General features: G+C 70.7%; 50 protein-coding genes and 1 pseudogene (2 of these 51 only partly in view). 15 read left to right on the top strand and 36 right to left on the bottom strand.

What is annotated here, in order from left to right:
* A protein-coding gene (locus HF576_RS20710) for a beta-galactosidase (RefSeq protein ID WP_168911755.1) crosses the window boundary here: on the top strand, positions 1–732 show its 3' end. It extends 1,380 nt beyond the left edge of the window; the window shows 732 of its 2,112 coding nt (coding positions 1,381–2,112); the start codon falls outside the window, past its left edge; its stop codon occupies positions 730–732.
* Positions 733–994: 262 nt separating this feature from the next.
* Here the strand turns inward: HF576_RS20710 and HF576_RS05710 are convergent, their stop codons facing one another.
* The 10 genes and pseudogenes from HF576_RS05710 to HF576_RS05665 all read right to left on the bottom strand — a co-directional run bounded on the left by HF576_RS05710 (position 995) and on the right by HF576_RS05665 (position 11,618).
* Positions 995–1,354: a hypothetical protein gene (locus HF576_RS05710; protein WP_168911754.1), complete on the bottom strand. Its 360-nt coding sequence runs from the start codon at positions 1,352–1,354 to the stop codon at positions 995–997.
* 162 nt (positions 1,355–1,516) lie between these two features.
* A complete protein-coding gene (locus tag HF576_RS05705) occupies positions 1,517–2,782 on the bottom strand; it encodes an MGH1-like glycoside hydrolase domain-containing protein (protein ID WP_168911753.1) in 1,266 nt (421 codons plus the stop codon).
* Between the two features lie 36 nt (positions 2,783–2,818).
* Complete coding sequence (locus HF576_RS05700; protein ID WP_168911752.1) at positions 2,819–4,549, bottom strand: D-apionate lactonase family protein; 1,731 nt, start codon at positions 4,547–4,549, stop codon at positions 2,819–2,821.
* A 171-nt stretch (positions 4,550–4,720) separates the two neighbouring features.
* Positions 4,721–5,500: an SDR family NAD(P)-dependent oxidoreductase gene (locus HF576_RS05695; RefSeq protein WP_168911751.1), complete on the bottom strand. Its 780-nt coding sequence runs from the start codon at positions 5,498–5,500 to the stop codon at positions 4,721–4,723.
* Positions 5,501–5,529: 29 nt separating this feature from the next.
* Positions 5,530–6,408, bottom strand: coding sequence for a phosphogluconate dehydrogenase C-terminal domain-containing protein (locus HF576_RS05690; protein ID WP_168911750.1), 879 nt, complete (start codon positions 6,406–6,408; stop codon positions 5,530–5,532).
* Positions 6,405–7,199, bottom strand: a complete 795-nt coding sequence (locus tag HF576_RS05685; protein ID WP_168911749.1) for a sugar phosphate isomerase/epimerase family protein — start codon at positions 7,197–7,199, stop codon at positions 6,405–6,407. Before HF576_RS05685 ends, HF576_RS05690 begins: the two co-directional genes overlap by 4 nt.
* Positions 7,196–7,969, bottom strand: coding sequence for a triose-phosphate isomerase family protein (locus HF576_RS05680; protein WP_168911748.1), 774 nt, complete (start codon positions 7,967–7,969; stop codon positions 7,196–7,198). Before HF576_RS05680 ends, HF576_RS05685 begins: the two co-directional genes overlap by 4 nt.
* A complete protein-coding gene (locus HF576_RS05675; protein ID WP_168911747.1) occupies positions 7,969–8,454 on the bottom strand; it encodes a ribose-5-phosphate isomerase in 486 nt (161 codons plus the stop codon). Before HF576_RS05675 ends, HF576_RS05680 begins: the two co-directional genes overlap by 1 nt.
* Positions 8,447–10,179: pseudogene (locus HF576_RS05670) on the bottom strand (dihydroxyacetone kinase family protein). The gene HF576_RS05675 and the pseudogene HF576_RS05670 overlap by 8 nt, the downstream one beginning before the upstream one ends.
* Positions 10,180–10,217: 38 nt before the next feature.
* The gene (locus HF576_RS05665) at positions 10,218–11,618 is read right to left on the bottom strand and encodes an MFS transporter (protein ID WP_168911746.1); all 1,401 of its coding nucleotides are present in this window, start codon (positions 11,616–11,618) and stop codon (positions 10,218–10,220) included.
* A gap of 133 nt (positions 11,619–11,751) precedes the next feature.
* Between HF576_RS05665 and HF576_RS05660 the strand changes: the two genes are divergently transcribed.
* On the top strand, positions 11,752–12,510 hold the full coding sequence (locus HF576_RS05660) for a FadR/GntR family transcriptional regulator (protein ID WP_168911745.1): 759 nt from the start codon (positions 11,752–11,754) through the stop codon (positions 12,508–12,510).
* 15 nt (positions 12,511–12,525) lie between these two features.
* Here HF576_RS05660 and HF576_RS05655 read toward each other — a convergent pair whose 3' ends face one another.
* The gene (locus tag HF576_RS05655) at positions 12,526–13,875 is read right to left on the bottom strand and encodes a family 43 glycosylhydrolase (protein ID WP_168911744.1); all 1,350 of its coding nucleotides are present in this window, start codon (positions 13,873–13,875) and stop codon (positions 12,526–12,528) included.
* A 140-nt stretch (positions 13,876–14,015) separates the two neighbouring features.
* Here HF576_RS05655 and HF576_RS05650 point away from each other — a divergent pair, with 140 nt between their 5' ends.
* The 5 genes from HF576_RS05650 to HF576_RS05630 all read left to right on the top strand — a co-directional run bounded on the left by HF576_RS05650 (position 14,016) and on the right by HF576_RS05630 (position 18,825).
* Positions 14,016–15,329, top strand: a complete 1,314-nt coding sequence (locus HF576_RS05650; RefSeq protein ID WP_168911743.1) for an ABC transporter substrate-binding protein — start codon at positions 14,016–14,018, stop codon at positions 15,327–15,329.
* A gap of 82 nt (positions 15,330–15,411) precedes the next feature.
* Positions 15,412–16,371 carry a carbohydrate ABC transporter permease gene (locus tag HF576_RS05645; protein ID WP_168911742.1) on the top strand — a complete coding sequence of 320 codons (960 nt, stop codon included), beginning with the start codon at positions 15,412–15,414 and terminating at the stop codon, positions 16,369–16,371.
* The gene (locus HF576_RS05640) at positions 16,368–17,276 is read left to right on the top strand and encodes a carbohydrate ABC transporter permease (RefSeq protein WP_168911741.1); all 909 of its coding nucleotides are present in this window, start codon (positions 16,368–16,370) and stop codon (positions 17,274–17,276) included. The genes HF576_RS05645 and HF576_RS05640 overlap by 4 nt, the downstream gene beginning before the upstream one ends.
* A 20-nt stretch (positions 17,277–17,296) precedes the next feature.
* Entirely contained in the window at positions 17,297–17,893 is a 597-nt protein-coding gene (locus HF576_RS05635; protein ID WP_168911740.1) for a hypothetical protein, read from the top strand.
* The gene (locus HF576_RS05630) at positions 17,890–18,825 is read left to right on the top strand and encodes a nucleoside hydrolase (RefSeq protein ID WP_168911739.1); all 936 of its coding nucleotides are present in this window, start codon (positions 17,890–17,892) and stop codon (positions 18,823–18,825) included. The genes HF576_RS05635 and HF576_RS05630 overlap by 4 nt, the downstream gene beginning before the upstream one ends.
* Here the strand turns inward: HF576_RS05630 and HF576_RS05625 are convergent.
* The 3 genes from HF576_RS05625 to HF576_RS05615 form a co-directional block, all read right to left on the bottom strand.
* On the bottom strand, positions 18,798–19,805 hold the full coding sequence (locus HF576_RS05625) for a LacI family DNA-binding transcriptional regulator (protein WP_168911738.1): 1,008 nt from the start codon (positions 19,803–19,805) through the stop codon (positions 18,798–18,800). The genes HF576_RS05630 and HF576_RS05625 overlap by 28 nt on opposite strands.
* A 113-nt stretch (positions 19,806–19,918) precedes the next feature.
* On the bottom strand, positions 19,919–21,259 hold the full coding sequence (locus tag HF576_RS05620; RefSeq protein ID WP_205835021.1) for an MFS transporter: 1,341 nt from the start codon (positions 21,257–21,259) through the stop codon (positions 19,919–19,921).
* 5 nt (positions 21,260–21,264) lie between these two features.
* Entirely contained in the window at positions 21,265–21,726 is a 462-nt protein-coding gene (locus HF576_RS05615) for a MarR family winged helix-turn-helix transcriptional regulator (RefSeq protein ID WP_168911736.1), read from the bottom strand.
* A gap of 103 nt (positions 21,727–21,829) precedes the next feature.
* On the opposite strand from HF576_RS05615, the gene HF576_RS05610 reads away from it, so the two are divergent.
* The 5 genes from HF576_RS05610 (at position 21,830) to HF576_RS05590 (ending at position 27,788) form a co-directional block, all read left to right on the top strand.
* On the top strand, positions 21,830–22,699 hold the full coding sequence (locus HF576_RS05610) for an alpha/beta fold hydrolase (RefSeq protein WP_168911735.1): 870 nt from the start codon (positions 21,830–21,832) through the stop codon (positions 22,697–22,699).
* A 161-nt stretch (positions 22,700–22,860) separates the two neighbouring features.
* Positions 22,861–24,432, top strand: a complete 1,572-nt coding sequence (locus HF576_RS05605) for a glycoside hydrolase family 6 protein (RefSeq protein WP_240948641.1) — start codon at positions 22,861–22,863, stop codon at positions 24,430–24,432.
* 190 nt (positions 24,433–24,622) lie between these two features.
* On the top strand, positions 24,623–25,672 hold the full coding sequence (lplAB, locus tag HF576_RS05600; protein WP_168911734.1) for a lipoate-protein ligase LplAB: 1,050 nt from the start codon (positions 24,623–24,625) through the stop codon (positions 25,670–25,672).
* A complete protein-coding gene (locus HF576_RS05595; RefSeq protein WP_425522977.1) occupies positions 25,651–26,721 on the top strand; it encodes a DNA-methyltransferase in 1,071 nt (356 codons plus the stop codon). The genes lplAB and HF576_RS05595 overlap by 22 nt, the downstream gene beginning before the upstream one ends.
* Before the next feature lie 80 nt (positions 26,722–26,801).
* Complete coding sequence (locus HF576_RS05590) at positions 26,802–27,788, top strand: LLM class F420-dependent oxidoreductase (RefSeq protein ID WP_168911733.1); 987 nt, start codon at positions 26,802–26,804, stop codon at positions 27,786–27,788.
* Between the two features lie 48 nt (positions 27,789–27,836).
* Here the strand turns inward: HF576_RS05590 and HF576_RS05585 are convergent, their stop codons facing one another.
* The 3 genes from HF576_RS05585 to galT form a co-directional block, all read right to left on the bottom strand.
* Positions 27,837–28,679 carry an alpha/beta fold hydrolase gene (locus HF576_RS05585; protein ID WP_168911732.1) on the bottom strand — a complete coding sequence of 281 codons (843 nt, stop codon included), beginning with the start codon at positions 28,677–28,679 and terminating at the stop codon, positions 27,837–27,839.
* A 166-nt stretch (positions 28,680–28,845) separates the two neighbouring features.
* Positions 28,846–30,030 (bottom strand): galactokinase, encoded by a 1,185-nt coding sequence (galK, locus tag HF576_RS05580; protein ID WP_168912093.1) that lies wholly within the window; start codon positions 30,028–30,030, stop codon positions 28,846–28,848.
* A gap of 17 nt (positions 30,031–30,047) precedes the next feature.
* Positions 30,048–31,268, bottom strand: a complete 1,221-nt coding sequence (gene galT / locus HF576_RS05575) for a galactose-1-phosphate uridylyltransferase (protein WP_168911731.1) — start codon at positions 31,266–31,268, stop codon at positions 30,048–30,050.
* Between the two features lie 80 nt (positions 31,269–31,348).
* Between galT and HF576_RS05570 the strand changes: the two genes are divergently transcribed.
* The gene (locus HF576_RS05570; protein ID WP_240948640.1) at positions 31,349–32,383 is read left to right on the top strand and encodes a LacI family DNA-binding transcriptional regulator; all 1,035 of its coding nucleotides are present in this window, start codon (positions 31,349–31,351) and stop codon (positions 32,381–32,383) included.
* Positions 32,384–32,565: 182 nt separating this feature from the next.
* On the opposite strand, the gene HF576_RS05565 is transcribed toward HF576_RS05570, so the two are convergent.
* Positions 32,566–33,288: a ThuA domain-containing protein gene (locus HF576_RS05565; RefSeq protein ID WP_168911730.1), complete on the bottom strand. Its 723-nt coding sequence runs from the start codon at positions 33,286–33,288 to the stop codon at positions 32,566–32,568.
* A 57-nt stretch (positions 33,289–33,345) separates the two neighbouring features.
* On the opposite strand from HF576_RS05565, the gene HF576_RS05560 reads away from it, so the two are divergent.
* Positions 33,346–34,467, top strand: coding sequence for a glycerate kinase (locus tag HF576_RS05560; RefSeq protein ID WP_205834733.1), 1,122 nt, complete (start codon positions 33,346–33,348; stop codon positions 34,465–34,467).
* 142 nt (positions 34,468–34,609) lie between these two features.
* On the opposite strand, the gene HF576_RS05555 is transcribed toward HF576_RS05560, so the two are convergent.
* The 18 genes from HF576_RS05555 to HF576_RS05470 form a co-directional block, all read right to left on the bottom strand.
* The gene (locus tag HF576_RS05555; RefSeq protein ID WP_168911729.1) at positions 34,610–36,055 is read right to left on the bottom strand and encodes an aldehyde dehydrogenase (NADP(+)); all 1,446 of its coding nucleotides are present in this window, start codon (positions 36,053–36,055) and stop codon (positions 34,610–34,612) included.
* 208 nt (positions 36,056–36,263) lie between these two features.
* On the bottom strand, positions 36,264–37,397 hold the full coding sequence (locus HF576_RS05550) for a mandelate racemase/muconate lactonizing enzyme family protein (RefSeq protein ID WP_425522976.1): 1,134 nt from the start codon (positions 37,395–37,397) through the stop codon (positions 36,264–36,266).
* Positions 37,394–38,293 (bottom strand): 5-dehydro-4-deoxyglucarate dehydratase, encoded by a 900-nt coding sequence (locus tag HF576_RS05545; protein WP_168911728.1) that lies wholly within the window; start codon positions 38,291–38,293, stop codon positions 37,394–37,396. The genes HF576_RS05550 and HF576_RS05545 overlap by 4 nt, the downstream gene beginning before the upstream one ends.
* A complete protein-coding gene (locus HF576_RS05540) occupies positions 38,290–39,246 on the bottom strand; it encodes an NAD-dependent epimerase/dehydratase family protein (RefSeq protein WP_168911727.1) in 957 nt (318 codons plus the stop codon). The genes HF576_RS05545 and HF576_RS05540 overlap by 4 nt, the downstream gene beginning before the upstream one ends.
* On the bottom strand, positions 39,243–40,619 hold the full coding sequence (locus HF576_RS05535) for a Gfo/Idh/MocA family protein (protein ID WP_168911726.1): 1,377 nt from the start codon (positions 40,617–40,619) through the stop codon (positions 39,243–39,245). The genes HF576_RS05540 and HF576_RS05535 overlap by 4 nt, the downstream gene beginning before the upstream one ends.
* Before the next feature lie 125 nt (positions 40,620–40,744).
* The gene (locus HF576_RS05530; RefSeq protein WP_168911725.1) at positions 40,745–41,755 is read right to left on the bottom strand and encodes a LacI family DNA-binding transcriptional regulator; all 1,011 of its coding nucleotides are present in this window, start codon (positions 41,753–41,755) and stop codon (positions 40,745–40,747) included.
* Positions 41,756–42,002: 247 nt separating this feature from the next.
* Positions 42,003–43,037 carry a substrate-binding domain-containing protein gene (locus HF576_RS05525; RefSeq protein WP_168911724.1) on the bottom strand — a complete coding sequence of 345 codons (1,035 nt, stop codon included), beginning with the start codon at positions 43,035–43,037 and terminating at the stop codon, positions 42,003–42,005.
* Positions 43,038–43,102: 65 nt separating this feature from the next.
* Positions 43,103–43,999: a sugar phosphate isomerase/epimerase family protein gene (locus tag HF576_RS05520; protein ID WP_168911723.1), complete on the bottom strand. Its 897-nt coding sequence runs from the start codon at positions 43,997–43,999 to the stop codon at positions 43,103–43,105.
* On the bottom strand, positions 43,996–45,213 hold the full coding sequence (locus HF576_RS05515; protein WP_168911722.1) for a dihydrodipicolinate synthase family protein: 1,218 nt from the start codon (positions 45,211–45,213) through the stop codon (positions 43,996–43,998). The genes HF576_RS05520 and HF576_RS05515 overlap by 4 nt, the downstream gene beginning before the upstream one ends.
* A 32-nt stretch (positions 45,214–45,245) precedes the next feature.
* Positions 45,246–46,463 (bottom strand): Gfo/Idh/MocA family protein, encoded by a 1,218-nt coding sequence (locus tag HF576_RS05510; RefSeq protein ID WP_205834732.1) that lies wholly within the window; start codon positions 46,461–46,463, stop codon positions 45,246–45,248.
* Positions 46,464–46,664: 201 nt separating this feature from the next.
* On the bottom strand, positions 46,665–47,942 hold the full coding sequence (locus tag HF576_RS05505; protein ID WP_168911721.1) for an ABC transporter substrate-binding protein: 1,278 nt from the start codon (positions 47,940–47,942) through the stop codon (positions 46,665–46,667).
* A 36-nt stretch (positions 47,943–47,978) separates the two neighbouring features.
* Positions 47,979–50,138: a beta-galactosidase gene (locus tag HF576_RS05500; RefSeq protein WP_168911720.1), complete on the bottom strand. Its 2,160-nt coding sequence runs from the start codon at positions 50,136–50,138 to the stop codon at positions 47,979–47,981.
* Between the two features lie 47 nt (positions 50,139–50,185).
* Entirely contained in the window at positions 50,186–50,845 is a 660-nt protein-coding gene (locus HF576_RS05495) for a DUF624 domain-containing protein (protein ID WP_240948639.1), read from the bottom strand.
* 3 nt (positions 50,846–50,848) lie between these two features.
* Positions 50,849–51,784, bottom strand: coding sequence for a carbohydrate ABC transporter permease (locus tag HF576_RS05490; protein WP_168911719.1), 936 nt, complete (start codon positions 51,782–51,784; stop codon positions 50,849–50,851).
* Positions 51,781–52,776: an ABC transporter permease subunit gene (locus HF576_RS05485; RefSeq protein WP_168911718.1), complete on the bottom strand. Its 996-nt coding sequence runs from the start codon at positions 52,774–52,776 to the stop codon at positions 51,781–51,783. The genes HF576_RS05490 and HF576_RS05485 overlap by 4 nt, the downstream gene beginning before the upstream one ends.
* A gap of 76 nt (positions 52,777–52,852) precedes the next feature.
* Positions 52,853–54,154, bottom strand: coding sequence for an ABC transporter substrate-binding protein (locus HF576_RS05480; RefSeq protein WP_168911717.1), 1,302 nt, complete (start codon positions 54,152–54,154; stop codon positions 52,853–52,855).
* 264 nt (positions 54,155–54,418) lie between these two features.
* Positions 54,419–55,501, bottom strand: a complete 1,083-nt coding sequence (locus HF576_RS05475; protein WP_168911716.1) for a Gfo/Idh/MocA family oxidoreductase — start codon at positions 55,499–55,501, stop codon at positions 54,419–54,421.
* Between the two features lie 164 nt (positions 55,502–55,665).
* Entirely contained in the window at positions 55,666–57,450 is a 1,785-nt protein-coding gene (locus HF576_RS05470; RefSeq protein ID WP_168911715.1) for an ABC transporter ATP-binding protein, read from the bottom strand.
* A 52-nt stretch (positions 57,451–57,502) separates the two neighbouring features.
* Here HF576_RS05470 and HF576_RS05465 point away from each other — a divergent pair, with 52 nt between their 5' ends.
* Positions 57,503–57,671: the 5' end (the start) of a rhamnogalacturonan acetylesterase gene (locus HF576_RS05465; RefSeq protein WP_168911714.1), read on the top strand. 506 nt of this gene lie beyond the right edge of the window; the window shows 169 of its 675 coding nt (coding positions 1–169); the start codon lies at positions 57,503–57,505; its stop codon lies beyond the right edge, outside the window.

Raw genomic sequence — 57,671 nt, 5'->3', positions numbered from 1 at the left:
GGTCTGCAGGTCGGTTATGTGAACGAGCGGCAGCTGCCCGAGGCCGCCGAGCTCGTGCGCCGACACCCGGTGCTCGTGGTCGCGGGCCTGGTCGCGGCATCCGACCCGACTCTCGACACGCTGGCCGAGTACGCGCGACTGGGCGGGCGGCTCGTCGTCGGGCCGCGCACCGGCCACGGCGACGACGAGGGACGCGTGCGCGCGACGACGGCTCCCGCGGTGATCGGGCCGGCGGCAGGAGTCGCCTCCCGCGAGTACGCGGCGCTCGCCGCGCCGGTGGCGGTGGTCGCTCCCGACGGACCCCTGGTCGGGGCAGCCGGTCAGGCGAACGGCTGGGCTGACGCCCTCGAAGCCGGCGATGCCGAGGTGCTGCTGCGTTACGACCACCCGCTCTTCGGTCGGTGGGCCGCCGCGACGCGGAGCCTGGTGGGTGACGGAACGATCACGTTCGTCGGGACGCTTCTGGACCGCTCGCTCCTGCGAGCGGTGGTGACGGATGCCGCGGGCCCGGCCGCTACCCAGAGCCCGATCGCGGAGCGGCAGCTTCAGGTGACGGCTCACTCGCTCGCCGGCCCCCACGGCCGGGCGTGGGTAGTGCATAACTGGTCGCCGGAGGGCCGGGCCGTCACGCTGGCGAAGGCCGTCGCATCCGTCGTGGACGACACCACGCACGGAGCCGGCACTGTCGTGGAACTCGCCCCCTGGGACGTGAGGATCTGGCGCGAGGCCTGAGCGTGGTCGTACCGGAGCGAGGGAGTGGTGCAGGATCGGCATGCTCGCGGAACTCACCCGACGACGATACTGACGCGCTATCCACGCGGCGTAGGTCGGTGTGTGAGCATCGGAGCATGGCCTTCTCGGACAACGTTCGGCAGGTGGCCAGCTGGCGTGGATCGGGACGCAATTGGTGAGCGTGGAGTTCCTCTGACGGAGCTCATCGCCATGCTCGGTGTCGAACTCGACGAGTCGATCAGCTGAGTCAAACGGCCATTCGTCAGGATCCGCTGGCGAGCACCCAGTACAGCGCGATAGCTGCGGTGAGGACCGCGATGACTATGCCGGCCAACGGTGGGCATACGCGCCACCAACCCTTGCCCTTGGACCCGAGAATGAACGACAGCCCCCAGGCGACGAGGAACAGGAGGATATCGAGGATCAAGAACCCATAGATCGCGATGCTCACGCTCGGGATGCCGCACGCCACCACGTAGCACTCGATGAGCCACTCGTCGCTGTAGACCACAACGAACGCGAGGACGACACCGACGACGAAATGCAAGCCCACCGCGCACAAGGCCACGATGGCTTCGAGGTCGTCAGTCTTGGAGCGGCGAGCGAGCCAGGGTGCGGTCATAGCTGGTCGCCTCCGATCGGCTCTACAGGACGTCCCGAGCGTACGACAAGTCGGGCGGCGACCCCGGACACGTTCCCACCGCGGTGCGGCTTCCGGCGTGTCGTGACACCTGAAGCCCACGCAACTCCGAAGGAGCCCTCGAGCATGGGCCGACCCCGTCGGTCAGAACTCCCAGGCGACCGGGCGGTCCTCGAGCCAGGCGATCATGTTGAGCACGAGGTAGTTCCAGTTCTGGAAGTTCCGCGTCATGATCGGCGCGCCGGTGTCGGGGTGGTAGAACTCGTGGAGCGAACCGGTGCTCTCGAGGTCGCGGCCGAAGAGCGCCACCGTCTCTTCGGCGAGCTGCCGGGCGTCGTCGGTGAAGCCGTAGGCGAGCAGCCCGCGGAACACGAGGTAGTTGCTGACGCCCCACACCGGCCCCAGCCAGTTCGACGGGTTGTTCGAGGCACGCAGGCTGTACTGCTGCTCGAGCCGAGACAGCGTGCGCACGCCGTAGTTGGCGCGGAATGTGCGCCGGTCGAGCAGTCGCTCGCGCATCCGCTCGGCCTGCTCCTGCGAGGCGATGCCGGCCCACATCGGGAGGAAGCTCGACCAGCTGTCGATCCTCAGCAGCAGCGATGACCACGACCGCGGCGCCCCGCGGTGGAGCCAGTCGTCGTGGTCGATCGGTCGCAGCGCGAGGTCGGCGCTGTAGAACGTGCCGTCCCGCTCATCCCACAGATGGGTCGTCGCGGCGTCGGCGAGATCCTGAGCACGACCGCGCCACCGGTTCGCCTCGCGGACCTGGTCGACGTCTTCGAGCAACGAGCCGTACGCGAGCAGCTCGCGGTACAGCAATGAGTTCAGGTAGACCGATGCGGTGCTGCGATCGGGCCGGTAGTACACCGAGGGGTCGTTGTCGACGCCGATGGCGAAGTCCGTCTGCCAGTAGGCGAGCCCCGTCTCTTCGTGCACGTGGCTCTCGAGGTAGCGCGTGAGGAAGCGCTCGATGATCGGCAGGCCGTCGCGGATCCAGTCGGCGCTGCCGCGGCGGCGCGCCAGGAGCGCCGCCTGCTGCGCGATCACCGGCTTGTGCATGTTCTGCGAGAACCCGCCGGCGCGGCTGGGATCACCGTGCAGGAAGGGGCCATCGGGCTTGAGGAGCAGGGGCATGACGCCGTCGTCGTCGGTGTGGTCGAGGAAGTTGCGGATGGTGCCCTCCTCGTACGCCCCGAACCGGCCCGGCTGCGCCGTGTCGAGCTCGACCTGGCCGAGAGCGACGCTGATGAACCACGAGTCCCAATCCCACAGCGCGTCGGAGTAGTACGGCGAGTCGGGAGAGCTGGGCACCGTGTAGGGGTGCGACAGGATGCCGGACGGCTCGCGCGTCATCTGCACGCTCCGCTCGTGGATGTGGGTCTCGAGCAGGCGCTTCCAGCGCTCGGTCATGGTGCTCCTCGGTGAGTCGAGTGGTCGGGCGAGTGGTCAGAGGCGGACGACGCCGCCCGCGGGCACGTCGGCGGTGCGGATCTCGCCGCCGTCGAGCTCGATCTCGACGGGCCGAGGCTCGCGGTCGAGGTTCGCGACCAGCACGACGTCGCCGTCTTCCGCGCGCGCGCCGAGTGCCCACACGAGGCCGTCGGGCGAGTCGCCGCGCAGGCCGGGCCGACGCGCCAGCTCGGCGAGAGCGGTGACCGCGTCGAAGACCGGCCACGGAGCGCCGTCCGATGCCCGGACGCCCCGGGGGCCCCATTCCTCGAAGTACGCGAGTGTCGCCACCCCGGGCACCGCGAAGGCAGCGGCGCTGGCCACCGTCCACGCCGCCAGCTCGGGAGCCGACTGGCGCGCATCCGCGGCCGGGATCAGCGCCGGGCCGTAGCCATCACGGAGGTCGTCGTGGGCGGGCCTCGGCGGCGGGGCTGTCGCGACGTCGTTGAAGTGGGGCCGCAGCGAGATCGGGCCGATGTGCACGGGGGGTCCGTCGGCGAGCTCGACGCCCTGCGCCGCGACGAGGCGCTGCATCTGCAGCGACTCGACCAGCTGCGCCGTGCCGAGGCTGTGGAAGAGCGGGGTGCTGCTGAATACGACGCCGTCGAGGCGTCGGGGCAGCCGCTGATGTTCGCGGTTGAGCTCGGTGAAGTGCGACCGCACGCCGCCCGCGATGGGAGCGTCGACGCCGGCCTGGGTCAGGGCATGGCGCAGCAGCGCGATGGCCTCGAGGTCGGAGACATGGCGGGCCGGCCCCGTCGGCCAGAATGCCGTGACGCGCGCCACGGGCAGGTCGCGCAGGGCGTATGCCGCGTCGTCGATGCCTGTCGGGTCGTCTTCGGCGAGCACGAACCGTACGTCGAGAGCGAGACCGGATGCCGCGGCCCTGCCGAGCGCGGCACGCCAGTTGCGCGTCGCCAGGTCGAGCTCGACGATGACGGCCGACCACGGCGCAGGGTCGAGCGCGGCGGGGCCGGGATCGGGCGCGGTCGCTGCCGCCACCGCGAGTGCAGGCAGCGCGGGCCCCTCGTGGAGCCGGATGCGTGCCACTTCGTCCGCAAGGGTGCTCGCGGGTGTACCCGACACCGAGACGTCGATCGACTGGACGACGCGCTCACCCGCGGCGAGCGGGTACGGGAAGGGGAGCGCGAGCGGACGGCTGTACGTCTTGTAGGAGGCATCCGTCCAGTTGCGCTGGTCCTCCATCTCGAAGACGTCGCCCGCGAAACGCACCTCGACGCCGAGTCCGTCGTGCGACCACGACAGTCCGGCGATGTCGAACGCCGGCTGGTGCGGGCTGATACGTGCGGGGAACCTGGTGTGCTCGACTGTGCCGCCGGAGTGGCGGACGTCGAGGTCGGTGCCCGCGAGCCCGGGAGGATGAAGGGCGACCAGGCCCGTGCGATTCGTCTCGAAAGCGGTCACCGACTCGAGGTCGGTGAGCAGCCGCAGCCGCCCCGGACCCCGCACCTCGGCCCGCACGACCCCGCGCAGGTCGGACCCGAGTCCCTCGGAGTGCACGTGAAGAGTCAGTGCGAGGTCGGACTCGTCGATCCGGTCGACCACGAGCGCCGCGGTGTCCCAGTTGCGATCGCGGATGACGGCGCGCACCGACCTCAGCACGACCCGACCGTCGTAGGCGATGTCGGCGAACTCGTCGCCGCGCAGGTCGAGCGACCACCGGCCGCTCCGCCACTCGCGGGCATCCTCGCCCCACCATTCGCTCACGCCTTCATCCTCCTTCATCGCCTCACCCCGCTCGCCCGTTCGGTGAGAAAGTCCACGGTGGTTGAGAAACCGCACGTAGGTTGAGAAATCACGCGAGACGTGATGCTTCAACCTCGCCATGGTTTCTCAACCTCAACCAATCGCGCCGCCGGGCCGCGTGCACCGACCGGATCAGAGCGAGGTCATCCCGCCGTCGACCTGGAAGGTCGCGCCCGTCGCGAAGGCGCCGTCGTCGCTCGCCAGGTAGACCATGATGCCCGCGACGTCGTCCGGAGTGCCGGCACGACCGAGCGGGATGCGCCCGACGATCGCTGCACGCGACTCGGGGTCTTCGCTGATGGCGGCCACGAGCGGCGTCTCGGTGTACGCGGGCTGCACCGTGTTCACACGGATGCCGCGATCCGCATATGCCGCGGCAACCGTGCGTGCGAGTCCGTGAACGCCCGCCTTCGACGCGCTGTATGCGGTGAAGTCCTTGCCCTCGCCGTTCACCGCAGTGGGGCTGCCGGTCAGGATGATGGAGCCGCCGCCCCGGCGCGAAGCTGCCCCATCGGCGCTGCGCACCATCGAGCGCACCGCGTGCTTCACGGTGAGGAACGTCCCGGTCAGGTTGATGTCAATCGTCCGGCGCCACACGTCGAGGTCGAGGTCGGCCGCCGGCGCGTCCTGTCCGAAGAGCTGCACGCCCGCGTTGGCGACGACGACGTCGGGCGCCCAGCCGGCCGCCTCGACCTCGGCGAAGGCCGCCGCGACGGCGGCCTCGTCCGAGATGTCCATCGTGACGGCCCGCGCGTTCTCGCCGATCTCGGCGGCCGCCGCCGCAGCCCCCTCGCCGTTGCGGTCCGCGAGGATCACGCGCGCGCCCTCACCGGCGAAGCGCTGAGCGACCGCGAGGCCGATGCCGAGTGCCGCACCCGTGATGAGCGCGGTCTTGCCGTCGAGCTGGCCCATATCTGTTCCCTTCCGGCCGCGGACGCTGGTCAGCGCTCGATCTTGTCGAGGTGCAGCATCCGTGCGAGGTTCTTGTCGAGCTCGTCGTCGCGGAAGATCTTCTTCCAGTCATCCTTGATGATGCTCTCGCGGCCATAGTCCATGGCGATGAGGCAGGCGTCCGAGAACGGGTTGTCGCCGCGCAGGCCGTTGGCGAGCGCCACCTGGGTGTGGCCGTACAGGATGCTGCGCGCCGCCGCCTCGGGAACGCCCATGGTGTTCACGGTCTCCTGCAGCGCCTCGTTCAGCAGCGCGCCGATCATGCACGCGACGGTCTCGACGAGGGTCGGCTCGAGCTGGGCGAGCTGCTTGATCGTGACCCAGTGCACATCGATCACCGGCGCGTAGATCGCGCGCACGGTCGCCTCGACGATCGCCTTCTTGGCGGGGTCGTCCGACTCGATCGCGGCGATCGCGTCCTGCGGGGCGGCGATGCCGCCGAACGTGTCGGCCCACTCCTCCGGCGTCTGCCGCTGCAGGAAGATCGACGGGTGGCACGGGTGCGCGACGGCCTGGATGACGTCCTCGCGAGTGGTCAGCAGACCGGCGTACGCGGCGGCGGGGTCGAGCGTCAGCACGATCGCGCCGGCCTTCAGCTGGGGCACGAGGTCGGCGGTCACGGACTGGAGGGCGAGGTCGGGCACGGCGAGCACGACGATCTCGGCATCGGCGACGGCGGCCGCGGCATCCGTCAGCTCACGGCCCGCGTCGATCGTGCGCTGCTGCCCTGCGGGCGAGTTCTCGACGTACGACACCTGGTGCGCGGTCTTCACGAGATTGTTCGAGACGCGCATGCCCATCTTGCCGCCCGCTCCGATGACGGCGATCTTGTAGGTCTGGGTGCTGGTCTCGTTGGCGGTGGTGCTCATGCGATGCTCCTCAGGTATTCGACGGTGAGGCGGGTCCATTCCCGCTCGGTTCGGATGGTGGTCTCGGCGTCGCCCTGCCACGAGAGCCAGTGCTCGACGACCTCGTTGATGCCGCGTTCACGAGGACGCACCGTCTCGATCAAGTGCGTGTAGTCGTGCAGGCCTTCGCCCATCGGCGCGCCGCCGTAGGTGAAGCCGACCCAGCCGGCCTGACGCGCGAACGCGAAGTCCTTGACGTGGATGTTCTTCACGTACGGCGCGGTCGCCGCGACGCAGTCACGCGGGAGCTCGAGACGGGCGACGACGTTCGCCGGGTCGAGGCAGACGCCGAGCCGCTCGCTGCCGATGCGCTCGATGAGCCCGACGAGGTCGGCGGTGGCGATCTGCTCGTAGGTCTCGAGGGCGAGGTCGACCCCGGATGCCTCGAACCTCGGCAGCGCGACGCGCAGCCACTCTTCGGCCTGGTCCAGGGTGGGCCGGGTGTCGGGGGAGTACAGCATGCTTCGCACGAGCTTCGCGTCGAAGAGTTCGGCGACTGCGAGGAACCGTTCCAGCCGCTCGGGCTCGATGCCCTTGGTGCCCAGCTCGATCCTGAGGCCGAGCTCGCGCGCCGCGGCCGCGGCGTCGGCGAGCTCGCGGTCGGTCATCGTCTCGAGCGGGGCGTAGTCGCAGATCTGGAACAGATCGACGCCGAGCTCTTTCGTCGCCGTGAACGCGCCGACGAGTGACAGGGGCTGCGGCACCTGGTCGGAGTGCTGCCAGAAGAACGCGTACGTGCCGAGCCCGATCATGCCGACTCCCGCTTGGCGGCCAGGGCGGATGCTTCGTCGAGGACGGTGATGAGGGCGTGGGGGTCGTGGGCGAAGCGGCCGAGGAACAGGCCGTCGACGTCGTCGCCGAGGTGGGTGAGCAGGCCGGGGCCGGCGGAGCCGCCGTAGATGACGCTGCTGCCGGCCCGTGCGGGAAGCGCGTCCAGCGCGGCGCGCAGCGCGCGGGTGACCTCGGTGATGTGGGCCGTGGGTGCGGGCTGGGGTGCGCCGATGGCCCATACCGGCTCGTAGGCGACGATGACCGGGCCGGCGGGGGAGTCCTCGAGGTCGGCATGCAGCTGGGCGACGGTCGCCGCCGCCGCGTCGGCGGCGGCGAGACGGTCGGTCTCGCCGACGCACAGCACCGGCACGATGCCGGCGTCCAGCGCCGCGGCGACTTTCGCGGCGACGACCTCGTCGGTCTCGCCGAAGAGGCGGCGGCGTTCGGCGTGCCCGACCTCGGCATAGGCCACGCCGATCTCGGCGAGCTCGGTAGCGGTGACTTCGCCGGTGAACGCGCCGGCCGGGAACGCCGAGACGTCCTGCGCGCCCACCCGCACCGGGGTGCCCGCGAACGCGTCGAGGGCTGCGGGGATCTGCAGGTAGGTCGGGATCACGAACAGCCGCACGTCACCGGCGGTCACCGCGAAGTGCTCACCGACACGCTGCGCGACGTCGGCGAACCAGGCCGCAGCCTGCTCGTGCCCGAAGTAGGTCTTCAGGCTCACTCCCACGATGACCGGGCCGGGCATCAGCAGCTGCCGGTGGTCTCGAACTCGTCGATGACAGCGACCTTCTCCGCCGACGCGGAGGACGTGTCGAACCGGTAGGTCAGCCACTCCCGCACCAGGCGGCGGGCCAGCTCGATCCCGACCACGCGCTGACCCATGGTGAGGACCTGGGCGTTGTTGGAGAGCACACCCCGCTCGACCGAGTACGAGTCGTGCGCGGTGACGGCGCGGATGCCGGGCACCTTGTTCGCCGCGATCGCCACCCCCAGACCGGTGCCGCAGATCAGCAGCGCCCGGTCGGCATCACCCGCCGCGACACGCTGCGCCGCTTCGATCGCGACCCTCGGATACGGGGTGTGACCGTCGGGGTCCACGCCGACATCGATCACCTCCACGACACCGGGGCTGTTCTGCAGGTCCTTCTTGAGGATCTCCTTGTAATCGAAGCCGGCATCATCCGCGCCGACCACGATTCGCAGCGGCTGGGGTGTGGTGGTGTCAGACATTCGCGTTCTCCTTCCGGGTCGTGAGCAGCTCGCCCACGGCGGTGACGATGAGGGCGAACGAGTGCGCGCCCGGGTCGGGGGTTCCCACGCTGTTCTGGCCGTGGGTGCGGGCGCGTCCCATCCGGGGCAGCAGCTCCGCGGTCGCCGCAGCGGCACGGGTCGCGGCATCCGCGGCCGTCCGCCACGCCGACGCGAGGTCCGCGCCGCCGTCGACGGTCTGGGCGAGGGTCGAGCTGAACGGCACGAGCGCGTCGACCATCGTCTTGTCGCCGACCTCGGCCTTGCCGTACGCCATCACGCCCTGCACGCCGGCGACGATCCCCGCCGCGATGGCGGCCGGCTCAGGGTCGCCGTCGTCGCCGAGCTTGGCCGCGAGGGCGCCGAGAATGACGCCCCACAACGCGCCCGAGGTGCCACCGGCTCTGTCGGACCATGCGTCTGCGGCCCGCGCCAGCGTGGTGCCCGCGCCCGCACCGGCGTCGACCGCCCCGCGGGCGGCGGCCAGGGCCGCGTGCGAGCCGCGCTGCATGCCGATACCGTGGTCCCCGTCTCCGGCGACCGCGTCGATGCGGCCCAGCTCCTCGACGTGGGTGTCGACGGTGTCGGCGATCGTCTGCACCGCGGCCAGCACCGTGACCGCGACGGTGCGGGATGCCTCATCCGCCGGCGGCACGTCCTCGAGGGTCGCAGCATCCAGGATCGAGGAAGCACCTGCACTGAGCGCGGTACGAGCCGAAGTATCCGCCTGCGCCGCCGTCGTGACCGACCCGCGCCGGTAGGCGGGGGTGTCGACGGGCGTCTGCCACAGGCCGGCCAGTTCGGCATCCGGCCAGAACAGCGTGAGCGACGTGCCGGCCATGTCGAAGCTGGTGCAGTACTCGCCCACGTGCGGGTCGACGATCGCCAGGCCCGCATCGGTGAGCAGCTGCGCGATGCGCCGGTAGACGACGAACATCTCCTCGTACTTCAACGAGCCCAGGCCGTTGAGGATCGGGACGACGCGGGCCCCCCGGGCCGCGTCGACACCGTTGGGAACCTCGCCCAGCAGCCGCTGCACCAGCAGCTCGGCCAGGCCGTCCGCGGTCGGGATGCTCGTCTCGTCGATCCCCGGCTCACCGTGGATCCCCAGGCCCACCGCCATCCGGCCCTCCGGCACGGTGAACAGGGGTGCTTCGGCGCCGGGAAGGGTGCAGCCGGTGAACGCGACCCCGAACGAGCGGGTCCGCTCATTCGCCAACCGCGCCACCCGGGTCACCTCGGCCAGGTCGTACCCGGCCTCGGCCGCCGCCGCGGCGATGCGGAACACCGCGAGGTCACCGGCGATGCCGCGGCGCTTGTGCTTCTCATTGACGCTCGCGCTGACGACATCTCGGTGACCGTGACGGTCTCGCACGCGATGCCCTCGCCGCGCAGCCGCTCCTGGGCGGCGTCGAAGTTGAGCACGTCGCCGGCGTAGTTGCCGTAGCTGAAGAACACGCCGCCGCCGCCCTCAGCGGCTTTCGCGACCGCGTACACCTGCTGCCCCGACGGCGACGCGAACAGATTGCCCATCGCCGCACCGTGCGCCAGCCCCTGCCCGACCAGACCCCCGAACGCGGGATAGTGGCCCGAGCCACCACCGATCACGACCGCGACCTGACCCGCGGGCGAGACCGTCGAGCGCACCACGCCCCCGGTCACGCGACGCACGTAGCGCCCGTTCGCCGCGACGAACCCCGCGATCATCTCATCCGCGAAATCCGCAGGATCATTCCACAGTCGTGTCATCGGGACTCCTCCGCGGCGGCCGCGCTGGCCGGCGTCGGCGTGACCGGCGCGGCACTTTCGTCCACGGTGACAGCGTTGATGCGGTTGCTGCGGGCGAGCAGCACCATCAGTACGGCCGACAGGAGCATGAAGAAGCCGACGATGAACATCGGCACCTCGTAGCCGCCGGTCAGATCGTGCACGGCGCCGGTGACGTACGGGGCCGAGAAGCCGGCCAGGTTGCCGATCGTGTTGATGAGTGCGACACCCGCGGCGGCCGCGGCCCCCGTGAGGAAGCGGGTGGGCAGCGTCCAGAAGTTGGGCAGCGCGGCGAAGATCGCGCACGCCGTCACGGTGATGACCGCGATCGTCGCAGCGGGGGAGCCTGCGAAGAGGGCGAGCGGGATGCTGACGGCACCCGCGATGGCGGGAACGGCGATGTGCCACGTCTTCAGGCCCCGCTTGGAGGCATCCCGCGACCAGAAGTACATGACGATCGCAGCGGGCAGGTACGGGATCGCGGTGATGAGGCCCTTCTGCAGGACGTCGAAGGTCTGCCCGGTCTGCTCCTGGAATCCTTCGATGATCGTGGGCAGGAAGAACGCCAGCGCGTAGAGGCCGTAGATGAAGCCGAAGTAGATGAACGACAGCACCCACACGCGCCCGCTCTTGAAGGCGTACTTCGCCGAGACGTGTCCCTGCTCCTTCTTCTGCGTCGCCGCCTTCTCGCGGTCGAGCGCGTCGGTGAGCCACACCTGCTCCTCGCGGGTCAGCCACTTCGCGTCGGACGGCTTGTCCTTGAGGTAGAACCACGCGATGACGCCGACGATGATCGCCGGGATGGCGACGCCGAAGAACATGAAGCGCCAGCCCTCGAGGCCGAAGAAGACCTGGTCCTGCTGGATGAGCCACCCTGCCAGCGGAGCGCCGATGACGGTCGTGAGCGGCTGCGCGAGGTAGAAGAGCATGAGCACGCGACCGCGGTACTGCGCGGGGACCCACAGGCTGAGGAACAGGATGGCGCCGGGGAAGAAGCCGGCCTCGGCCACGCCGAGGAGGAAGCGCAGGACGACCAGCTGCTCGAAGTTCTGCACCCACGTGAACAGCAGCGCGACGATGCCCCAGCTGACCATGATGCGGGCGAGCCAGCGCCGGGCGCCGAACTTGTGCAGCGCCAGGTTCGAGGGAACCTCGAGCAGGATGTAGCCGATGAAGAAGACGCCGGACGCGAAGCCGAACTGGGCCGCGCTGAGCGCGAGATCCTCGTTCATGCCGTTGGGGGCGGCGAAGCCGATCGCGGTGCGGTCGAGGTAGTTGATGAAGAACATCAGCGCCACGAACGGCACGAGGCGGATCGAGACCTTGCGGATGGTTGATCGCGCTACCCGCGCGTCGGGGGTGGTCTGCGTGCTGTCCACGGTGACTCCTGCTCATCGACAGTGATTCGAGCGACCATTCGGCCGGCTCCAGTGTGACAAACCGGTTGACCAATTGCAAGTCCCCGGCGCTGCGAGGGTCAACCGGCCGGGTCCGCGCGTATAGGTTGTTCGCATGCCCGCCTATCCCGACGACCAGTCTGCCGAGATCGCCGCGGCCCTGGGTGCTCTGCCGGCAGGGACGCCGGTGTCCGAGGTCGCGCGACGTCTCATGGACCTCTTCACCGGCGGCTCGCTCGCGTCAGGCACGCGCCTTCCCCCGGAACGGCAGCTGGCCGCGACGCTGGGCGTCGGCAGGTCGGCCGTGAGAGAGGCGCTGGCAGCCCTTGAGATCCTCGGCATCGTCGATGTGCGTCCGGGCTCGGGGACGTATCTGCGCGGCACGGCCAGCGAGCTGCTGCCGCAGACCCTGCGCTGGGGCCTGCTGATCGGCGAGCGCAACACCGCGGAACTGCTCGAACTCCGGTCGGGCCTGGAGATCTACGTCGCCCGGCTGGCAGCCGCCCGCGGCAACGCGCGAGAGCTCAAGGCGGTCGAGACCAACCTCGAGCGCATGCGGTCCTCCATCGAGGATCTGCGGGCCTTCGCGAAAGCCGACCTGGAGTTCCATCACGCGCTCGGGCGCGCCGCCGAGAACAGCATGCTCGTCGACCTGCTGCATGTCGTGCGCTCACTGCTGCAGGTCTACGCCGATCGTGCCGTGCACAGCACGGCCGCCGCGCTCCTCGCGGTCGAGGAGCACGACGCCGTCCTGCGGGCCGTCCAGGCGGGAGATCAGGATGCCGCAGCCTCGGCCATGGCGATCCACATGGCGACGGCATCCGCTCGCCTCGCCGCCGATGCGGCTGCCCGCACCCCCGCCGACGTCGGCTGACCTGCCGGGGCTGGTTCAGGCGTCGATCTCGAACAGGGCGCCGTCGGGCGAGTGCGCGCTGAGCGCGCACTCGAGGCCGGTCCACTGCGTGGGCACGGGAGTGAACCACCTGCCGGCCGGCTCGCCGTCGACACGGAAGCGGGCCTCGGTGCCGTCGAACTCGACCCCGAGTCGTACGGGGGCGCTCGTATGGACGACGATCTCGTGGTCGACGGCATCCGCGACGGCTTCGACCTCGGACGGGGCGACACGCAGTCGGTGATGGCTCTCTCCGAGCAGGGAAAGAGCGCCGGCGCCCTCCCGCAGCGTGACCTCGAACCGGGGCGCCCGTTCGAGGGGCCGTGCGAGGATGCCCCCGGCGCGCAGGCCGATGCGCCGTTCGTCGGCACGGGTCACGAGATCGTCCGGTGACGCTCCGTGGCCATGCCATCCGGCATCGGCCGTGGCCGTGGGCAGGGACCCGGCGAACGGCCGAGCGGCCGGCATCCGCCATTCGGCCACGGGTTCGGGCGCACCCCCGGCCACGGCTGCGCCGATCCGCGGCCAGCCGGCCTCATCCCACGCCAGCGGCTGCAGGTGGAGGATCCGGCCGTGCTGCGGCGTGTGCTGGAAGTGCAGGAACCACTCCTCGCCGCCTGCTCCCACCACCCACGCGCCCTGGTGGGGGCCGTTGATGTCGCTCGCCCCTTGCTCGAGCACGACGCGGGCCTGCCAGGGTCCGGCGAGATCGGGGGAGCGGAAGACGTACTGCCACCCGGTCTCGACACCGCCCGCGGGCGCGAACACCAGATACTCGCCATCGCGGCGATAGAGCTTCGGTCCCTCCAGCACGCTGCACCCGTCGATCGCGTCGCCGTCGATCAGCACGTGCGACGGGCCGAGCACCCGGGTCAGCGACGAATCGACCTCCACGATGTCGAGTCGATTGGCGAAGCCGGCCCGCGACCGCGCCCAACCATGCACCAGCCAGGTCCGGCCGTCGGCGTCCCAGAAGGGGCACGGATCGATCGGACCCGGTCCCGGTACGAGCATGCGCGGCGCCGACCACGGACCTTCGAGCCGCGGTGCCTCGGAGACGTAGACGCCGCGGTCGGGGTCGGCCCAGGTGATGTAGAGCCGGCTACCGTGCTCGCGGATGGCCGGTGCCCAGACGCCTCCGCTCGGCTGCACAAGTGGCTGGTGCCCGCCGGCGAATCCGGCCGGGCGCCACGTGACGAGATCGTCGGACCGCCACAGCGGCAGACCAGGCCGCCGGTCGAAGCTCGACGCGACCATCGCATACCCGCCGCTCGACAGCGCGATCACATCGGGGTCCGGCACGTCGAATGCCAGGACGGGGTTGGCATAGCTCGAGTTCTGACTCACGTTCACTCCGTACTGGCAGACCTACTTGGGTAACCGGTTGACCTCTGATACTGTACCGGGAACCGGTTTCTGAGCGAGGACCGAACCCGCGCGGAACCGCTGCACCGAGGGAATCCACCCCACTCAAAGAGGAGCTCAACATGGCACAGGCACCAAGGCGACCCGGACGCCGGGCGCTGGGCGCAGGTCTGATCGCCGCTGGACTCGTGGTCTCGGCCACGGCGTGCGCGGCAAGCGAGGACGCGGGCGGAGGTGAAGCAGCGGACGGTCCGGTGACGATCTCCTTCCAGTGGTGGGGCAACGACGAGCGCGCCGTCCTGACCGAAGAGGCGCTTGACCTCTTCGAGGAGCAGAACCCCGGCGTCACCGTCGAGACGTCGTTCTCGGCCATCGACGCCTACATCCCCAAGCTCGCCACCCAGATCGCCAGTGGCTCGCAGCCCGACCTCTTCCTGATCCCGATGGAGTCGGTCAAGGAGTACACCGAGAAGGGGGCGACCTCCGACCTCAGCGAGTACATCGGAGACGTGATCTCGGTCGACGACATCCCCGAGGCGACCCAGAAGATCGGCCAGATCGACGGCACGTTCTACGGGTTCACGCTCGGCACGGCGACCTACGCGTGGGCCTACGACCCCATCGCATTCGAGGAGGCTGGCGTCGAGGCGCCCGCCCCCGGGTTCACATGGGACGACCTGATCGACGCCGGGGAGAAGATCCGCGCCGCGAGCGGCGGGACGAAGGCCGCGATCAGCGACCCGGGTGGTTACATCGCGCACTTCGCGACCTGGCTCGAGCAGAACGACAAGGAGCTCTTCACCGAGGAGGGCGAGCTCGGCTTCGACGAGGACGACCTCGAGGGCTGGTTCGACCTGATGCAGGAGCTGCGCGATTCGGGCGCCTCCACCGACCCGCAGACGACTTCGACGCTCGACCAGAGCATGCAGAACTCGGGCTTCGCCCTCGGCAAGTCGGCGGGTGAGTTCATCGCCGCCTCGATCACCGGAGCGTTCGTCGACACCATCGGCGAGGAGCACGTCGCTCTTGCTCCGTATCCGTCCGACACCGATCGGCTCGGTCTGAGCATGGCGGGCACCAACGTCGCGGCGGTCTCGCCCGAGTCCGAGCACCCCGAGGTCGCCGCCAAGCTCCTCGACTTCCTGATCAACGACCCGGAGGCCGCCGAGATCCTGGGTCTCACACGCGGAATCCCGCTGAACACCACCAACTACGAGGCGCTCGCGCCCACGCTGTCGGGCGGCGACAAGATCGTCAACGACTTCGTGCTGGAGTACCAGCCCGAGTTCAGCGACCCGTCGCCGCTGGCGCCCCCCGGCGTGAGCACCCTTCCGGCGGACTTCACGCTGGCCTACGAGAACATCATCTTCGGTCAGCAGTCCAACGAGGAGGCCGCGAAGGCGCTCTACGCGACCTTCGAGTCCGCGATCTCCTGATCCGCGTCCGGCCGGGTCGTCGCCGACGGCCCGGCCGGACACCGCCCCCTGCATCCACCACCGACATCACCCAGGAGTGCCGATGACGGCGACCCTTCCCGAAGCGGCGGCTGCGGCATCCCGCCCGCCCGCCCCCGCCCCGTCCGCGAAGCGCCGCCGGCAGCCCCGAGACGGCGCCGCGTGGGTGTTCCTCTCGCCGTGGCTCATCGGCGCGGCGCTGCTGACGATCGGGCCGATGGTGGCCTCGCTGGTGCTCTCGTTCACCGACTACGACCTGTTCACGGCCCCGGAATTCGTGGGTACGGCGAACTACGAGCGGATGTTCTTCGAGGACCCGCGGTTCTGGAAGTCCGTCGGCGTCACCCTCAACTATGTGCTGGTCGCCGTGCCCCTCAAGCTCGCTGCGGCGCTCGGCATCGCGCTGCTGCTGAACCGCCCGCGCAAGGGGCAGGGCTTCTACCGGTCCGCGTTCTATGCCCCGTCGCTGCTCGGCGCGAGCGTCGCCGTCGCGATCGTCTGGCGGACGCTGTTCTCGGACGACGGCGTCGTGGACGAGACGCTCAGCGCCGTCGGGCTCGACCTCGGCGGGTGGATCTCGAACCCGTCCATGGCTCTGTACGTCCTCGTCACCCTCGCGGTCTGGCAGTTCGGCGCGCCGATGGTGATCTTCCTGGCGGGGCTCAAGCAGGTGCCCGCCGAGCTCTATGACGCCGCCGCCGTCGACGGCGCGGGGCGCTGGCGCACGTTCTGGTCCGTCACGTGGCCGCTGCTGTCGCCGGTGCTCTTCTTCAACCTCGTGCTCGAGATGATCGGCGCGTTCCAGTCGTTCACGTCGGCCTACGTCGTCAGCGGCGGGCGTGGCGGTCCGATCGACTCGACGCTCTTCTACACGCTCTACCTCTACGACCGCGCCTTCACCGCGTTCGACATGGGATACGCCTCGGCGATGGCGTGGTTCCTGCTGGTCGTGATCGCGATCGTGACCGCCCTCATCTTCCGCAGCTCGCGCAGCTGGGTCCACTACGCCGGAGACGACCGATGACCGCCACTCACGCCGACGCGACCGCGACGCTCGTCACGGGTCGCCCCGCCGAGCGCCGACGTCGCCCCCGCCGCTCGCTCGTCGGGTCGATCGTGTGGCACGTCTTCTGTCTGGCGCTGCTGCTGCTCCTGCTCTACCCCGTGGCCTGGCTCGTCGGCTCGTCCTTCAAGCCCGGCACCGAGATCCTGACGAACGCGACGCCGTTCCCGCACGAGTTCACGATCGAGAACTACCAGATCGCGGTGCAGGGTGTCGCGGGGCTCAGCCTCTGGCAGCTGCTCGGCAACTCGCTGACAATCTCGGTGCTGACCGTCGTGGGCAACGTCCTCAGCTGCGCGCTCGCCGCGTACGCATTCGCGCGGCTGCGATTCCGCTTCCGGTCAGTGCTGTTCGCGTTCATGATCTCGACGATCATGCTGCCGATGCACGTGGTGCTGATCCCGCAGTTCATCATCTTCAACGAGATGGGCATGGTCGGCACCTTCCTGCCGCTCGTCCTGCCGAAGTTCCTTGCGACCGAGGCGTTCTTCGTGTTCCTGATGGTGCAGTTCATCCGCGGCATCCCTCGCGACCTCGACGAGGCGGCGCTCATCGACGGAGCCGGCCCGTATCGCACGTTCTGGTCGATCATCCTTCCCCTGATGCGCCCCGCGCTCATCACGACGACGATCTTCTCGTTCATCTGGAGCTGGGACGACTTCTTCCCCCAGCTGATCTACCTGAACGACCCGAAGAACTTCACGCTGCAGCTCGGGCTCCGCCTGTTCGTCGACCAGACGAGTGCCTCGGCGTTCGGGCCCATGTTCGCGATGAGCGTGCTGGCGATCCTGCCGGTGGTCATCTTCTTCGCGGTCTTCCAGCGCTACCTCGTGGACGGCGTGGCGACGTCGGGACTGAAGGGATGACGACGGTTACGCAGCGTCGCGTGGCTCGACGTCGCGCGCCCAGCGGCCTCGACCCGCACTCGTCCACCTTCGCCGCCTTCGCCGACATGCTCTACGCGGGCGTGCTGGTCTTCGGGCTGTCCGTGCTCCTGGTCACATGGTTCGCGGCCCTCAGCGCGGGCGTGGAGGAACTGCGTTCGGCGAGAGCCGAAGACCGGCACGTGCGGGCGCGCGCCGTGTGGTCTGCGTTCGCGAACCGCGTCGCTCGGCATCCCCTCTCCCACGTCGTGGTGCCGACGGCGGTCACTGCGCTGCTCGTGGTCGACGTCGTGGTGCTGCCGTACGTCGCCCCGGGCGAGCTGTGGGCGACGGCGCTGCCGATCGTGTTGGCGGCCGGACTCGGCGCGATCGCACTGCGGATCGCAGGGGCGTGGCGGCGCGACGTCCCCGCGCGGCGCACGTTCGCCGTGGCGTGGCGACGGATGTCGCAGGATGCCCCGGGCTCGGCGCTGCTCGTGCTCGCGGTCGCCGCCGCCGGCGCCGTGGTCGCCATCGCCCCGATGCTCGCCGTCGTGATGCCCGGGCCGCTCGCCCTCGCGGCGGTCGCCATGGACCGTGAACCAGTGGAGCCCGCATGAGAATCGACGACCCCCGCACGCGCCGCGTCATCATCGACTCCGACGTCAAGAACGAGGCCGACGACCAGTTCGCCGTCGTGCACGCGCTCCTCTCGCCGTCGCTCGACATCCGCGGCATCATCCCCGCCCACTTCGGCGCCGAGCGGTCGGAAAGATCGATGCTCGACTCGCGCGACGAGCTCGATCGCCTTCTCGCGCTGCTCGGCGCGCCGGATGGGGTGCCCATCGCGAACGGCGCGCCCCACCCACTGCCCGACGGGCAGACGCCGGTCGACAGCCCCGGAGCGCGCCTGATCATCGAGGAGGCACGGCGCGCAGACGCCGGTCCGCTCTTCATCGGGTTCCTCGGGCCTCTCACCGACATGGCCAGCGCGCTGCTGGCCGCGCCCGACATCGCCCAGACGGACACGACGGTCATCTGGATAGGCGGGCCGCCCTACGGCGATCGTGAATGGCGCGGGACGTGGCCCGAGTTCAACCTGCGCAACGACATCCACGCGGCCAACGTCGTGTTCGCGTCGGGGATTCAGATCTGGCAGGTGCCGTCGAACGTCTATCGGCTGGCCGGCGTCGGGTACGCGGAACTACGTCGACGTGTCGAGCCCTGCGGCGACCTGGGGCGCTACCTCGCGCAGACCGTCGTCGATTTCAACACGGCGCATCACCGCGTTCCGGTCGAGTCGCGCTCGCTGGGGGACTCTCCGGCGATCGCGCTCATGCTCGATCCGTGGTGCGCGTCGTTCCGTCGCCAGTCGCCGGTGCGGTTCACCGAGGACGGCCATTGCGTGCCGTCCGAGCGCGGCGGCGACGTGCTCGTCGTCGAGCAGATCGACGTGCGCTTCTTCCTCGAGGACATGTTCGCCAAGCTCGCCGAGTTCGGCGACTCCGGATCGCTCCCTCAGCGTCAGGCTGGGGCCGGGCCGGTGCTGTGACGCTCGACCAGCGTGCCCTCGACCCACACCGGCTCCGCCGCGGGCCGGCCCGCCATGGCGTCCTTGAGCTGCGCCCACGCCTGCGTTCCGAGGGCGTCTTTCGGCAGCGAGACCGTCGTCAGGTGGGGCCGGCTGTAGCGGGCGAAGGGGATGTCGTCGACCCCGACGACCGAGAGCCGGCCGGGGACCGAGACGCCTAGATCGTCCAGCCGGGAGAGCAGCCCGATCGCCACGAGGTCGTTGAAGGCGATGACGGCGGTCGCGTCGCTGCGCAGCACTGCGTCGGCGATGTCGGATCCCGCGTCCAGGGACGCACCGACCTCCTGACGCTGTACGACCAGCCCCGGATGGCGCTTCTCCGCGTCTGCGACCCCCTCCAGGCGGAGCCGGTTGGACGCGCTCGAGAGCGGACCTCCGAGGTAGAGCAGGCGCCGGTGACCGAGGCCGGCCAGGTGGTCGGCGACGAGCCCGATCGCGTGCCGGTAGTCCATCGCCAGCTGCGCGACGGGGGCCGGCGTGGGCCGGTTGATCAGCACCATCGGCGCGGCCTGCGCGAGCACGGCCGCGAGGTCCTCATCCGGCATCCGGGGCGCGCACAGCAGCAGCGCATCACACCGTCGCCGGGCATCGAGGGCCGCGCGGCGCTCGAGCTCGGGCCGCTCTCGCGTGTCGCCGACGAGCACCTGGAAGCCGTCCTCGGCGGCGCCGAGTGTCACGCCGTGCAGGATCGCCTGGAACATGGGGTTGCCGAGGTCCGGCACCACCACGGCGATCGTGTTCGTCCGCCCCAGCGAGAGATTGCGCGCCGTCTCGCTCGGACGGTAGTCGAGCTGCGCGATCGCCGTCTCGACACGTTCGGCGAGCGCCCGATCCACGCTCGCGCGGCCGTTGAGCACGCGCGAGACCGTCGCGCGAGAGACGCCGGCGGTTCGGGCGACATCGCCGATCGTCGCGGCACGCGTACCCCGCGTATCGGTCATCCGTCGCCTCCTCTCGCGGGAGCGGCGCCGGCAGCCTGCGACGGTCCCGCCATCGATCATACGGGGAACCGGTTTCTGTGCAGCAGCCGGGCGGGCTTCCGTGCGGCGCGACGTCAGCTGGCGCGTCGACCGGTCTCCCGGTCGTCCGACGGCACCCGGATCGGCGTGGTCTGGGCGATCTGGTCGCTGAACTCCTCGGGGGGAACGATGGTGAGGGGTCGTGTCTCGTCGATGGTCAGGCGGAACCGCCGCTGCTCGTGACGGTGCAGGCGCCCCGAGACGATCAGCCAGGTCGCGCCGATCGCGAACGCGACGACGGCCGCGACCGCGCCGAGCAGGATCGCCGCGCGCGGCCCCCACTCGTCGGCCACCCAGCCCACGATCGGCGCGCCGACCGGAGTGCCGCCCATGAGGATCGCCATGTAGAGCGCGAGCACGCGCCCGCGCAGCGCCGGATCGGTCGTGGTCTGCACGTAGCCGTTCGCGGTGGTGAGCATCGTCACGACAGCGAACCCGGTGAACATGAGTGTCACGGCATATGCCCAGTAGGTGGGCATGAACGCCGAGACCGCCGCAGCGGCGGCGAAGAGCAGCGTGCCCCCGATCACCACGCGGATCCGCGCGCGGTCGCGCCGGGCGGCGAGCAGCGCGCCGGCCAATGAGCCGACCGCGAGGATCGAGCTGAGCAGGCCGTAGCCGTCGGCCTCCTGGCCGAACTCGATCGCCATGGTCGACGCGAAGATCGGGAAGTTCATGCCGAACGCGCCCACGAGGAAGACCATCGCGAACGTCACGATGAGGTCGGGTCGCCGAGCGACGTAGCGGAACCCGTCGGCGAGCCGCGAGGCCCCCGGCGCGTGGACCCTCGGGATGAGTTCGTCGGTGCGGATGAGCCACAGCGCGATGATCATGGCGAAGAACGTGACGCCGTTGACGAGGAACACCCAGCCGGTGCCGACGGCCACGATGACGACTCCCGCGAGCGCCGGCCCGATCATGCGCGCGCCGTTGAACGACGCCGCGTTGAGGGCGACGGCGTTCGAGGCCGCTTCTCGTGCGACGAGGTCGGAGACGAACGCCTGGCGTGCCGGATTGTCGAACGCGGCGACGACGCCGAGCGCCAGGGCGAACGTGTACATCAGCGGCAGCGTCATCACGCCGACGAGGAGCAGGATGCCGATCGCGACGCCGATCAGCAGCAGCAGTCCCTGCGTCACGACGAGCAGTCGTCGCCGTTCGAAGCGGTCGGCGACCCAGCCGGTGACGCCGACGAGCAGCAGGGGCGGGGCGAATTGCAGCGCCATCGTGATGCCCATCGCTGCGGCGTCGTTGTCGGTCAGCTCGGTGAGGACGACCCAGCTGAGCGCCGTCGCCTGCATCCAGGCGCCGATGTTCGACACGAGCGCGCCGATGAACCACACGCGGTAGTTGAAGACCGAGAAGGACCGGAACATGTTGCTCATCGGGCGGCCATCCGCTCCATGATCTCGGCGGCGCGGGCGATCGCCTCGCGCTCCTCGGCCGAGAGCTCGGCCAGAGCCGCCTCCACCCAGGCGTCGCGGCGGCGTGCGGTCTCGTCGACGACGCCGCGTCCCGAATCGGTCAGCGAGATCACGACCTTCCGTCCGTCGGTCTCGTCCGCCGTGCGGGTGATGTAGCCGGATTCCTGAAGGCAGTTCACGGTGCGGTTCATCGAAGGCGCTGAGACCCGCTCGCGGTCCGCGAGCTCGCCGAGAGTGTGCGGACCATGCACGAAGAGGGCGGCGAGGACGGCGAACTGACCATCGCTCATCGAGTCCACGGCGCGCTGCGTGCGCAGACGTCGCGCGAGCCGGAACGTCGCGATGCGCAACTGAGCGGCGGCAGGACTCAGCTCGGCGTGGTCGACGGAATCGGCGGTGGCGGCTTCTTGGCTGGTCATACGGTTCCTTAGCTTAGCTCATTAGTCTTGCTAAAGAAAGTGCCGGATGCTTCGTCCACAGGTGCCGGCCGCCGTCATAGCCCTGCCACCTAGACTTCTCCGCATGCCCGAGAACACCGATGTGCGGTCTTTCACGGATGCGAAGGGCGTGTCGATCGTCTACGAGGTCCACCAGGCCCGCAGCGATCCCCGGGCGGTGGTGCAGCTCCTGCACGGGGTCGGGGAGCACGCGGGAAGGTACGGCGCTCTCGTAGGCGCGCTGACCGAAGCCGGCTATACCGTCTATGCCGACGATCACCGCGGCCACGGCCGTACCGGCATGGGGCAGTACGGCGGCGACTCCTCCCGGCTCGGACGTCTCGGCCCCGGCGGCCTGCCCGCGGCCATCGCCGCCATCTGGCAGCTGACGCAGCAGATCCGCGCCGAGAACCCCGATCTTCCGCTGATCCTGCTCGGCCACTCATGGGGATCGTTCATGGCGCAGGCGCTCATCAACGATCACCCCGAGGGGTACGACGCCCTCGTGCTGAGCGGGTCTGCGCTCCGCTGGCCCGGCTCCCTCAACTCCGGCGATCTCAACGCGCCATGGAAGGCCCCCGGAGCGATGGGGACGGAATGGCTGTCGTCCGATCTCGCGGTGGGGCAGGCGTTCCTCGATGATCCGCTCACGACCACCGAGCCGCTGCTGAAGCTCTTCGGGCCGCTTGATGCGGCGCGGATCATCGGACGCCCGCGAAGGAACCTCGGGCGCGACATCCCGACCCTTCTCATGGTCGGACGCGACGACACGGTGGGTGGCCCGCGGAGCGTTCACAAGCTGGCGGCCGCGTATCGCACGCGCTCGGGATTCACCGACGTGACGACCCTCGTCTACCCGGGCGCGCGGCACGAGATCTTCAACGAGGTCATGCAGCAGGACGTGCGTGACGATCTGCTCGCGTGGCTGGATCGCCGCTTCGCCGCCCACGACTGATCGCATCCTGGCGTCGCCGGCAGGCGTTGACGTCGTCGGGCGGAATAGTCCATGCTGGCCCCAGCGTGCAGCGTGGGAGCGCTCTCATAACCGGAGTGACGCCCCGTGACCCGCTCCCCGGGCGATGGCGCCCGGAGGTCGACGATGACCAGGAGATACGCATGATCCACAAGCCACCCCGCCGCGCGACCGCCCTCGCGTTCGGCACCGCCGCGCTCCTCGCGCTCGGGCTGTCGCTGCCGATGAGCGCGGCCGCAGACGATGCCGATCCCGCCGTCGGGCTCGCCGGCTCGGACCTGTACCTCAACCCCTGGAGCACGACCCTCGAAGCCGCTCAGGCTCTCGCCGGTCAGGCCCGCGCCGACGCCCAGCTGCTGGGGTCCATCCCGTCCGCCGACTGGTTCACCACCGGCACGCCCGCCGAGGTCGAAGAGGCCGTGGACGACGTCGTGACCGCCGCCGCCGTTCAGGGCCGGATGCCGGTGCTCGTCGCCTACAACCTGCCGTTCCGCGACTGCGCCCAGTACTCCGCCGGCGGCGCGCTCGACACGGCGGCATACCAGGCCTGGATCGACGGCCTCGTCGCGGGGATCGGCGGCCGGCCGGCCACGGTGATCCTCGAGCCCGACGGGCTCGGGATCATCCCGCACTACGTCACCCTCGACGGCGTCGCCGAGTGGTGTCAGCCGGCCGAGATCCCCGCCGAGACTGCCGCCGCGGACCGCTACACCCAGCTGAACTACGCGGTCGATGCGCTGGGCGCCCTGCCCTCGGCATCCGTCTATCTCGACGGCACCGGCGCGAGCTGGCTGAACGTCGGCGAGATCTCGGACCGGCTGCTCAAGGGCGGAGTGCAGCGGGCCGACGGGTTCTTCCTGAACGCCTCGAACTATCAATTCACCGCCAACTCCACCGCGTTCGGCACGTGGATCTCGCAGTGCATCGCGTACGTCACCGAGGTCAGCCCCGGCGACTTCGGTTCGTGCGGCAACCAGTACTGGAACGGCGGCCCGGCGAACAACTGGACGGGCGTGGCGATGTCGCAGTACGGCGAGTGGAGCGCGGATGCCGCCGACCCGGCGCTGAACACGGCCGGGGTGGACTCGAGGTACGAGTCGATCCTCGGCGGCGTCGAGCCGACGACGCGTTTCGTCATCGACACGAGCCGCAACGGACTCGGACCGTGGCAGTTTCCGGCCGACACGTATCCGGTGCACGAGGACTGGTGCAACCCGCCCGACCGCGGCCTGGGTGTGCGCCCCGACACGACGACCGACGTGCCGCTGGTGGACGCGTACCTGTGGATCAAGGTGCCCGGCGAGTCGGACGGCAAGTGCTACCGCGGCACCGGGGGACCGCTCGACCCGGCGCGCGGCATCGAGGATCCCGCAGCGGGGCAGTGGTTCGCCGAGCAGGCGCGCGAGCTCGTCGCGCTCGCCGATCCGGGCGTCGCGCCGCTGGACTGCCATGTCGGGTGGGACGTCGAGGCCGACGCCTCCGGCTTCGCCGCGAAGGTGCGCACCTCGGCCGCCGGCAACCTGGCGTTCTTCTTCGCCGGCGACCAGGCGGTGCGCAAGGCAACCCGGGGAGAATTCACGCAGGACGGTGCGGCTGTGACGGCCACGGCGGCCGAGCGTCCCGGCAACGCGCCGGACGCGCTGCTGCACGTCGTCGGTGAGCCCGATCAGCCGTGGATCTTCTGGCTCGACGGACGCGCCTGCACGTCCGACTGAGCGAGCAGGGACAGGGGAGGATGCCGCGCCCGCGGCATCCTCCCCTCTCCGCGCTCCTCTCGCCCACGCACCCCCCTGTTCGTTCGTCACCTGTGTACGCAAAACCGCCCGTTCGGCGTACACAGGTGACGAACGAACCGGGGGGTGGAGTGGGGGCTGAGGGGGCGCGGTACGGCAATAGGCTGAACGCATGCACGGCGAATACAAGGTTCCGGGCGGCAAGCTCGTGGTGGTCGATCTCGAAGAGCGCGACGGACGCATCGCCGACTTCCGTCTCGCGGGCGACTTCTTCCTCGAGCCCGACGACGCCCTGGCCGACATCGACGCCGCCGTCAACGGGCTGCCCGTCGAGTCGGACGTCACCACGATCGCGGCCGCCGTGCGCGGCGCGCTGCCCGAGGGCGCGCAGCTGCTGGGGTTCACGCCCGAGGCCGTGGGCACGGCCGTGCGCCGCGCACTCGTGACCGCCCCCGGCTGGCGCGACTTCGACTGGGAGATCGTGCACGAGCGTCCGGTCTCGCCCCGCATGAACCTGGCCCTCGACGAGGTGCTCACCGGGCGCGTCGGCGACGGCCGGCGCCGGCCCACGCTGCGCATGTGGGAGTGGGACGAGAACGCGGTCGTGATCGGGTCGTTCCAGTCGCTGCGCAACGAGGTCGACCCCGACGGCGCCGCGAAGCACGGGTTCGACGTCGTCCGCCGGATCTCGGGTGGCGGAGCCATGCTCATGGGCGCGAACTCGATCGTGACGTACTCGCTGTACGTTCCGGCATCCCTCGTCCAAGGGCTCACGTTCGCCGACTCGTATGCGTTCCTCGACGACTGGGTGCTGCAGGCGCTGCGCGCGCTGGGCATCGAGGCGACGTACCAGCCGCTCAACGACATCGCGTCGCCGCAGGGCAAGATCGGCGGTGCCGCGCAGAAGCGCCTGGCCAACGGAGGTGTGCTGCACCACGCGACCCTCAGCTACGACATGGACGGTCAGATGATGACCGAGGTGCTGCGCATCGGCCGCGAGAAGCTCAGCGACAAGGGCACCACGTCGGCGGCCAAACGCGTCGACCCGCTGCGCCGCCAGACTGGGCTGCCGCGCGAGGCGATCATCGAGAAGCTCAAAGAGACGTTCGCGAAGCTCTACGGCGCGGTCCCCGGGCACATCACCGACGACGAGTACGCCGAGGCCGAGGCCCTCGTCGAGTCGAAGTTCGCCACCGACGCGTGGCTGCGACGGGTGCCGTGACGGATCCCTCGGACCCGGCCTCCGAGCCGGGTGCCGGGCCGGTCGAGGTCTACGAGGGTGACAACCTCGAGGTGCTCCGTGCCTTCGCTGACGCGTCGTTCACGCTGATCTACCTCGACCCGCCGTTCAACACCGGTCGCGCGCAGGAGCGGGCCGTCGAGACCGCCCGGTCGCGGCATCCGTCCACTACTTCCGGCCTCCCTGCGTTCACAACTCAGTCTGCGCGCGAGCCGGATGCGACGGCACCCGCGGAATACCGCGGCTCTGCTGCGGCGGCGGACGCGGCGGGACTGAATAGCGAACAGGCGGCGGTCGAGCCCCGGCAGGGCGCGATTGTGCGGCGGGGGTTCCACGGGCGCGAATACGAGCGCATCCGCGGCGACCTGCGTGCCTACGACGACCGGTTCGACGACTACTGGGGCTTCCTCGAGCCGCGCCTGCTCGAGGCGTGGCGGCTGCTGGCCGACGACGGCACGCTCTATGTGCACCTCGACTACCGTGAGGCGCACTACGCCAAGGTGCTGCTCGATGCCCTCGTCGGGCGCGAGCGGTTCCTCAACGAGCTGATCTGGGCCTACGACTACGGTGCGAAGACCCGCAAGCGCTGGCCGACCAAGCACGACACGATCCTCGTGTACGTCAAGAACCCCAAGGCGTACTGGTTCGATTCGGATGCCGTCGACCGCGAGCCCTACATGGCACCGGGCCTGGTCACGCCGGAGAAGGCCGAGCGCGGCAAGCTGCCCACCGACGTGTGGTGGCACACGATCGTGCCGACGACCGGCCGCGAGAAGACCGGGTATCCGACGCAGAAGCCCGAAGGCATCCTCCGGCGCATCGTCCAGGCCTCGAGCCGCCCCGGCGATCGCGTGCTCGACGCGTTCGCCGGCAGCGGCACGACCGGCGCCGTCGCGTCGGCGCTCGGCCGTCACGCCGTCCTGGTCGACCACAACCCCGAGGCCATCGCCGTGATGCGGGAACGGATGCCGCACGCCCGCGTCGTCGAAGACCCGGTCGTTGGGCGAGCGGAGCGGGACGAGACGTCCTGAACACCGCGTCGACTGACCCTCGAGGCGTTTCGTCTCGCTCGTTGCTCGCTGGCGCAACGACCGGGAATAGGCTGAGGATCATGCGCTTCGGAACCTTCATCCCCCAAGGCTGGCGATTCGATCTCGTGGGCATCGAGCCCGCCGAGCACTGGGCGGTGATGAACGGTCTCGCGCAGCGGGCGGACGCCGGGCCCTGGGAATCGCTGTGGGTGTACGACCACTTCCACACGACGCCGGTGCACAGCGACGAGGCGACCCACGAGGCGTGGACGCTGATGGCCGCGTTCGCGGCGTCGACGAGCCGCATCCGCCTCGGCCAGATGTGCACGTGCATGGGCTACCGCAACCCCGCCTACCTGGCCAAGGTCGCCGCGACCGTCGACGCGGTGTCGGGCGGTCGCACCGAGATGGGCATCGGCGGAGGCTGGTACGAGCACGAGTGGGAGGCGTACGGCTACGGCTTCCCGCCGGTGCGCGATCGACTCCGGATGCTGCGCGAAGGCGTCGACATCATGAATCAGGCGTGGACCACCGGGCGTGCCACCCTCGACGGCGAGTACTACCAGGTCGACGGTGCGATCGTGCGTCCGCTTCCCCTCCAGGACGGCGGCATCCCGATGTGGATCGCCGGCGGCGGCGAGAAGGTCACGCTCAAGATCGCGGCCCAGTACGCCGCCTACACGAACTTCGCGGGCCCGCTCGAGCAGATCGATCACAAGAGCGAGGTGCTGCGCGGGCACTGCGACGCGATCGGGCGCGACTTCGCGTCGATCACGCGCTCGTCGAACGTCAACACGATCGTCGGCGACACCGACGCCGAGGCCCGCGACCGCCTGGCTGCGGTCAAGGCGCGGCTGCTCCCGCACGTGGGGCAGGAGCGGGCCGACGTGATCGAGAAGGAATTCCTCGCCTCGCCGGGGTTCGGCGCCGTCGACCGCGTCGCCGAGAACCTCGCCGAGCGCGAGCGTCACGGCATCACGTACGCGATCCACTACTTCCCCGAGGCGGCGTACGATCTGTCGGGCATCGAGCTGTTCGAGCGGAAGGTCATCGCCGCGCTGTCGTGACGGCGCGCCCGCGCCGAGGCCGGCATGTCGCCGGCCTCGGCCCGTGCGTCAGGCGCGGAGGAAGGCCAGCAGGGCCTCGTTCACCTCGGCGCCGTGGGTCCACAGCAGTCCATGCGGGGCGCCCTCGAGCTCGACGTACGTCGCGTCGGGCAGAAGATCCTTGAAGCGGCGGCCGGTGGCGTCGATCGGCAGGATGTTGTCGGCCGTGCCGTGCAGGATGAGCGCGGGCACGTCGACCGACGAGATGTCGCCGCGGAAGTCGGTGGGCCACGTCAGGGGCGCAGCCGCGATCGCGGTGTTGCCCATGAGGTTCGCCACCTGGACGCTGGCGTCGAGCGCCTGCTGCGAGATGCGCGAGCCGAGGTTGTCGTCGAGGTTGTAGAAGTCCCGGTAGAACCCGGCGATGAACGCGTAGCGGTCGTCGCGCACCGTCTGGGCGATGCCGTCGAAGAACTCCTGCGGACCCGCACCCTCGGGGTTGTCGTCGGTCTTCAGCAGGAAGGGCTCGAGCGAGCCGAGGAAGGCCGCCTTCGCGACGCGCCCGCTGCCGTAGCGCGAGAGATACCGCGCGATCTCGCCGGTGCCCATCGAGAATCCGACCAGCACGACCTCGCGCAGGTCGAGGTCTTCGATGAGGGCGTGCAGGTCGGCGGCGAACGTGTCGTAGTCGTAGCCCGAGCCGGCCTTCGTCGACGCGCCGAACCCGCGGCGGTCATAGGCGATCACACGGTAGCCCTCGTCCAGCAGCGCCGCCTGCTGCTTGCCCCACGACTCGCCGTTCAGCGGGAACCCGTGGATCAGCACCACGGGCTGCGCGTCAGCCGGGCCCTGGTCGGTGTAGTAGAGGTCGACGTCTACCGAGTTCTCGGTTCCGACGGTGATGTACGCCACGATCGCTCCTTCCGGCACCGGAAGACGGATGCCCCGGCCCTGTGTATGACGCTAGGGCGCGGCATCCGTCAACGCCAGTTCTTGCGCACCGGCGCGTCGAGCGTTCAAGCCGCGTTCACCTGCCCCGGCACGCCCGCCGCGGAAGCCGACTGAGCGCGGTTCGCCGTTAGGCGTCGCGGGAGGCGCCGTCGGAGGGCGTGACGGTGAAGATCGTCGGCGCGGTGAAACCGGATGCTGCGAACGCGGCGGTCGCGGCATCCGTCACGTGCTGCAGCCGGTCGCGGGCGACGAGGGCGATCGCCGCGCCGCCGAAGCCGCCGCCCGTCATGCGTGCGCCCAGAGCGCCGGCCGCCAGCGCCGCGTCGACGGCGGTGTCGAGCTCGGGGACCGAGATCTCGAAGTCGTCGCGCATCGACACGTGCGAGGCGACCAGGAGGTCGCCGATCGCGGTGGGGCCCTGCTCGCGCAGCGCGCGGACGGTGTCGAGCACGCGCTGGTTCTCGGTGACGACGTGCCGCACACGGCGGAAGGTGACGTCGTCGACGAGGCCGGCGAGCCGGTCGAGGTCGGCGACCGTGACGTCGCGCAGGGCCGGCACGCCGAGGGCTGCGGCACCGCGTTCGCACGCCGCGCGGCGCTCGCCGTAGCCGCCGGTCGCATGCGAATGCTTGACGCCGGTGTCGATGACAAGCAGCTCGAGTCCCGCCGCGTCGAATCCGAGGTCGACGATCTCGGTCTCGAGCGAGCGGCAATCGAGGAAGATCGCTGCGTCGGCGCGGCCGAGGAGGGCCGCCATCTGGTCCATGATGCCCGTGGGGGCGCCGACGGCCTCGTTCTCGGCGACGCGGCCGGCCTTGGCGAGCGACACCCGGTCGAGCGAGACGCCCCAGGTCTCGGCGAGTGCGACGGCGGTGGCGCCCTCGATCGCGGCCGAGGACGACAGCCCCGCACCGACAGGGACGTTGGACGCGAAGGCGAGGTCGGCGCCGGTGACGTCGGACGGGGACTTTCCGGATGCCGCCAGCACCGCCCACGCGACGCCGAGCGGGTAGCGGGCCCACTCGGTGACCTCGTCGCGACGCGTCGGGAAGAGCGAGTCGAGCTGGTCGAGGGCGATCTCGACCGTGGCGTCGTCGAACGTCGAGGCCACGCGCACGCGGAACACCCCGTCCGTCCGCGGCGCGAGCGCGACGTGCGTGCGGTGCTGGATCGCGAACGGCAGCACGAAGCCGTCGTTGTAGTCGGTGTGCTCGCCGATGAGGTTCACCCGGCCGGGGGCCGACCACGTGCCCACGGGCTCGGCGCCGAACCGCTCGCGGAACAGGGCGCGCGCCGCAGCGGCGGTCTCGATGGTGCGGGCGGTGTCGGTCACAGGGTCTCCTCGGGAACGGATGCCACGGCATCGCGCAGGCGTGCGGCCGAGGTCTCAGGGGGGATGTCGCCGATCCAGGCGCCCATGGCGGCCTCGGATCCGGCGAGGAACTTGAGCTTGTCGGCGGCGCGGCGTGGGCTCGTCAGCTGGAGGTGCAGCCGGACGGTGTCGCGCCCACGGTGCACGGGAGCCTGATGCCACGCCGCGATGTAGGGGGTGGGGCTGTCATAGAGCGCGTCGATGCCGCGCAGCAGCCGGAGGTAGAGCGGGGCGAGCTCGTCGCGTTCTGCCGCCGTGGTCTCGGCGAGGTCGGCGACGTGGCGGTGCGGCATCAGGTGCACCTCGATCGGCCAGCGCGCGGCGAAGGGCACGAAGGCCGTCCAGTGCTCACCCGACAGGATGACCCGGTCGTCAGCGCGCTCGAAGTCGAGGATGCGCGCGAACAGATCCGGGCCCTCGCGCTCGATCGAGCCGAGCAGGGTCGCCGTGCGGGGAGTGATGTAGGGGTAGGCGTAGATCTGGCCGTGCGGGTGGGGGAGTGTGACCCCGATCGCCTCCCCTCGATTCTCGAACGGGAAGACCTGCTCGACGCCCGGCAGTGCCGACAGGGCCGCCGTGCGGTCGGCCCACGCTTCGATCACGGTGCGCGCCCGCGTCGGGGTGAGCGAGCCGAACGATCCCGAGTGCGCGGGGCTGAAGCACACCACCTCGCAGCGGCCAACGCTCGTGCGCGTGCGGCCGAGGCCGGGTGCGTCCAGGTCGTCGAGGCCGCGCGGCGGGTCGGTGCTGACGAGGGCTTCGCCGAGGGTGCCGCCGAGGTGTTCGCCGGGAGCGCCGGCGAGGGCGGGGCCGAAGGACGGCGACTTGTTCTCGAACACCGCGACGTCGTACATCGACGGGATCTCGGACGGGTTCGTCGGCGTCTGCGGTGCGAGCGGGTCGAGCTCGGCAGGGGGCAGGAACGCGCGGTTCTGACGTGCTGCGGCGATCGAGACCCAGTCGCCGGTCAGCACGTCGCGGCGCATCGTGGCCGTCGCCGGGCGCGGAGCGAGGTCACGCGCATCCACCGCCCGTTCGGGCCCGAGGGCGGTGCCGGGATCGTCGTAGTAGAACAGCTCCCGTCCGTCGGCCAGCCGTGCGGTGCGCTTGACGACGCCGGCGCCGAGCGTCTGGGCCGAGGGGGCCGCGGCATCCGATCCGAACTCAGGAGTGTTCACGTCAACACGGTAGCAACAGCGCTATGTTAGCGTCAACACGACGTCCCAGACGGTGGGTCGGCGAGGGAGGTGGCGGCGGGATGGATGCAGCGGCACAGCGCCGGATCTCGATGGCGGACGTCGCTGCCCGTGCCGGGGTGTCGGGTCAGACGGTGTCGCGCGTGGTGAACGCGAGCCCCCGCGTCGACCCCGAGACGCGGGCCCGCGTCGAGGCGGCGATGGCCGAGCTCGGCTACCGCCCGCACCGTGCCGCCCGCGCGCTGCGCACCGGCCGCACCCAGACCATAGGGCTCGTGGTGTCGACGCTCGCCACGGTGGGCAACTCGCTCATGCTGCAGACGGTGGCGGATGCCGCGGGCACCCGCGGCTACGCCCTCACGGTCGTGACGCTCGGCGCCGACGGCGCCGCGGCCGCGTTCGAACGGCTCGCCGAGCAGGGCGTCGACGGCGTCATCGTGCTCAATGAGGCCACGGCGCTCGCGCTCGACGCGCCGGCACCCCGAGGCCTCTCCGTGGTCGTGGTCGACGCGCCGCCCGAGATCGCCGCCGGCGCGCGCCGGGCACCCGCGGGCAGACGGGGGATCGTGCAGTCCGACCACGCCGGCGGCGCGCGCGCCGCCGTGCAGCACCTGCTCGGGCTCGGACACGGCACCGTCCATCACCTCGCAGGCCCGGCGTCGTCGTTCGCCGCCTCGGAGCGGGAGCGGGGCTGGCGAGCCGCGTTGGCCGAGGCCGGGCGCGAAGCGCCGGAGCCGATCCGCGGCGACTGGACCGCAGCATCCGGTCATCGTCTGGGAGAGGTGCTGGCCGCCGACCCCGCGGTCACCGCCGTCTTCGCCGCCAACGACCAGATGGCGCTCGGCGCGATGCGTGCCCTCGCCGATGCGGGCCGGGACGTGCCGCGCGGGGTCAGCATCGTCGGGTTCGACGACGTCGCGGACGCCGCCGAGTATCGGCCGCCGCTCACGACGGTGCGGCAGGAGTTCGGCCGCCTCGGCGAGCTCGCGGTGCAGACGCTCGTGACCGGGATCGAAGACGGCGCCGACGCGTTCGAACTGGTGCCGACCACGCTCGTCGTCCGCGCGAGCACCGCCGCGCCGCCCGCTGACCGCTGAGCGCCGCGCGTGTTCGGCGCGTGTCGCCGGGCGCGTGTCGCCAGGCGCCGGTCGCCGGGTCGAGGTCGAGAAACCGCGGAGAGGTTGAGAAACCGCGTGCGGGCGGAAGTCTCAACCTCCGTGTGGTTTCTCAACCTCCGTGTGGTTTCTCGACCTCGGGCGGGGTGGGTGCGAGGCCGAGCTCACGGCGCGAGGCGGGCGGCCCAGCGGGCGGCGCGTGCGAGCACGGCACGCAGCTCGGCGGACTCGTACGCCCGGGTGTCGTGGCCGAGCGCGCTGACGACCGCGCGCACCGGCATCCGTCCCCAGTTCGTCTCGTTCGTCCACACCAGCGGATGCGCGGTGCCGTCGAGCTCGTGCACCGCCAGCACGTGGACGGCGGGGTCGACGACGAGGTCGGTGTAGCGCTCGTCGAACGCGGTGAAGTCTGCCGGCACGATGATGCTGCCGGGTGCCACGGCGCGCACGGCGGCGACACCGATCTCGGGATGCCACGACAGGCCGTTGCGCCACTCGCCGCCGATCGTGCCGATCCAGTCGGGGTAGTCGCGCAGGCTCGAGACGGCGCTGTGCGTCGCGATCACCCCGATGCCGCGATCGAGAGCGGCGGCCAATCCGGCCTCGGCGGCGGGGACGACCACCGGTGCGGCGTCCGGATTGCGCGACGGGTCGCCGGCATTCACGACCAGGAGTTCCGCGTCGGCGAGCCGGCCGAGGGCGATGTCGGGGTCGTCGATGACGTCGACGTCCCAGCCGTCGGCGCGCAGCAGGTCGGCGATCGCGGCGGAGGTCTGGGGATACGGATGCCACGGGTCGGCGTAGCGCCCGGCGCCACTGGCGATCACGGCTCGAGGCATCCGTCCACGGGGGTCGCCGTCGAAGGGGACGGTCTCAGGGGCTGCCATGATGTGAGGATAGCGTTTTCCCCCGTCCCTCGTCGCGTTCTCCAGGAGAATGGGCCCATGCTGCACACCGTCGTGATCGCCCCGGACTCCTTCAAGGGCACCATCGCCGCCGCGCCGGCCGCGGATGCCGTCGGGCGGGGATGGCAGCGGGTCCGCCCGCACGATCACATCCGCCTGCTCCCCATGGCTGACGGCGGCGAAGGCACGGCCGACGCCTTCGCGACCGCGGTGCCCGGGGCTGAGCGCGTGCCGGTGACCGTCACCGGGCCCGAGGGTACGCCGGTCGAGGCATCCTGGGTCCTGCTGCCCGCGACCGACGACGCGCCCGGCGGCACCGGCGTCGTCGAGCTCGCGAACACGAGCGGCATCGAGCTGCTCGGAACCCCGCCCCGGCTGCGGCCTCTCGACGCGCACACGAAGGGCTTCGGCGAGGCGATCGCCGCGGCACTCGCGCGCGGCGTCTCGCGGCTCGTGCTCGGCATCGGCTCGAGCTCGTCGACCGACGGTGGCACCGGCATGCTCGCGGCGCTCGGCGCGCGATTCACGGATGCTGCCGGCCGGCCCATCGCCGACGGCGGCCGTGGGCTCGCCGACCTGGCGGCGGCCGATCTGTCGGCGTTGCCGGCGCTCCCGCCCGGAGGCGTGACCGTGCTCTCGGATGTGACGAACCCCCTCTTGGGCCGGCGAGGGGCGGCGGCGGTGTTCGGTCCGCAGAAGGGGGCGACACCCGACGACATCGCGGCCCTGGACGCCGGGCTCGCGCGGCTGGCAGCGCTGACGACGGCGGATCCGGATGCTGCCGGCGCGGGCGCGGCCGGGGGCACGGGCTTCGGCCTGCTGGCGTGGGGTGCCGCGCTCGTGCCGGGCTCGGCCGCGGTCGCGGACCTCGTGGGGCTGCGCGAGGCGGTGGCCGAGGCATCCGTCGTCGTCACGGGCGAAGGGTCGTACGACGGGCAGTCCGCCGCCGGCAAGGTGCCGGCGCACGTCGGCGCCGTCGCGGCGGCGAGCGGCGTGCCGGTCGCGCTGGTGGCGGGCCGGATCACGCCCGACGCCGACGTGTCGGGCTTCGCGGGAACCGCGTCGCTCACCGACCTCGCCGGCTCGGCCGAGGCGGCCTTGGCCGACCCCGGGCGATGGCTCGTCGAGGCCGGCGCCGCCCTCGCCGCCTCGCTGCTCTGACCTTCCTGGCCGATCTGCCGCCGTGCTCGAGACGCGGCGCACAGGTTGAGAAACCGTGCGTAGGTTGAGAAACCGTGCGAGGCGCGGTGTCTCAACCTAGATGCGGTTCCTCAACCTCACGGGGCGAGAACCGGTCGGGTCCTCAGGGGACCTGCAGCACGCCGTTGCGGCGGTGCGGCAGCGCTGCGAGCGACGCGTCGCGCAGCACGTCGGGCAGCAGCGACTCGGGAGCGTCCTGGAACGTCACGGGGCGCAGGAACCGGCGGATCGCCGTCGCGCCGACGGACGTGTGAAGCGAGGTCGTCGCCGGCCACGGCCCACCGTGGTGCTGCGACCACGTCACGGCCACGCCCGTCGGCCAGCCGGCGAAGAGCACGCGCCCGACCTTGCGCTCGAGCACGGCGAGCACGTCCGCGACGTCGTCGCCCGGCTCGGAGTGCAGCGTGCCGGTGAGGGACCCGGGCACGGCGCGCAGCGCCGTGAGCAGCTCCTCGTCCGACGAGTACCGCACGAGGAGGGTGACCGGTCCGAAGCATTCCTCGAGGAGGGTCTCGGGGCGCGCGGCGACGGCCGCGGCATCCGTCGACAGCACCACCGGTCGTGCGGCGCCGGCTTCGACCGGAAGCCCTTGAGCCACGACACTCACGGACGGGTCGGCCTCGAGGTGCTCGATGCCCTCCGGGAACGCCGCCGTGATGCGATCGGTCAGCAGCGGGCCTCCGGCCGAGCCGGTCGCGAAGCCCGCGACGAGGTCCTCGAACCCGGCGCCCGCGGGGATGAAGACGACCCCGGGCTTGGTGCAGAACTGCCCGACGCCCAGGGTGAACGACCCGACGAGGCCCTGCGCGAGCGCGTCTCCGCGTGCGGCGATCGCGGTCGGCGTGATGACGACGGGGTTGACCGATCCGAGCTCGCCGTAGAACGGGATCGGATCCGGGCGACCCGACGCGAGGTCGAACAGCGCCCGGCCACCGCCGAGCGATCCGGTGAATCCGGCGGCCTGGATGACGGGATGCTGCACGAGGGCGTTGCCCGCCTCGCGGCCTTCGACCAGCGCGAGCGAGCCCTCGGGCGCACCGGCGGCGACGAGGGCCTCCGCGACGATCGTGGCCGTGCGCTCCGAGAGGCGCGGGTGGCCCGAGTGCGCCTTGACGATCACAGGGTTGCCCGCCGCCAGTGCCGAGGCGGTGTCGCCGCCGGCCACCGAGAACGCGAACGGGAAGTTCGAGGCCGAGAACACCGCGACCGGCCCGACGCCGGTCAGCATGCGCCGCAGCTCGGGGCGCGGCGGCGTGGCCGAGGGATCGGCGTCGTCGACGGTCAGCTCGAGGTACGAGCCCTCTTCGACGACCGTCGCGAACAGCCGCAGCTGGCCTGTCGTGCGTCCGACTTCGCCCCGCAGCCGGGTCTCGCCGAGGCGCGTCTCTTCGTCGGCGATCACGACGAGCTCGTCGATGTGCGCGTCCAGCGCGTCGGCGGCCGCGCGCAGCCACGACGCGCGGGTTGCGGCATCCGATCCTCGCCAGATCGGCGCGGCAGCGGCCGCGGCGGCCGCGAGGGTCTCGAGTTCAGCGGTGGTGGTGGTCATGAAGAGATCCTTTCGTATCGGCGGGCCCCCACGGGCCGCAGCCGCGCTCCGCTTTCCGCGCCCCGCCTCCGGTTCGTTCGTCACCTGTGTACGCAGAAACGCCGATTCTGCGTACACAGGTGACGAACGAACCGCGGAGGCGCGGGTGTGCGGGAGCGGAAGGGAGGGAGGGGAGGGAGGGGAGGGAGGGGAGGAGAGGGAGGGAGGGTCATGAGAAACGGATGCCGAGACCTGCGTGGGGCACTTCCGTCAGGGTGCCGCCGGCGATGCGCACGGGCGAGGGGCCGTCGAGCACACCGAGCGCGCCGAAGCCGGCGTCTTCGACGTCTTCGGCCATCGGCTCCGGCACGCCCGGGACGGCCGGGAGCGTCAGCGCGAGCTGGCCAGAGAGCTCGGGCAGCAGATGCGGATGCACGGCGGCACCGTATTCGGCCGCGATCGCTGTGATTCCCAGGAACGGGGTGATGCCACCCACTCGCACCACGTTCGGCTGCACGATCTGGGCGGCGCCGGTGCGCAGGAAGTCGTCGAAGCGGAAGACGTTGTGCAGGTTCTCGCCCACGGCGATGGGGATGCCGCTCGAGGCCTCCAGCCGACCCGCGAGCTCGATGTGCCCGTAGAGGTCGTCAGCGCGCAGCGGCTCCTCGATCCACGCCGGCGCCACGGCCGCGAGCACCTCGAGCGACTGCGTCGCCCGATCGAGCTCCCACCGCTGGTTCGCGTCGATCATCAGCGAACGATCGGGGCCGAGCACCTCGCGCACGGCCTGCAGGCGCTCGAGGTCCTCGGCGACGTCGGGCTTGCCCACCTTCACCTTGACCGCGTCGAACCCGGCGTCGACCCAGCGCTGCACCTGAGCGACCAGCTCCTCGAGGCTGTAGTGCAGGTTGACGCCTGACCCGTATGCCCGCACACTGTCGCGTCGCGGCCCGAGGAAGCCTGACAGCGACGTTCCTGCGGCGCGGGTCGCAGCATCCCACAGTGCGAGATCCAGTCCCGCGAGCGCGATCGTGGTGATGCCGCCGCCGCCCGCCTCGTGCAGGTGCTGCCAGAGGGCCCGCCACTGCGCGCCCGGCTCGGCCGCACGACCGACCGCGGCCGCGGCGATGTCGTTCGTGAGCAGTGCGTGCACCGCTTCGGCGCCGATCTGCGGGGTCCACGAGAACCCCCAGCCCTCGCCGCCGTCGGAGCGAACGACGTGCGTCGCGATCACGCCGACGGCGGTCACGTCCGCGCCCCACGGGCGGGTCAGCGGCACACGGATGAGTCGCGCGTCGAGCGACGCGATCGTCGCCCCATCGCCGGTCGCCCCGTCGCCGGTCGCCCCTGCGGCGATCGTCACAGCAGAGCCCGTCCCGCCTCGAGGATGCCGGCGAGCCGCGCCTCCTGCTCGGGGGTGGGGTCGACCAGTGGCGCTCGCACCGATCCGACGGGCAGCCCGCCGAGCCGCAGGCCGGTCTTGATGAGCGAGACGCCGAAGCCCGGGGTCTCGTCGCGCAGCCGCACCAGCGGCGAGTAGAAGCCGTCGAGGAGGGCATTGCGCCGCGCCTCGTCGCCGTCGACGTACGCCCGGTAGTAGGCGTTCGCCACCTCGGGGATCATCGCGAACGCGGCCGACGAGTACAGCGGGATGCCGATGCCGCGGTACGCGCCCTGCGTCAGCTCCGCTGTGAGCAGCCCGTTGAAGAACGCGAAGTCCTCGCGACCCTCTTCGGCCACGGCGCGCACGATCTGCTGGGCGAGGCCGACGTCCCCCACGCCGTCCTTGAAGCCCACGACCTTGGGGTTGCCGGCGAGTCGGCGCACCGAGTCGACGGTGTACTGCGCGTTGCCGCGGTGGTAGATCACGACGGGCAGATCGGATGCTGCGGCGACCGCCTCGACGTAGGCCACGAGTCCGGCCTGCGGACCGCCGACGAGGTACGGCGGCAGGACCAGCAGCGCGTCGGCCCCGGCATCCGCCGCGGTCTTGGCCACCGCCCTCGCGTGGCCGAGCGGGCCACCGGAGCCGGCCACGACCGGCACGCGACCGGCGACCGTCTCGGTGGCGATCCGCACGACGCGCGCGACCTCGTCGGTGGAGAGGGCATGGAACTCGCCGGTGCCGCACGCCGGGAACACGCCGCCGGGGGAGTGCTCGAGCGTCGTCGCGATGTGCGTGCGCAGCAGGTCCTCCTCGACGCGGTCGGCGGCGTCGAAGGGGGTGACGGGGAAGAAGAGGATGCCGTCGAAGTTCACGCCAGCACGTCCTTTCGGGGGATCGGGTGTTCGGTGTCGGGTGCGGCGCCCACGGCGTCCTCGCCGAGCTCGCCGCGCCAGGTGTGCGTCGGTCGCCAGCCCAGCAGGCGTCGCGCTTTGGCGTTCGAGAACGCGGGCGAGCTGCCGGTCAGCTCAGCCGCGAGCTGCTCGGTGCCGGAGACGAACTGCGGCAGCAGCTCGGCCAGTGGCCGGCGGGCGAGAGCATCGTCGGCGCCCACGAAGAAAACTTCGGCGTTCGGGATGCCGGGAAGCGCCTCGAGCAGCACGTCGACGAAGGTCGCGACGTCGCGCGCATCGACGTAGTTGAACAATGCGGGCGCCGAGAGCGCCGGGTCGTCGAGGCGCTCGCGGACGGTGTGCCCCTGCTGCGTGGGCGCCCCGTGCCACTCCTCGGGGGCGATGACGTAGCAGGGGCGGAAGGCTGCGAACCGGGTGGCGTCGCCGGTCTGACGCGAGAGCATCGTGATCGTCTGCTCGGCGAGGAGCTTCGACAGGCCGTACGCGTTCCACGGCTTCGGCGTGGTGCGCTCGTCGAGCGGGAACCGGTCGGGGAGCCATCCTGCCGGCGCTCCGTAGCCGAGCACCGTGGGGCTCGACGCCGTGACGATCCGGCCGATGCCCGCCGCGACGCCGGCCGAGAGCACGTTCAGAGCGAGCGTCGCATTCGTCCGCAGGATGACGTCCTCGGGGGCGCTGAACGGCACGGCGATCGCCGCCAGGTGCACGAGCGCATCGGTGCGGGATTCGGCGATCGCGCGGGCGGCGGCATCCGGATCCGTCAGATCGACCGCGATCTGGTCGATGCCCGACAGCTCCGCAGCGTCGGACGTGGAACGGTCGAGCGAGACGAGCTCGTGGCCGGCCGCCGCGAGACCCGCGACGAGACTGCGGCCGAGACGCCCGGCTCCTCCTGTGACGGCGATGCGGGTCATGCGCTGACCGATCCGGCGGCGGTGCGGGCGGTGTCGGCGAGCAGGCGGATGCCGAGCTCGTCGACCCGAACGGGCAGCCCGGTCTCGAGAGACCTGTTACCGGCGATGCCGACGCAGATCGAACGGACGCCGTCGCGCCAGTCGGCGGGTCGAGCGAGCGGATCATCCCCGGGGCCTTCGAAGACGTCGGCGAGCATCAGGGCGTCGCCGCCGCCGTGCCCGCCCTCTCCCGCGGCGACGATCGGCACGTCGTACGCCGCCTCCCAGTGGCGCTGCACGAGCAGGCGCTCACCCTCTGGCCGCAACGAGCCGGAACGGCCGGCGTCGACCGCGGACGGGTCGAGCACCGGGTGCAGGCCCTCATCGGCGAGCACGGCGCCGCGTTCGACGACCTCGAGCTCTGCGCGTCCGAGCGTGCCGTTCACAGCGACCCGGTACCCCTCCCACGGCGCGTGCGCGTTGAGGGAGTAACTGAGGGTCGCCCCGGAGGCGTAGTCGACGATGAGCGCGAGGTTGTCTTCGATCGTGATGCCCTCGCCGAACACATCGCGGTCGCGCAGGTACCCGTCGTGCTGCTCGGCGTCGAGGTAGAGCGACTTCAGGCGCTCGTCGTCGCGCAGGTCGAGCTCGAACGGGTCTCGTGCGCCGGGCCCGGCCGCGTCGTGGGTGCCGCGTTCGGGACGATTCCGGATGCCCCGCGCCGCGGCGTTCTCGGAGCCGTAGAAGCGCAGACCGCCCGACGCGAACACGCGGCGGGGCTCCGACCGGATCCACCAGTTCACCAGGTCGAAGTGATGGCTCGACTTGTGCACCAGCAGCCCCCCGGAACGGACCTTCTCGCGGTGCCAGCGACGGAAGTAGTCCGCGCCGTGCTTGGTGTCGAGCATCCATGCGAAGTCGACGCTCGTGACCTGGCCGATCGTGCCGTCCTGGATGACCTGGCGCAGGGCGCTGTTGCGCGGCGAGTAGCGGTAGTTGAAGGTGATGACGACCTCGCGGCCGGTCCGGTCGATCGCATCCTCGATCTGAGCCGCGCTCGCGGCGTCGATGGTCAGCGGCTTCTCGACGACGACGTCGGCTCCGGCATCCAGCGATCGCACGATCAGCTCGGCGTGCAGATCATCGCGCGCGCACACGATGGTGCGGTCGACGCGCTCGTCGCGGATCATGCGCTCGAGGTCGGCCGGCGAGTACACGGCCGGCGCCGCGTGCCCTGCCGCGACGACCCGGTCGACGTAGTACTGCGCGCGCACCGGGTTCGGCTCGCAGATCGCGACGAGCTCGGCATCGTCGGAGTACCGGCCGATGAGGGCGTCGACGTACATCTGGGCGCGGTGACCGGCTCCGATCAGGGCGTACCGGCGGTGGCTCATGGCGACTGTCCTTCGCTCAGGAAACGTTTTCTCAGCCTAGCACGCTTCCTTCGGTCCACCCTCCCCGCGCGCCCCCTCTCCCGCGCCGAACGACCTGGTCGGGCGCGGCGGGCGGGCGCGAGGCGTCAGACCGGCGCGGGGCCGGTCGAGCCGCGGACCGTGAGCTGAGGGAGGAGAGAGAGCGGATGCCCCGGCTCGGCGCCCTCGAGCAGCCCGCGCATGCGCGCCCAGGCCTCGGCGCCGAGCTCGTTCGCCGGGACGGCGGCGGTGGTGAGGGGCGGGCTGGTGTAGCGCGCGAACGGGATGTCGTCGAAGCCGACGATCGAGAGGTCGGCCGGGACGCGGCATCCGTCCGCCTGCACCGCACTGAGGAGGCCCATCGCGACGAGGTCGTTGAAGGCGAGCGCCGCCGTCGCGCCCGATGCGCGCACCGCAGGTCCCGCCGCGGCGCCGGCCTCGAAGTCCACGCCGCACGGGATCTCGGTCACCACGGCGTCGGCGTGGCCGGCGGCGAACTCGGCGATGGCCTCCAGGCGCGCCGCGTTGGCGACGCTGCGTGCCACCCCGGCGAGATAGACGATGCGGCGATGGCCCTGCCCGTACAGGTGCTCGAGCTCGGCCGTCAGTGCGCTGCGGTAGTCGGCGCGCACGGAGGGCACGTCGCCCGACGAGCGATTGATCAGCACGGCCGGCGTGAGCCCGCCGACGAGCCGGTCGAGCTCGTCCTGCGGCAGACGCGGGGAGCACAGGATGACGCCGTCCGTGCGGCGGCGGGTGGCGGTGGCCAGCACCCGCTCCTCGGCCACGGACTCGGCGGAGTCCGCGACGAGCACGTGGTAGTCGTCGGCGGCCGCGGCGCGGCTGAGGCCGCGGAGGATGGCCTGGAACGTCGGGTTGCCGAGGTCGGGCACGACGACCGCGACGGTCTGCGTGCGGCCGAGCACCAGGCTGCGCGCGACGGGGCTCGCGGTGTAGTCGAGGGCGGTCGCGGCATCCCGCACCTTCTCGGCCAGCGCCGGGTCGACCGTGGGGTTGCCGTTCAGCGCTCGCGAGACGGTCGAAAGCGATACGCCGGCGCGCGCCGCGACATCGGCGATCGTCACGCGGGCGCCGTCGGCGCGAGGTGGTCGAGGCATCCGCTGCTCCCTCCGTCGGCTCAGCCTACTCGGACAGGAAACGCTTCCTGGCGGTGGGGCGCCCTGCTGCTCGCGGGCGTGCGATTGCCGGATCCGGTAACCGGTGATTGCGTGAGTTTCCGGATGCTGCGGCCCGTCGCCGTCCGGAAAGCCGCACGAGGTCCGGTTTCCGGATCCGAGATCCGAGCGGTCTCGGGCTCGAGTCGCAGGGCGGGCTCGAGTCGCGGGGCGGGGTCAGTGGGCGGGGTCAGTCGCGCGGCGGCGTGGAGCCGCGCACGACGACCTCGAGGTGCAGGGGCGGCTCGGAGGCATCCCACTCCGGCTCGAGCGCGGCGTTCAGTGCGCGGTAGCCGAGGTCCTCGAGGGGCACTCGCACGGTGGTCAGGCCGGGACGGATGTCGCGGCCCGTGGCGATGTCGTCGAATCCGGCGACCGCGATGTCGGCGCCGACCTGGCGTCCGGCATCCCGGACGGCCGACATCGCACCGATCGCGACGACGTCGCTGATGCCGAAGATGAGTGTGCCGCCCGGCACGTCGCCCTGCAGCAGATCCTGCGCGGCGGCGTAGCCGGCGTCACGCGTGAACCCGGCGCGGCGCACGTCGCGCACCTTTCCGCCGGCCGCTTCGAATCCCTCGGTGAAGCCGGCGACGCGGTCGTCCGAGGTGCGGATCCCCTCGGATGCCGCCACCACGATCGCGTCACGGTACCCGAGGCGTGCCAGCTCGGTGCCCAGCGCCGCGGCGCCGCCGTGGTTGTCGACGGCGACCGACCGGGTGCTTCCGGTCCCGGGTCCGAGCATGACAACGCGACCGCCCATGCCCGAGAAGGCGTCGAGCTCGGACTGCAGGCCGACCGCATCGGGTCCCTCGGTGCGGGAAGCGGCCAGGATGAGCCCGCGCGGACGCTGGCCGCGCAGCGCGCGCACGAGCTTGACCTCGCGCTGCGGGTCTCGCTCGGTGATCGCGATGGTCACGACCAGGCCGGCCTCGTCGGCGCCGCGCGCGACGCCCGAGGCGAGCTGGCTGAAGTAGGGGTCGGCGATGTCGGCCACCAGCAGTGCCACGATCGCGGAGGTGCCGCGGGCCGTGGCCTGCGCCGAGAGGTTGGCGGTGTAGCCCAGCTTCTCGGCGGCCGCCTCGACGCGCTCCCGGTAGCTCTCCGCGACCTTGCGGGTGGAGCCGTTCAGCACGCGCGACGCGGTGGCGAGCGAGACGCCCGCCTCGCGGGCGACGTCGTGCAGGGTTGCTGCGCCTCGGGTCGGCGCGGAGGGGTTGCTCACAGGCGAGAGTCTAAGCCCTGTGTCCGGTTTCGGCCCGGCTGTGGGAGAACGCTTACCATCGCGCGTCAGCCCGCGACGCGCGCTCGCAGGTGCGGCGAGACGGATGCCGCGAACCCGGCCGCCGTCCGCCGTACCGCCTCGAGCGGCTCGGTGGCCCAGATCTGCTCGTTGAAGATCTCGACCTCGATGTCGCGGTCGTACCCGGTGGCCTCGACGGCACTGGTCAGCGACGCGAAGTCGATGACGCCGTCACCGGGGTAGTGGCGCGACAGCAGCACGTCGGCCGCGAGGGGCGTCTTCCAATCGCACACCTGGTACGTCGCGATGCGGCCCTCACGGCCGGCGCGCTCGATCGAGGCGAGCACCTCCGGGTCCCACCAGATGTGGAAGGTGTCCACGGTCGCGCCGACGACGGCGGCGTCGAAGTCCGCCGCGATGTCGAGCGCCTGCCCGAGCGTCGAGACGACGCAGCGGTCCGAGGCGTACATCGGGTGGAGCGGCTCGATCGCGAGGGTCACACCGGCGGCCGCGGCATCCGGAACCAGCTCGCCGACCGCGTCGCGCACCCGCTCGCGCGCGCCGGCCAGGTCGCGCGAGCCCTCGGGCAGGCCGCCCGCGACCAGCACGAGGATGGCGGTTGATCCCTCGGCGCCGGCGGCGGCCAGGGTCGCGGCCTCTTCGATCGCGACGCGGTTGTCGTCGATCGACGCGCGGCGCGCGGGGCCTTCGGGCATCGTGAAGAAGCCCGACCGGCAGTGGGTCGTGAAGCGCAGACCCGAGTCGGTCAGCATCGAGGCCGCCGTCGCGAGGCCGACCTCTTGCACGGGCTCGCGCCACAGGCCGATCGCCTGAACGCCGGCGTCGGCGGTCACGCGCAGCGCCGTCGCGAGGTCGGCGTGCTTGATGGTCGCCTGGTTGATCGACAGGCGCGGATCGACGGTGCCGTCGAATGAGAAGGTCATGCGATCACTCCGGGGACGTCGATGCCGTTGTGGCGGAGCATGCCGTGCCAGCGGATCAGCGCCAGCTCGGGCTGCTCGAGGGCGAGCGAGGCGTTGGCGAGCTCGACGATGCGCGACAGGTGCGGGAGGCTCCGCGCCGAGTGCAGCCCGCCCACCATCTGGAACGCGGGCTGGTGGCCGTTCAGCCACGACAGGAACGCGACGCCCGTCTTGTAGTAGAACGTCGGCGCGGCGAAGACCTGGCGGCTGAGCTCCTCGGTGGGTCCGAGGATCTCGAGGTATCGCGCCGGGTCGCCGGCGTCGAGGGCCTGGATCGCGGCCGAAGCCACCGGGGTGATCGCGGCGAACGCGCCGAGCAGCGCGTCGGAGTGCTGCCGCGCCGACTCGGGGTCGCGGGCCGGCTGCTCCGCCTGGGGCACGTCCGCCCCGCCGATGAGCCCGACGTAGTTGAAGTCGTCGCCGGTGAACATGCGCACCGACTCCGGCAGCCGTTCACGGACCGACACCTCGGAGGCGGCATCCAGCAGGCTCATCTTGACGCCCGCGATCCTGTCGGTGTTCTCGCCGATGATCTCGAGGAGCACGTCGGAGGCCTCGCGCCAGTCGGCCGAGCCGAAGTAGCCCTCGAGCACCGGATCGAATGCCGTGCCCAGCCAGTGCAGCACGACCGGCGTCGTCGCGGTCGACAGCACCTCGCGGTAGACGCGGCGATAGTCGTCGGCGGATGCCGCGGCCCGGGCGAGGTGACGCGAGGCCATGAGCACGGGGCCGGCGCCCTGCTCCTCGGTGAAGTGCAGCTGCTCCTTGTAGGCGTCGATCACCTGGTCGACGGAGATGTGCTCGTCGTCGATGTGGTCGGTGTTGACGCCGACGACGACCGAGCCGCCTTCCTCACGAGCGACCTGCGCGGACCGCGCGATGAGCTCGCGTGTCGCAGCGGCGTCGAGGCCCATGTTGCGCTGCGCGGTGTCCATCGCGTCGGCGACGCCCAGACCCCACGAGTACACCGAGCGGCGGAAGTCGAGCGTCGCATCCCAGTCGACCTCTGCCGGCTGACCGGGAGTGTTGTCGGCCCACGTCCGGGGCACGACATGCGCGGCGGCATATGCGACCCGGCTGCGCAGTGCGGCCTGGGGCTTGGCGTAGCCGGGGGATTCGTTCAGCGCGACGGCTGAGAGGGCCCCGGCGTCGGAGAGGAGCGTGAGCTGCGGCATCCGGCAGTTTCCGTTCTGTGAGTTCAGGCCGCTCAGTCCAGCGACAGCGTCGGCAGCTCGACCTTGCGGCCTTCGCGGCTGGACTGCAGGCCCGCCTCGGCGAGCAGCACACCGCGCGCGCCCGAGAGCAGATCGAACTCGTAGGGGGTGTCGAGCACGTATGACGCGAGGAACTCCTCCCACTGCTGGCGGAAGCCGTTCTGGAACACGTCGTTCGTGGGGACCTCGGCCCAGTCGGCGTCGTAGTCGTGGTCGTCGGCGAGGTCGGGGTTCCACACCGGCTTCGGCGTGGCGTTGCGGTGCTGGATCTTCGCCCCGAACAGGCCGACGACCGCCGACCCGTGCGTGCCGTCGACGTGGAACTCGACGAGCTCGTCCCGGTTCACGCGCACGGTCCACGAGGAGTTGATCTGGGCGATGATGTCGCCCTCGAGCTCGAAGATGCCGTAGGCGGCGTCCTCGGCGGTCGCGGTGTAGTGCTCGCCCTTCTCGTCCCAGCGGTCGGAGATGTGCACGGCTGCCTGCGCGTAGACCGTCTTGACGTCGCCGAACAGGTTCTCGAGCACGTAGTTCCAGTGCGGGAACATGTCGACGATGATGCCGCCCCCGTCCTCGGCGCGGTAGTTCCAGCTCGGGCGCTGGGCGGGCTGCCAATCGCCCTCGAACACCCAGTAGCCGAATTCACCGCGCACCGACAGGATGCGGCCGAAGAATCCGGAGTCGATGAGGCGCTTGAGCTTCTGCAGGCCGGGCAGGTACAGCTTGTCGTGCACGACGCCGGTCTTGACGCCCGCGGCCTGCGCGAGCTTCGCCAGCTCGAGCGCTTCTGCCACGGTCTCGGCCGTCGGCTTCTCGGTGTAGATCGTCTTGCCGGCGGCGATCGCCTTGCGCAGCGCGGACGCGCGGGCCTTGGTGACGAGGAAGTCCGCGTAGATCTCCCAGCGCGGGTCGGCGAGGGCTGCGTCGAGGTCGGTCGTGTAGTCCTCGATGCCGTGCTTGGCGGCGAGGTCGGCGAGCTTGGCCTCGCTGCGGCCGACGAGCAACGGCTTGACGGTGACCTTGGTGCCGTCGGGCAGCTCGATGCCGCCCTGGTCGCGGATGGCGAGGATCGAGCGCACGAGGTGCTGGCGGTAGCCCATGCGGCCCGAGACGCCGTTCATGATCATGCCGATCTCACGCACGCCGTTGTCGTTCGTGCGGGGACGGGCGGATGCCTCGGCCGAGGCCGGGGCGAGTGTCGTGTCGGTCATGGGGTCCTGCTCTCTGCTCTGACGGAAGTCTGTGCGTCACGGGTCGGGAAGGACGACGGGTAAACGCTTTCCAATAGTGTGCCACGGGTTCTGGGGGCCGCGCAAGCAGCGCGGCGATCGCGAGCGAAGGAGAGGGCGCGGGCGGAGGACCGGACCGAGGCGATCGGTCCTCCGCTGCACCCAGCTCCTCCGCCCACGACGTCAGCCGAGGATCGCGTCGGCTTCGGCGAAGAACTGGGTCACGGCGTCGTCGACCGAGATCGCGCCCAGTCCGAGCGACTTGCCGAGGTCCCAGAATGTCTGCTCGAGCGAGCCGTAGCCGACGACGGGGACGGGCGGCGCATCGCCGATGCGGTCGGCGGCCGTCTCGATGTAGTCCGCGACCTGCTTGTCGATCCCCTCGAGGTTCGTGCCCTCGAGCTTGGACGAGGAGGCGGGGAAGCCCAGCGTCGTGCCGAAGATCTCGCCGGCCTCGGGACTGTTCACCACGAAGTCGAGGAAGATCGCCGCAGCCTCGGGGTGCTCGGTGTTCTCGGCGATCGCCATCTGCAGACCCGCCTGACGGTAGAGGTCCTTCGCCCCGTCCTCGGCCGTCGGCGGCGCGATGATCGAGATCGACGAGGCGCCGGAGTCGGCGAGATACCCGCCGAGGAAGTTGCTCCAGCTCATCTCGCTCGCTGTCGCGGCGGCGGCGAAGCCGGACTTGGGCGAAAGCTCTTCGAGCCGCTGCTGCGGCACCGTCACGCCCTCGCGGATCGCGTCGCCCGACTCCCAGAACTCGCGCAGCTCGTCCTCGGTGAAGCCGAGCTCGCCCTCATCGGTGTAGAGGTTGCCGCCGCCGGCCCGCAGCACGAGCTCGAAGTTCTGGATCCGCTGCGTGTAGTCCGTGCCGCCGTAGACGGCGCCGCCGGTCGCTTCGGTCACCTCGGCCATCCACTCGTCGAACTCCTCGAACGAAGTGCCGCCCTCGGGTGCCTCGACGCCCGCCTGAGCGAGCAGGTCGTCGTTGACGAAGTTCGCCCACAGGCTGTAGCCGGTCGGCAGCGAGTACTGCGTGCCCTCGAGCGCTCCGGTGCCCAGGAGCGACTCGTCGAACGTCGTGAAGTCGATGTGCTCCTCGACCTCGGCGAGGTCGAGGAGGTTCCCCGATTCGCCGTACTGACGCAGGTAGCTGTCGGAGAACTGGAACACGTCGGGCAGGCCACCGCCGGCCGCCTCGGTCTGCCGCTTCTCCCAGAAGCTCGGGAAGTCGGTGAACGAGGGGTTGACCGTGATGTTCGGGTACTCCTCGTTGAAGGCCGCGATCAGGTCGTCGTAGCGGGTGGCGCGGTCGTCATTGCCCCAGAACGCGAAGTCGAGGGTCACTTCCTCGTCGGGGTCGAATGCGGCGGGCGCTTCCGAGCTGCCGGCGCAGCCGGCGAGGACCAGCGCGCCGGCGGCGAGCGCCGCGGCCGGTGCGAACAGGCGGGTGCGATTCATCTTCTTCTCCTGGTGGGGTCGGTGCCGGGTCGGGAATCAGTGGAGGGGTGCGGGTGCGAGTGCGGCGGGCGCGGCGGAGGATGCCGGAGCCTCGGCGGCCACCGGGGCGAGGACGAACGCCACCTGCTGGGGCGCGAGCACGCGGCCGCTGACCGCGGCGCCGGTCTCGGCATCCGTCCCCTCGATCATGATGATCGCGTCCTGCTCGCCGTGGTTGATGAGGGTCACGAGGTCGCCTCGGCGGGCCGCCTCGACGCCCGCGGGCAGATCCGCCACGACAGGGCGGACACCGGATGCCGCGACCACGGCAGCCACGACGGCATCGAGTCCACCGGCCACCGGCCCGCCGTCCGAAGGCCCGTTGCTCAGAGGCTGCGTCGCGATGTACCAGGCCTCGCCGGCACCATGCCGGTGGCGCGTCAGTGCGGGCGATCCGGCGGTGAGCCCATCGTCGAAGACCGCGACAACCTCTGCCCCTGCCGCATGCACGCGCTCGGCGACGAGCCGCCCGCGGTGCACGGCGTCCCCGATCCGGAAGGAGACGGTGCCGTCGATCCCTGTGCCGTTGATCCCTGTGCCGTTGATCCCCGTGCCATCGATCCCCGCGCCACCGGCGGCAGAGTCGCGCGCGTGCTGCGCGCCGACGCCGGTTCCGCCGGTACTGGCCCCGCCGAGCGCGCCGAAGTCCTCGAACCGCAGACCCAGCACCGGGCCGAGCTGCGTCAGGAATCCGCCGCCGCGGAACTGGTCGTGCTCATCGACGATGTCGGTGATCGGGCCGGCCAGCAGTGTGCCGCCGGCCGAGACGAACCGCGTGAGTGCGGCAGCGCCTTCGTCGCGGAGGAGGTAGAGCGCCGGTGCGACCGCGAGGTCGTAGCCCGCGTCGACCTCTTCGGGCCCGACGATGTCGACCTGGATGTTGCGCGCATGGAACCCGCCGTACCACTCGAGAACGAGCGCGAGGTAGTCGACCTCCGTGGGGTGGTCCCGCTCCTCGACCGCCCACCAGGCCTCCCAGTCGAAGACGAGGGCCACCCGCGCGTCGCGTCCCGGGGCGGGCAGCTCGGGCAGCGCCGCGAGGCGCGCTCCCAGTTCGGTGACGGCGTTCCACACGCGGGTCTCGGTGCCCGCGTGGGGCAGCATCGCGGAGTGGAACTTCTCGCTGCCGGCACGGGACTGCCGCCACTGGAAGAACATGATGCCGTCGGCCCCGCGGGCGATCGACTGCGCGGTCTCGGCCATGAGCGCACCGGGACGCTTGCCGGGGTTCGACGGACGCCAGTTGACGGCATCCGTCGCCTGCTCCCACAGCAGCCACGGCACGCCCGGCTTGAGCGAGCGCACGAGGTCGCGCTGGAAGGCGGCGTCGCGCACGCGGTGCGGATTGGACGGGTCGGGGTAGCAGTCGTCGGCGATCACGTCCATGAACGGGGCCCAGCGGCGGTAGTCCGCCGGCTTGAACGGGCCCATGAAGTTCGTGGTGATCGGCTGGGTCGCGCCCGCCTCGTGCAGGATCGACCGCTCCATCAAGAAGCACTCGAGCAGCATGTCGGACGTGAACCGGCGGAAGTCGAGCATCGACGAGGGATTGTGGCTGTAGGGCGCGAGGCGCGGCGGGAAGATCTCGTCGAACGATCCGTAGCGCTGCGACCAGAAGCTCGTGCCCCACGCCTCGTTGAGGGCGTCGATCGTCGCGTACCTGTCGCGCAGCCACACACGGTAGGCGTCGCGCGCCGCGTCGGAGAAGTCCATCGGCAGGTGGCAGCCGAACTCGTTGCCGACGTGCCACATGATGACCGCCGGGTGGTGGGCGTAGCGCTCGGCCAATCGGCGGACGAGCTCCCCCGCGAGTCGCCGGTACGTCGGCGACGACGGAGCGAAGTGCTGGCGGCTGCCCGGCCAGTACGAGGCGCCGGACTCGTCGGCCGGCAGGGTCTCGGGGTAGTTGGCGCTCACCCACGGCGGCGGAGAGGCGGTCGCCGTCGCGAGATTCACCCCGATGCCTCCGGCGTGCAGCTTGCCGATCACGGTGTCGAGCCAGGCGAAGTCCCACACGTCCTCGGCGGGCTGGATGCGGGACCACGCGAAGATGCCGAGGCTGACGATGTTGACGCCGGCCTCCTGCATGAGGCGGACGTCCTCGTCCCACACGTCTTCCGGCCACTGGTCGGGGTTGTAATCGGCGCCGTAGAGCACGTCGAGCAGCTCCTGTTCTGATGTGGTCGGGGTGGTCGAGGGGCGTCTCAGCGCCGGCCGCGACGCGCGGGGACGGCGACGACGGCGAAGGCGGCGCAGCCGAGCCCGGCGATGATGAGGGGGACGAGCATCCAGGTCACGACGCCGGCGAGCACCGCGGCTGCGGCGAGGTACACAGCGCCGAGGGGGTCTGCGGCGACGGAACGCGGGATGCTTCGCACCGCGGGACGCCAGCCGCCCTCGGGGGTCCACGACCCCGCGGCGGCGAGCAGGGCGACGGCGCCGGCCGCGAGGCCCGCCCAGCCCACGACGGCGATCGCGGGGCCGCCCGGGAGCAGCCCGGAGCCGGCGAGGTCGATGTCGAGGATGAGCACGAGCGCGAGGATCGCGGCGGTCACGCCGACCACCAGTCCGCCGGGGAGTGCCCTGCGCCAGTCCTGCCAGAACGTCCGCGCGTGCGACTGCTCGGCGTTCACGTAACGGCGCAGATGGCGGATGCCGGCGGCCAAGGCCGCGGGCAGGGTGATGAGGGCCAGACCCGCGGCCGTGATGAGCAGGCCCGTGAGCAGCACCTCGCCGAACAGGGCGAACGCGCCCTTGGCGCCGGGGAAGCGGGAAGGCTCGCGCTCGTCGAGCGTGGGCCCGCTGCCCGAGACGTCGGCGTGGCGCGCGGCTCGCAGCTGCCGGCGGTCCATGGTCTGCGGCATCCGTCAGCCCTTCAATCCCTGGGTCGCGACGCCGTCGACCAGGAAGCGCTGGAAGACGAGGAAGAACAGCAGCACGGGCACGAGCGCGATGAAGGAGGCGGTGACGGTGGCGCCGTAGTCGGCGCCGCCCGACGACGCGTCGTTGTAGAGACGGAGCGCGATCGGAAGGGGGTAGTTCTCGGGGCTGGTGAGGTACAGCAGGGGTCCGAGGAAGTCGTTCCAGGCCCAGATGAACGCGAAGATCGAGCACGTGATCAGGGCGGGCTTGATCAGGGGCAGGATGATCGACCAGAAGATGCGGAGGTGGCCGGCGCCGTCGATGCGCGCTGCCTCGTCCATGTCGCGGGGCATCTGCCGGATGAACTGCACCAGCAGGAAGACGAAGAACGCCTCGGTGGCGAGGAACTTCGGCAGCAGCAGCGGCCAGAACGTGTCGACCATGTCGAGATTGTTGAAGATGATGTACTGCGGGATGATCACGACGTGGAACGGCAGCAGCAGCGTGCCGATCATCGCGGCGAAGAAGATGCCGAGGCCCTTGAACTGGATGCGGGCGAACGCGTAGGCGGCCAGAGCCGATGAGACGACCGTGCCGATCACGGAGCCGACGGCGATGATGAGGGAGTTCAGGAAGAACTTCCACATCGGTGTGCCGGCGATGCCCTCCATCACCTTGACGTAGTTGTCGAACGTCGGGTTCTGGGGGATCAGGCCCTGGTTCTGGCCGAACTCGGCGTTCGGCTTGAAGGTGGACACGAACAGCCACACCAGCGGGTAGAGCACGACCGCGGCCAGGGCGAGCAGCACCACCATCCAGATCACGGTGTGCCAGGTCTTGCGCTTCACCTTTCGGCGGCCCGTAGGCGAGGTCTTCGGGTCGGGATCTACTTGGTTGACCAGTTCGACGAGGTTCGTGGAGGAGAAGTCGGGAACGGTCATCGGTTGTCTCCGGCGTAGTGGACCCAGCTTCGCTGGGTGCGGAACAGGATCACGGCGATGATCGCCACGACGATCAGCAGCACCCACGCGATCGCGGCGGCGTAGCCCATCTGGCCGTCCGAGAAGCCGCGCTTGTAGAGGTAGAGGGTGATGAAGTTCGTCATGCCGGCGGGGCCGCCGGTGCCGTTGGAGATGATGTACGCCGACGCGAACACCTGGAACGCGCCGATCAGGCCCAGCAGCAGGTTGAAGAAGATCACCGGGCTCAGCATCGGGAGGGTGACGGCGCGGAACCGGTGCCAGGGCCCGGCGCCGTCCATCTCAGCCGCCTCGTACAGCTCTTTGGGGATCTGCTTGAGGCCGGCGAGGAAGATGACCATCGTGGCGCCGAACTGCCAGACGGCCAGCAGGATCATCATCGGCAGCACGAGCGCCGGGTTGCCGATCCAGCCGCCCAGGTCGATCCCGAAGAAGCTCAGGGTGCTGTCGACCGGGCCGTCGCCGGAGAACATCGCCCGCCACACGATCGCGACGCTGACCGAGCCGCCGATCAGCGACGGGGCGTAGAACGCGGAGCGGAAGAACCCGGCACCGCGATCGCGGAAGTTGAGCAGCATCGCCACGATCAGTGCTGCGGCCAGGGTGATCGGGGTGCCGACCAGCACGTAGATGAGCGTGATCTGCGCGGACTGCATGAACGCCGGATCGGTAGTGAACATGCGGATGTAGTTGTCCAGCCCGATCCACTTGGGCGGGGAGAAGATGTTGTAGCTGGTGAACGACAGGTACAGCGAGTACACCATCGGGATCAGGGTGAGCCCGAAGAAGCCGATCAGCCACGGAATCAGGAAGCCGAATCCCGACAGCGTCTCGCGGCGCTGCCGCGACCGCTGGCCGGGCCGGTCCACGTGCTCCGGGCGGCGCTTTCGTGACAGGGATCGTCGCGAGGACTTGTCGCCCGTCACGATGACTCTGGTCGCTGTGGTGCTCACGGTGGGATTCTCCGATGGGGGTGGTTCGGGTGGTGGTCCGGGTCCGGGCGCGGCGCGCGCCCGGACCCGAACGGGCTCACTGGTTCAGCACGACGTCCATCTCGGCGAAGAACTGCGTCACCGCGTCCTCGACCGTGACGGTCCCGAAGTTGAGTTCGGTGCCGAGCTGGCGGAACTTCTCCTCGAGGGTGCCGTAGCCGATGATCGGCACGGGCGGGGCGTCGCCCAGACGGTCGGCGATCGAGGCCTCGTAGTCGGCGATCTGCTGGCTCAGCGGGTCGAGCTCGGCCGCCTCGAGGGCGGTCTCGGAGGCCGGGATGCCACGGTTGGTGCCGAAGATCTCACCGGACTGCGGCGAGTTGATGAGGAAGTTCACCAGCGTCGCGGCCGCCTCCGGGTGGTCGGTGTTCGCCGAGATCGCGTGGAGCATCGACGGCTTGAGATACAGGTCCTTCGCGCCCTCCTCGGTGATCGGGGGAGCGACGAGCCCGAGCTCGGTGTAGCCCTCGCCGAGGTTGCCGAGGTAGCCGGATCCGAAGTTGTCCCACGTCAGCTCGCTCGCGGTCAGTGCCGTGTCGAACGGGCTCAGGGGTGCGACCTCCTCGACGCGCTGCTGCGGCACGCCGATGCCGTCGCGGATGTCCTGCCCGGACTCCCAGAACTCGGCCAGTCGCTCCTCGTCGAAGCCGGGCTCGCCCTCGTCGCTGAAGAGGTCGGAGCCTTCGGCGCGCAGCTGAAGCTCGAAGTTCTGGATGCGACCGGTGAAGTCGCTGCCGCCCCAGAAGGCGCCGCCGGAGGCGTCGGTGACCTCACCCATCCACTCGGTGTAGTCCTCCCACGTTCCGCCGCCGAACTCCTCGACGCCGGCCTGCTCGAGCAGCACCGGGTTGGTGTACATGCCCCACGCGTTCGTCGAGGTCGGGATGGCGTAGGTGGTGTCGTTCACGACGCCGATGTCGAGGATGTTCTGCGGCAGCGGGTCGGACTCGATGATGCCGCCGATGTACGGGTCGAGGTCGAGCAGCAGCTCGTTCTCGGAGTACTGGCGCAGATACGAGTAGTCGAACTGCATGACGTCGGGGAGGTTGCCGCCGGCAGCCTCGGTCTGGCGCTTCTCCCAGAACTCGGGGAAGGCGAGGAACGAGGAGTTCACCGTGATGTTCGGGTACTCCTCGTTGAACGCGGCGATGACCTCGTTGTAGAGCTCGGCACGCACATCGTTGCCCCAGAACGCGAGGTCGAGCGTGACCTCCTCGTCGGGGTTGAACGTCGGCTCGCCCTCGGGGGCGTCCCCGCCTCCGCCGGCGCAGCCGGCCAGCACAAGGGCGGCGCCTGCCGCAACGGCGGCGGCTCCAAGAACCCGCTTCCTGCTGAACATCGTTGTCCTCTCTGGAACGTCTGCGTTCGATTCCGCGTGACGCTCATCGTCCTCTGGTGCGGTGTGGTGCGCCCTCCGGTCGATCGGGATGGAAAGCGCTTGCCCGCGAATGTACTCCAGAGAAAAACGTTTCGCAAGCGTCCGCAGCAGATTCGTTTGAACGATTCAGTAACGTGTCGGCGCGCGGCTTCGTCGGGCGCGCCATCAGTGACGCCCCGCGGGCTCGTCGAACGCCGCGGCCGACGCCACGGTGAGGTGGGGGGCTCAGCGCCGGTCGGTGACCGGGCTCGCGAAACCGCGACGGTGCGTGGGGTGGGAGGCCAGCCTGTCGGGCGTGATCGGCGCTCCATCCTCGGCGGCGGACGCGTAGATCGCCGCGACGAGTTCGAAGGAACGGGACGGTTCCGTGCCGACAGGCGGCAGGGGCGTGCCGGCGCGCAGGGAGTCGTACACGTCACGGATCAGCTGGGCGTGCCCGCTCGGCTCCTCGACGTCGGGCAGTGCCCACTCCGCGGCGAGGTTCTCGAACCCCGGCGCCGGCGTGATGCGCCAATTGTCGTGCGCGTGCCCGTACAGGTGATCCACGGTGATGGTCGCGCGCTGCGTGTCGATGCGGATCGAGCTCGTCTCTCGCGGCGACACCGCGCTGGTCACGACCGACGCGACCGCGCCGCCTGCAAACGCGACCGTCGCGGTCGAGGCATCCTCCGTCTGCGTCTCGCGGTCGAGGCGCCACAGCCGGGCCTGCACGCTCTCCCATTCGCCGAGGAGGAAGGACAGCAGGTCGATCTGGTGGATGGCGTGCCCGAGCGTCGGTCCGCCTCCCTCGGTCTCCCACTTGCCGCGCCACGGCACCGCGAAGTACGCGGCGTTGCGATACCAGAGCGTCTGGCATTGCGCGATGAGCGGGCGCCCGAAGGCGCCGTCGTCGAGGAGCCGCTTGACGTGGGCCGCCGCGGTGCCGGTGCGCTGCTGGAAGACCACGACGAGTTCACGCCCGGCGCGTGCGGCTGCCGCGCGCATGTCGTCGAGCTCTTCCAGGCTCGGTGCCGGCGGCTTCTCGACGATGACGTGGGCACCCGCCGCGGATGCTGCGACGGACTGGTCGCGGTGCGCGACCGGCGGCGTGCAGACGTGTACGACGTCGGGGCGCTCGGCCGCCAGCAGGGAGTCGAGGTCGTCGTAGACCGCCGGACCGCCGAACTCCTCCGCAAAGGCGCGGGCCGACTCGGGCGACAGGTCGCTCACGGCGACCAGCTGGGCGTGCGGGTACGCGGCGATCGCCTTCGCGTGGGCATGGGCGATCGCGCCGGTGCCCACGATGGCGCAGCGCAGGGTGTCGGTCACGAGGGCCCCCTAGAAGTACGACGAACGGATGCCCCGGCCCGAGGTATCCGTTCGTCCAGAGTATTCGTTCGTCTGGGTAAGCGCTATCCCGCCTGCTGGATCCGGCGAACGAGGTGGCCGGCAGAAGAGAAGGGCGGTGGGCGAGGGCGGAAGAGCGGATGCTGTCAGCGTGCGTTGCCGGAACCGGACTGGGTCGCGTGGAGATGGGCGTAGCGGCCGGAGGCGGCGAGGAGCGCGTCGTGGGCGCCGGCCTCGACGATCCGGCCGTGCTCCAGCACGACGATCCGGTCGGCCTGGCGCACGGTCGAGAGCCGATGGGCGACGACGAGGGTCGTGCGGCCGGCCATGAGCCGGTTCAGCGCATCCTTCACGAGCTCCTCGGACTCGGGGTCCAGCGCCGACGTCGCCTCGTCGAGGAGGAGGATGCGCGGGTCGCGTACGAGCGCCCGCGCGATCGCGAGCCGCTGCCGCTGGCCGCCCGAAAGGCGCGCGCCGCGCTCGCCCACCACGGTGTTCCAGCCATCGGGGAGCGAGTCGACGAACTCGGCGGCGTTCGCGTCGCGAAGTGCCGCACGCAGGCGGTCGTCGGTGGCGTCATCGAGTCCGTACGCGATGTTCTCGCGAATGGTCCCCTCGAAGAGCACCGACTCCTGCGGCACCACCGACACGAAGCGACGCACTGCACGCAGGTCCAGGTCCTGCATGTCGGCGCCGTCGAGCAGGATCCGCCCTGACGTCGGGCGTACGAAGCCCAGCACCAGATTGAGCATCGTGGACTTGCCCGACCCCGACGACCCCACGAAGGCCACGGTCTGACCGGCCGGGATGTCGAGCGAGACGTCGTGTACGGCATCCCGATCCGCTCCCTCGTACCGGTGCGACACGTGCTGCAGCTCGACGTGACCGGTCACCGACGAGACCGTGCGCTTGCCGGCGTTCTGCTCGAGGTCGGGCTCCTGCAGCACCTCGGCGATCGACCGCATCGACTCCAGCCCCCGTGCGCCGACAGGGATGAGCATCAGCAGCTGGGTCAGGCCCTGCGTGAGGAGTGCGAAGTAGGTCGACAGCAGCACGACCTCGCCGGGAGTGATCGGAAGGATGCCGGTGAGCGCGAACACCGCCGCGAGCACCAGGCAGCCGAGCCCGAGCAATTGCATCGTGACCCACGAGAGCGAGGCGACGTGGCCGTTGAGCATGTCGAGGTGCAGGCCTGCGCGGCGGACCCCGTCGGCTCCGGCCGATACGCGCGACACGGCGGTCTGCTCGAGGCCGTGCGCGCGGGTGACAGGCATGAGCGAGGCCATCTCGCCGACCCGCGCGGCGAAGCCTTCGACCTCGCGGCGGAACACCTCGTTGCGCACGCGGGACCGCCGGCCGAGCGCCCACCGCAGTCCGAGCGCGATCGGCACGGCGAGCGCGTACACCGGGAGGAACTCCGGAACGGCGATCGCGGTCATGGCGATGGCGCCGATGAGCACCATCGTCGCCGACAGCAGCGGGTGGGTCACCTGCTGCAGCATGAGCTCGATGTTCTCGACGTCGCGCACGACCTTGGTCTGCATGATCGAGGCGCTGACGCGGGTGTGGTAGCCGATCGAGAGGCTCTGCAGCCGCGCGGCGAGGGCGTTGCGCAGATCGGCGCCGGTGTCGCGCACCACCGTCATGAAGTTGCGGGTGTAGACGATGTGGTTCGGGTAGTTCTGGATCAGCAGCGCAGCCGAGATCGCGAACCACACGAGAACCGTCGAGACCTCACCACCCGTGGCGACCAGATCGATGATCTCTGCGGTCACGACCGGCAGGAACCACAGCGGGATCTCCTTCAGGGCGAAGGCGAGGATGGCCACGGTCATGCGTCCGGGGCGGCGCGCCAGCAGCCGCAGCACCGAGCGTGCGGGGCGGGGCTGCTGCGCGATCCGGATCGTGCCGGTAAACGCTTTCTGCGTCATGATGACATGGTAGCGACGGATGCCGCTCCCGCCGCCTCTGGAGGTTCCGCACATGACGTACCATCTCGCCGGCGACTCGACGGTCGCGCCTGCCAAGCCCGAAGAGCTGCCCATGACCGGCTGGGGTTCGTACATCGAACCGGTCGTCGGCGCGCCGGTGCGAAACCTCGCCTACGGCGGGGCGACGACGGAGTCGTTCCTCGCGGACGGTTCGTGGGACC

It is taken from the genome of Microbacterium salsuginis (assembly GCF_012524205.1).
Lineage (GTDB): Bacteria > Actinomycetota > Actinomycetes > Actinomycetales > Microbacteriaceae > Microbacterium > Microbacterium salsuginis.
Note: the sequence above shows the minus strand (reverse complement) of the source record. Positions and strands in the feature narration are given on the sequence as shown.

Coding starts and splice junctions, on each gene's coding strand:
- HF576_RS05490 (WP_168911719.1), bottom strand. CDS start 51,784: ATGACCGTTCCCGACTTCTCCTCCACGAACCTCGTCGAACTGGTCAAC.
- HF576_RS05625 (WP_168911738.1), bottom strand. CDS start 19,805: ATGACCGATACGCGGGGTACGCGTGCCGCGACGATCGGCGATGTCGCC.
- HF576_RS05570 (WP_240948640.1), top strand. CDS start 31,349: ATGGATGCAGCGGCACAGCGCCGGATCTCGATGGCGGACGTCGCTGCC.
- HF576_RS05510 (WP_205834732.1), bottom strand. CDS start 46,463: ATGACCGACACGACACTCGCCCCGGCCTCGGCCGAGGCATCCGCCCGT.
- HF576_RS05675 (WP_168911747.1), bottom strand. CDS start 8,454: ATGTCTGACACCACCACACCCCAGCCGCTGCGAATCGTGGTCGGCGCG.
- HF576_RS05560 (WP_205834733.1), top strand. CDS start 33,346: ATGCTGCACACCGTCGTGATCGCCCCGGACTCCTTCAAGGGCACCATC.
- HF576_RS05535 (WP_168911726.1), bottom strand. CDS start 40,619: ATGAGCCACCGCCGGTACGCCCTGATCGGAGCCGGTCACCGCGCCCAG.
- HF576_RS05660 (WP_168911745.1), top strand. CDS start 11,752: ATGCCCGCCTATCCCGACGACCAGTCTGCCGAGATCGCCGCGGCCCTG.
- HF576_RS05695 (WP_168911751.1), bottom strand. CDS start 5,500: ATGGGCCAGCTCGACGGCAAGACCGCGCTCATCACGGGTGCGGCACTC.
- HF576_RS05555 (WP_168911729.1), bottom strand. CDS start 36,055: ATGACCACCACCACCGCTGAACTCGAGACCCTCGCGGCCGCCGCGGCC.
- HF576_RS05620 (WP_205835021.1), bottom strand. CDS start 21,259: ATGTTCCGGTCCTTCTCGGTCTTCAACTACCGCGTGTGGTTCATCGGC.
- HF576_RS05645 (WP_168911742.1), top strand. CDS start 15,412: ATGACGGCGACCCTTCCCGAAGCGGCGGCTGCGGCATCCCGCCCGCCC.
- lplAB (WP_168911734.1), top strand. CDS start 24,623: ATGCACGGCGAATACAAGGTTCCGGGCGGCAAGCTCGTGGTGGTCGAT.
- HF576_RS05530 (WP_168911725.1), bottom strand. CDS start 41,755: ATGCCTCGACCACCTCGCGCCGACGGCGCCCGCGTGACGATCGCCGAT.
- HF576_RS05630 (WP_168911739.1), top strand. CDS start 17,890: ATGAGAATCGACGACCCCCGCACGCGCCGCGTCATCATCGACTCCGAC.
- HF576_RS05505 (WP_168911721.1), bottom strand. CDS start 47,942: ATGAATCGCACCCGCCTGTTCGCACCGGCCGCGGCGCTCGCCGCCGGC.
- HF576_RS05610 (WP_168911735.1), top strand. CDS start 21,830: ATGCCCGAGAACACCGATGTGCGGTCTTTCACGGATGCGAAGGGCGTG.
- HF576_RS05615 (WP_168911736.1), bottom strand. CDS start 21,726: ATGACCAGCCAAGAAGCCGCCACCGCCGATTCCGTCGACCACGCCGAG.
- HF576_RS05650 (WP_168911743.1), top strand. CDS start 14,016: ATGGCACAGGCACCAAGGCGACCCGGACGCCGGGCGCTGGGCGCAGGT.
- HF576_RS05495 (WP_240948639.1), bottom strand. CDS start 50,845: ATGCCGCAGACCATGGACCGCCGGCAGCTGCGAGCCGCGCGCCACGCC.
- HF576_RS05605 (WP_240948641.1), top strand. CDS start 22,861: ATGATCCACAAGCCACCCCGCCGCGCGACCGCCCTCGCGTTCGGCACC.
- HF576_RS05515 (WP_168911722.1), bottom strand. CDS start 45,213: ATGCCGCAGCTCACGCTCCTCTCCGACGCCGGGGCCCTCTCAGCCGTC.
- HF576_RS05520 (WP_168911723.1), bottom strand. CDS start 43,999: ATGACCTTCTCATTCGACGGCACCGTCGATCCGCGCCTGTCGATCAAC.
- HF576_RS05685 (WP_168911749.1), bottom strand. CDS start 7,199: ATGATCGGGCTCGGCACGTACGCGTTCTTCTGGCAGCACTCCGACCAG.
- HF576_RS05680 (WP_168911748.1), bottom strand. CDS start 7,969: ATGCCCGGCCCGGTCATCGTGGGAGTGAGCCTGAAGACCTACTTCGGG.
- HF576_RS05640 (WP_168911741.1), top strand. CDS start 16,368: ATGACCGCCACTCACGCCGACGCGACCGCGACGCTCGTCACGGGTCGC.
- HF576_RS05480 (WP_168911717.1), bottom strand. CDS start 54,154: ATGTTCAGCAGGAAGCGGGTTCTTGGAGCCGCCGCCGTTGCGGCAGGC.
- HF576_RS05540 (WP_168911727.1), bottom strand. CDS start 39,246: ATGACCCGCATCGCCGTCACAGGAGGAGCCGGGCGTCTCGGCCGCAGT.
- HF576_RS05590 (WP_168911733.1), top strand. CDS start 26,802: ATGCGCTTCGGAACCTTCATCCCCCAAGGCTGGCGATTCGATCTCGTG.
- HF576_RS05710 (WP_168911754.1), bottom strand. CDS start 1,354: ATGACCGCACCCTGGCTCGCTCGCCGCTCCAAGACTGACGACCTCGAA.
- HF576_RS05470 (WP_168911715.1), bottom strand. CDS start 57,450: ATGACGCAGAAAGCGTTTACCGGCACGATCCGGATCGCGCAGCAGCCC.
- HF576_RS05690 (WP_168911750.1), bottom strand. CDS start 6,408: ATGAGCACCACCGCCAACGAGACCAGCACCCAGACCTACAAGATCGCC.
- HF576_RS05705 (WP_168911753.1), bottom strand. CDS start 2,782: ATGACCGAGCGCTGGAAGCGCCTGCTCGAGACCCACATCCACGAGCGG.
- HF576_RS05565 (WP_168911730.1), bottom strand. CDS start 33,288: ATGGCAGCCCCTGAGACCGTCCCCTTCGACGGCGACCCCCGTGGACGG.